Raw genomic sequence first — 53,454 nt, 5'->3', positions numbered from 1 at the left:
GCGACCGGTTCCGTCTCGTCCGATTCCGTCTCCTCGGATTCGTCCGCGGGCTCCTCGCTCGCACCGGCGGGCTCGTCCGGCGTCTCCAGCGTCGTGACTTCCTTGTTCTCGGAGACGACCCGCTCCTCCTCGCAGCGGCGACAGGCCTCGATCTCCCGGATGGTGATCACGACCTCGCTCCCCTGTTCCTCACGGTCGCGTTCGACCGTCGCGTCTCCGAACTTGTGTCCAAGGACGGAGCATTTGAGACCCATTGTCACGTCATGATTCGCTGCGAAACATAAGCCTACTGCTTGCACCCCGCGATCTGATACGTTTGCCCGCGGTCGCCGGACGGCCCGATGCCGCCGGCCAGTTACTGGGTCGAGGGATAAGCACAAGAGTGATCCACGTGTATCTGCGGGATATGAGAGTGAAGCCGGCGTATCGTGACCGTGACGAGACGGAGGTCGCGGTTCTCGACGCACTCGCCGACCGGCGCGAGGAGGGGATGACCGTGTTCGAGATCCGGTCGCGCGTCGACGCCGACATCGACCACCTCGAAGACGCGCTCGCCGAACTCAAAGAGGACGACCTGATCCTGGTGAACCACGAGAACGAGCGGACCGTCATCGTCCCCGAAGACGGCGTCGTCGGCCCGGCAGACGTCGACGACGACGAGTCACTGCTGGACGCGCTTCGGCGGCGCCTGCCGCTGTAACCGACCGATCGCGGGCCACTCGCGTCGAATCACTACGCGCTCAGTGTCCTGGTAGCCGTCGCGCCGTCCACCCGCTGACTGACTCAGTCCAGTCGGTACGTCCCGACAGTCCGTGCGGCGTAGCCGCCGCTCACACCACCGATGAGCGCGAGCAGTACCGTCGTCCCGACGAGGCCGAGCGCGGCGAGGACTCCATCGCCATACGGGACGCGCGGTCCGACGAGTGAGGCGAGGACTGGATGCTGGGTGACCAGCACCGGGATAACGGCGACCCCCAGCAACACGGCGTACCCGACGAACGCCCAGGTGCTCGGGACGACCACCGCGTGGCTCCTGACCGTGGTCGTCTCGAACCGTGGGAAGACGACGCCGACGCCAGCGGCGACGGCCGGCGCACCGACCGCGACGACGATTCCGGCGCCCGCCGCGGCGGCGATGGCCGAAACACCCAGCCCGGCAGCGACGCCCAGTGGGGCGGCGAGCGCGACCGCCAGGATGGCGGCCGGAAGCCCGCCGGCGAGGGCCAGGCCGGCGACGAACTGCGTCCCTGAGACCGTCGAGGTCAGCGTCGCGGGCAACACGTCGCCCTCGCCGCCGAGCGGGTTGAGCGAGAACGCCGCGCCACCCGCGATTCCGCTCGCCAGCGCGGCCAGGAGGGGGAGCGACGCCGGGACGGTCCGCTCGATCAGGGCAACCTGCACCTGGAGGACGAGCAGGAAGAACGGGAAGATCGCGAACTGGACCGTGAAGGGGGACCGGCGGGCGCGGCGCCAGCACTTCTGGGCGACGACGCGCGTCTGGCGGGGGACGCGGCCGGCGAGGAGCCGGTCCGACAGCGTCGTCGCCCGCGGGTCGAACGCGTGGTCCGGCTGGACGCGGTCCAGGTACCACACCCGCTCGGCGAGCGCGTCGACGGCGACGGCGAGCACCGGCACGCCGACGAGCAGCGAAGCGACGGCGCCGACCGCGAACGGCGGTCGCGCCGCTATCCCCGGGACGGCGAGGAACGTCACGTCGGCGTACCACGCGAACGGCGTCGCGGCGGCGGCCCGGAACGCGGCGTGCTGGACAGCCGGCACGGCGTTCAGCGAGATGTACGCTACCGGGACGCCCACGGAGAGCACGAGTCCGATGCCTGCCCGGTGGCGCGAGACGAACTCGGACCGACCCGCGACGTACTTCGCGACGAGGCCGAGCGCGTACCCCGCTAGCAGCCCGGTGATGGCCAGCGCGAAAAGGAGCGCGAGCAGGACCGCACCGGCCAGGGCCGAGCCGGTGCCGAGCCCGAACCCCACGACGATTCCCACGGTCGGGAGGAGGGCCACGGCACCGACGCGCCCGAACTCGGCCACCAGCAGTCCGGAGAGGACGTCCCGGTACGGCGCGGTCGTCAACAGCCCGTCGGGGGCATCGGGTTCGCCGGTGTGCTTGATCGCCCGCTGGACGGTCACGGCGAATACGAGCCCAGTCAGCCCGGCGAGCGCGGCGCCAATGACTGGACGGGCGAGCGAGAACGAGCCGTCCACGAGCGCGCCACCGAGAGCCCACGCGCCGGCACCGAGTCCCAGCCCGTACAGCGGCAGAACGATACCACCGGCGGTCAGCATAAGCAGCCCCCGCTTCGTGTCGGTGAGAGTGCGCCAGCTCCGGCGCAGTTCAACCCGGGCGACGAGAGCGGCGTGACGACCGCTCGGCCGCCGGCTCATCGCTGGACGTCTGGCGCGTCCGCTTCGACCGCGCTGTCCCCCGACGGCGCCTCGGCGGTCACGTCGAGGAAGACGTCCTCCAGCGAGCCGTCACCGACCTCGGCACCGTCTTCGACGCGGCTGGTCAGCTCACCGGGGCTCCCCTCGGCGACGAGGCGGCCGTCCGAGAGCACGCCCACCGTGTCGGCGAGTTCCTCGACGACCGGGAGGATGTGCGTCGAGAGGAAGATGGTCGTCTCCTCGCGGGCGACTTCGGCGATGACGTCCCGGACGGTCCTGGCCGCCCGCGGGTCCAGCCCGCTCGTCGGCTCGTCGAGGAAGAGCACGTCGGGCCGGTGCGCCAGCGCCTGGACCAGCCCGAGCTTCTGTTTCATCCCCTTCGAGTACGCCTCGACGCGACGGTCGGCGTCGCCTGCGAGGTCGAAGCGCTCCAGCAGGTCCTCGACGTGGTCCCAGTCGTCGACGTCCCGCAGCCCCGCGACGTACTCCAGTTGCTCCCGGCCCGTCAACTCGCCGTACACCGGCGGCTGCTCCGGCAGGAAGCCGAGATGCTCGACGACGGCCGCCCGGTCGCTGACCGGCTCGCCGGCGATGCGGGCCGTCCCCGCCGTCGGCGTCGTCAGCGTGGTGAGCATCCGGAGCGTCGTCGTCTTTCCCGCCCCGTTCGGGCCGAGAAAGCCGTAGATTTCGCCGCGCGGAATCGAAAGATCGAGGTCGCGCACCGCGACCGCGTCGTCGAACTCCTTGCGGAGCCCCGCGGTCGCGATTGCCGGCGGACACATGCTAGTCATCGCTCCTGCCAGACCCAAATGTCTTCGCGTGGAGGGGATGGGGCCGACGGCGGTCGGTTCGTCGGCGCAGCCGCCAGTTAGCGACGCCGGAGCCCCTCGCCGAGCAGAAACAGCGAGAGAACCGGGAGTCCGATCACGACTCCGATGGGAGGTGCGAGAACGTCCCAGTTCATGATTCGTACCGGTTGGATCTGGACGAGGACCAGGGTCGCCACGGCAGCGCCGGTCACTGCGACGCCGAGCGAGGGCCACAGGGCAGCGACGGGAATCCCCGCACGGCCGGCCAGTTCCCGTCTCGCGACCAGCGCGACCGGTGGCGAGACGGCGACCCCGAGCCAGACCGAGTCCGGCAGTGGCATATCCAGCGCCCCCGGCACGAACTGCATCCAGACGAAAAACGAGACGTTCGCCGCGAGCCCGACGGTGAGCGCCGTCGCGGCCCGACCGTACCGAACGCGGGCCGAGAACAGGCCGAGCGCGACGCCGAGGAGGCTGGCGACGGCCGCCACGCCGACCGCTGCGAACGTGACGACGCCGAGGGCCTCGACCGTCGCACGGATCGGTGACTGCGGTATTTGCCCGACTGGTACCGGATCCAGCAGGAGGCTACCGACGACGCCGATAGCCAGGAACACGCCGAAGCCGGCGAGACCGGCCTGGACGCGCCGATCGTTCCAGAGAACGGTGTCAAGGTCACTGACGCCTGTACCGCCGTCGGGCACAGCGGCGTCGGCGCCCGCGTCCGCGCTTCCGAACCACCCGCTACCCTCGGCAGAGAACGCCACCTCGCGGGCGACGACGCCGACGAGACCGATCAGGACGATCGCCGCCCCCGCGGCGAAGGTGAGGGGGACGTCTTGGTTGTAGTTCGCTTCCCTGTATATGAGTCCCAAACCGCGGATATTGGCCGCGTACTCGACGTAGACGACGGTTCCCAGGATCCACATCCCGAAGAGCCAGGCATCGATCAGCCAGCCGCGGTTTCGGGGCTCACGGACGAGGATACGACCGGTCGCCGCGGCGATGGGAAGGGCCAGGACGGTCGCTTCGAGCCAGTTGCCCAGGGACCCACCTGCGCCGGGCGAGAGCCACGCCCACCCGATCGAGATGCCCAGCGCGTAGCAGCCGAACAGGACGACGGGCACCGGGAACGCGCCGAGGTATCCGAACACCTCCACGAGTCGGCGAGCGCCGGGGCTTCTCCGCGAGAGCGCGACGAGCGCGCCGCCGAGGACGGTCGCCACGACTGCGACCTGTCCGAGGAGCAGTAGCGTCGTCGACAGGGCGGTGAACACCATGTCGATTACCGGCTCCTGGTACAGTATCGACAGGCCGAAGTCGAAGGTCAACACGCCGAGAAACGACTCGACGAAGGACGCGGAAACCGCGCCGTCGAGCGCGGCCTGCATCTCGTCGTCCGCGCGGACGAGGATGCTGGCCGCAACCGCGGCGAAGGCGACCCACGTCCAGGCGGCGAGCGCGACGCCACGGAGGAGGGGGACCGCAAGGGAGGACAGGTCTGGGCGATCCATAGCAACCGTCCACGACGGCGACTGATAATATTTCCTCATCGTGTCGTGGATAGAACGATCACGTTGCCCCGGTCCAGACCAGGCGTTCGACGGGAGTGTTTTTGACTGCGGGCGTCCCACTCGCACGTATGCGCGTGGTCACCTTGCTCCCCTCCGCGACCGAAATCGTCTACGCCCTCGGCGTCGAACCCGTGGGCGTCTCCCACGAGTGCGACTACCCGCCGGAGGCCGCGGCGTTGCCGTCGGTCAACCGCTCCCGCGTCGACCCGGAGGCGTCCAGCGCGGAGATAAACGAACAGGTGGCCGACGCGGAGGCGGACGACGGCGTCTACGCGGTCGACCGGGAGGCGCTGGCCGCGGTCGACCCGGACCTGTTCGTCACCCAGGGCGTCTGCGACGTCTGCGCGGTCGATCACGTCCTCGTCGAGGAGGCCGTCGCCGACCTGGGTCTGGACGCCGAGGTGCTGACGATGGACGTCCACAGCCTGGCGGACCTGTTCGAGAGCATCGAGCACATCGGCGAGGCCGTGGGCGAACGCGAGGCCGCCACTGAACTGGTCGGGAGCCTGCGGGAGCGCGTCCAGGCAGTCGAACAGACGACGGCCGAGGTGTCTGCGAACGACGGCGACGACGGCCCCCGCGTTGCAGTGCTGGATTGGCTCGACCCCGTGATGGTCGCCGGCCACTGGGTCCCGGAGATGGTGGAGAAGGCAGGTGGAATATACGAAATGGAAGACGCGGGCGCACACTCGCGCCCGCGAGAGTGGGAGGAGGTTCGGGCGTACGACCCCGAGGTGCTCGTCGTCGCGCCCTGCGGGTTCGACCTGGACCAGACCCGTGAGAACCTCGCCGACGTGACCGAGCGAGCGGGCTGGGACGAACTGAGCGCGGTCCAGAGCGGTCGGGTCCACCTCGTCGACGGCCACAACTACGTCAACCGGTCCGGGCCGCGCCTCGTCGACACGCTGGAGTTTCTGGCGGCGCTGATCCACCCCGACGAGTTCGACCGGCCGCCGGCGGACGCGGTCCAGTCGCTGGCGACGGCACAGCGATAGCTTTCTCCCGAATTTTCCGCCCTTCCCGCCCGTCGCTCAGTCCGACAGCGAGCAGCGGCCCTCGTACGAGACACTGCTGACGGAATCGACGCTGGGGTCGTCGCCGCAGACCGGACAGTCGGGGTTTCTGTTGACCGGCACCTCGTCGAACGACATCGCCGAGGCGTCGAACGCGAGCAGGCGCCCCTCCAGCGAGTCGCCCTCGCCGACGATCCATTTCACGACCTCCGTCGCCTGGAGACAGCCGACGGTGCCGGGGAGCACGCCGAGCACGCCGGCCGTCGAGCAGTCGGGGACGGTGCCCTCCGGCGGGGCCTGGGGGAAGAGACAGCGGTAACACGGCCCCCCGCCGGAGAAGGTCGTAACCTGCCCCTCGAAGCGGTAGACGGCGCCGTGGAAGAAGGGCGTCCCGGCGACCGTGCAGGCGTCGCTGACCAGGAAGCGCGTCGGGAAGTTGTCCGAGGCGTCGACGACGAGGTCGTACTGTCCGACGAGGTCGGCGGCGTTCTCGCTGTCGAAGCGCGTCTCGTACGTCTCGACGGTGACGTCGGGGTTCAGGTCGGCGACGAACTCCCGGGCGCTCTCGACCTTCGACCGGCCGACGTCCGCGTCGCCGTGGATCACCTGGCGCTGGAGGTTCGAGCGTTCGACGACGTCGTCGTCGACGATTCCCAGGGTGCCGACGCCGGCGGCCGCGAGGTACTGCAGGACCGGCGACCCCAGGCCGCCCGCACCGACGACGAGCACGCTCGCCTCGAGCAGGGCTTCCTGGCCCGCCGGGCCCACGTCGTCCATGATGACGTGGCGCGAATAGCGGTCGAGCTGCGTGGCGTCGAGGTCGACCATGCGTGAGCGTCGCTGCCGAGGGCCAAAAGGGGTGCGGGTCCGCGGCGTCGACGCCGACGACCGTCCGTGTACGGCGTACGCAACTGGCCACAACCGGCTTTAGAGTGGCAGGCACACAGTCGCCAATGGCACTCGTCGGCGAAGGCGTCCTCGCCACACCCATCCTCTCGGCGACGGTCGCCGAACTCGACGACGCGGAGTTACAACTCGAGGAGATACGGTCGATTCCCGACGAGCGACTCAGATTTCTCGTGTGGGTCGCGGAACGACACCTCCCTGGGTTCGAGGCGGCGGTGGCGACCGACGAGACGGTCCGGTCGTTCCGGCACCTCACTCGCACCGACGACCGTCGGCTCTACCGGCTCACGCTCTCGGAGACGGGCCAGGACGTCTCGACGTACCTGGTCGCCGCCGAGGCGGACATCGTCGTCCTCGACCTGACGGTTTCGGCTGACGGCATGCGGTTCGTCGCTCGGATACCCTCGCGCGACGCGTTGCGGGCCTACGCGGAGGCCTGCGGGAATCAGGACGTCGGATTTCGGTTGAACCGGCTGTACGAGGACGGAACGTCTGACGACGCGAGTGGTGGAATGGAGTACGGATTGACGGAACCCCAGTACGAGGCCCTGAGCAAGGCGCTGGAACTGGGCTACTTCGAGGTTCCCCGTGAGACCTCCGTGAGCGAAATCGCCGCCGCGCTCGACGTCTCGGGACAGGCGGTATCGACCCTGCTCCGCCGCGGGGAGAAGAACCTGCTGGAACACACACTCGGCGAGCGGTGACACTTAAAAGGTTGCCCAGAAACAACACGCACCCATTCGTGCCCGTGGGGCGTACCAGGCGGTAGTAGATGACTGTTGATTGTAACGATCCAGCCGCCGAACTGCCAGACGGAACCACAACGTGCCGAGTCAGACCGGACGAGGCGCCCTCGCTCGCCGTCGTGCGTGCCGTCGCTGCGGCGTCCGGGCTCGACCCCGTCGGGGCTGGCACAGGAACGGACTCGCTGGATCCACTCGCAGAGAGCATCGACCCCGAGGCGCTCGATCGCATCGTCGAATCCGGGTGCGCCGACCCCGGAGACACCGTCTCCATCGAGTTCTCGTACGCGGACCGCCTGGTCACTGTTCGCGGCGGGGAGACGGTCTGTGTGACGGTCGACTGACGTTCACCGGTCCCGTCCCCCGGTTCTCGTGCCTCACCGCCACCGAGACAGCGCCGCGAGGCAGCCAGCCCAGAGGAGTACCGTCGCCGGCCAGGAGTGACCGCCGAGTTCGACGCCCACGCGAGTCGTCGTGATGGGGTACAGGAGCGGGACTGCGGCGGGCGTCGTCGCGTCGATGGCCAGTTGCGAGGCGTAGGCGACGCCGACCGCGAGGCCCGCGGACCGGCGCCAGCGGGCGACCAGTAGCGTCAGGAGGGCGGCCGCGAGAACGGTGTGCGTGACGCCCCGGTGGACGAGCGGCGGCTGCCACGCCAGCGGGAAGAGCAGGTCGATGTCGGCGGCGACGCCGCCCAGCAGGCCCCAGGCCGGCTCGTCGACGAGCACTTTCCCGAGAGTGTACCCAACCAGCGCGTGCGTGGCCACGGCTGTCCAAAGGTAGAGCGCGTGGTCACCGACTGGCAGGCCGACCGGCACGCGTCGACCTCAGCAGTCGTAGAGGTCGCGGTACTTCGCGTCGGCGTAGTCGAGGAAGTAGTCGGCGGTGAACTCCTCGCCAGTCGCCTCCCGTATCAGGTCGTCCGTCGTGTAGCGGCTGCCGTGGGCGTGGACGTTCTCGGTGAGCCAGTCGTGGATGGGGTCGAAGTTCCCCTCGCGAATCTGGCCGTCGAGACTGCCCAGATCGTCCTCCGCGGCTGCGTAGAGCTGTGCTGCGAGCACCGACCCCAGCGAGTACGTCGGGAAGTAACCGAACGAGCCGTGGGTCCAGTGGATGTCCTGCAGGCAGCCCTCGCTGTCGGTGTCCGGGCGAACGCCGAGGTACTCCTCCATCTTCTCGTTCCACACCTGCGGCACCTCGCTCACGTCGAGGTCGCCGTGGATGAGGTCCCGCTCGATCTCGAAGCGCAGGACGATGTGCATGTGGTAGGTGAGTTCGTCAGCCTCGACCCGGATCAGGTTGTCCGGGTGGACGGTGTTCGCGGCCTCGTAGAACTCGCCGGGCGCGGCGTCGACGCCGAGGTGGTCGTCGACAGTGTCGGCGAACAGGTCCCAGAACGGCCGTGAGCGGCCGACGTGGTTCTCCCAGAGGCGCGACTGGGACTCGTGGACGGAGAGGTCCCGGGAGTCGCCCAGCGGCGTGCCGTAGTGCTCCCTGGGCAGTCCCTGCGTGTACGTCGCGTGGCCGAACTCGTGAATCGTCGACCCGACGGCGTCGAGCGGGTCCTCGGCCTGAAACCGCGTCGTCACGCGGGCGTCGAACTGCGTCCCCGTCGAGAACGGGTGGGGCGCGGTGTCGAGGCGGCCGCGGTCCCAGTCGTAGCCCAGCGTGTCGAGAGCGGCCCGGACGAGTTCCTCCTGGTCGGCCTCGGCGTAGGTGCCGTCGAACGGGTCGGCGAGTTCGACGTCGCTGTCGTCGATGTCGTCGATGAGTGGCACGAGTTCGTCGCGCAGGTGTTCGAGGATCTGTTCGGCGGTGTCCAGACCGAGGTAGGGTTCGTACTCCTCGAACAGCACCTCGTATGGGTCCCGGTCGGGGTCGATGGCCTCCGCGTACTCGCGCTTGAGCTGGATGATCTCTTCCAGGGTGTCGGCGTAGGCGTCGAAGTCGTCCTCTGCCTTGGCCTCCTTCCAGACGGGCAGCGCGTTCGAGGTGGTCTCGGAGATGCGCTCGACGAGGTCCGAGGGGACCTTCACCGCCCGCTCGTGTTCCCGGCGAGTCTCCCGGACGTTGGCCTGCTGCCCTTCGTCCAGATCCTGTCCGTCGAGTTCGTCGAGCCACCCCGCCAGGTCGTCGTCCGTGAGCATCTCGTGACTCACCGTCGACAGCGTCGAGAGCTGCTTGGCGCGGGCGGGCGTCCCCTCGTCGGGCATCATCACCTCCTGGTCCCACTGGAGGACGCCCCCGGCGTCCCCGACGTAATGATACCGCTGGACGTGGTTTTCGAAGCGCTCGTAGGTGTCGTCGGCGTCGGCTTCCGCCTCTGCTTCGGCGTCTGTCGTCATGGCTCGTGATTGGACGGGGCACGGTAAAACTGCCGCGCTCGATGGTCCGTTGGTGGCGGTTGGCGAGGTGGTCTTCTGATCAGTGTTTCTGGTCCCTGTGAGGGTGAGTTGAACGGGTGTTTTGATGGGATAGCGCTGGAAGAACGGAGACCGCCAACACCCAGAAATCCCTCGACGCGCTCCGGCACCGAAAGACTCGCTTGTCTTTCGAGCTGCTGGAAAATCTCCGATTTTCGGACGACAGCGAGTCGCACGAGGCGAGCGCGCCGAGGGCTTTCGAGGTGTTTGACTTCGTGCGAAAAGCGACAATCCCGGAACCCGCCAAACGCTACGTAGCTAATCTGAACTGACCACGCTAGTTTCATAGTCCAACCAGTTACAGACCCAGACGTGACCCGACAGACAGTCTCCAGCGATACGGTGTGGGAGGAGGAAGTGGGCTACTCGCGGGCCGTCCGCGTCGGCGACCGCGTCGAGGTGTCCGGTACGACGGCGACGGACGACGAAGGAGAAATCGTCGGCGTCGGTGACCCGTACGCCCAGGCCAGCCAGGCCATCGACAATATCGAGAGCGCGCTGGAGGAGGCCGGCGCCTCGCTCGAAGACGTGGTCCGAACGCGCATGTTCGTCACCGACGTCGATGATTACGACGAAATCGGTCGCGCCCACGGCGAGGCCTTCGGCGATATCCGGCCGGCGACGAGCATGTACGAGGTCGCGGCGCTGGTGGACCCGGACATGCTCGTCGAGATAGAGGCCGCGGCGGTCCTCGAGGACTGATAGTGGTCGTTGTAAGCCCTTACCGGCGTTCGACGTGGACGGTACCGGCGAACGCCGGTAAAAAGTTACAACGACCACTTTGAGGACGCCCACCGCGTCCCGACTCACTCGGCGTCGGGGCTCTCATTTCAGAGCCCCACCTTCGGCTCGGCCCGGAGTCAGACGCCGGCCAGCGGATACCAGACGGTCCGGCTGAGGCCGATGACGACTGCGAACACGACGCCGTAGGCCACGTGGAGGCCCGCGAACACGGCCCAGTCGCCGGTCCCGACGAGGGCGAGCGGCGTCACGTCGGTCCGGACAAGGAGGGCCATGACGGCGAACAGCGCGACGCCGACCGCGAGTCCGACGGCGAGGGCGCTCGGGAGGGTGGTCACGACCTCGCCGGGAAGCCCAGCGAGGCCGACCACGATCCACGGGACGAGCGCCCCGGCGAGACCGCCATAGAGGATCTGGACCACCAGCCCGGACCTGACGAGGTACCGGGGCCGTCTCCCCGTGACCGTGCCCAGGAACTTCGCGCCGAGCGGTTCTGTGTCTGCCAGTGTGTGCATCAACGCCGTCATCACGATCGTTCCCAGGATCCCCCCGAGGAACCCGACGACCGTGATCGGTTGTGGTGCCCCCATCGATACGGGCGACTCGGATCGGTGGCTAATAAACCTGTATCTCTGCCGTCCGAAACCACCTTCGTCCGGCCCGCTACGTATCTATCAGCCGACACCACCCGCCGTAGACCGCACCGGGTTCGCGGCGCTGGTCGACCCCGGCCCGCCGTCGAGGCAGGTGCGGCCGTCGTCGGGGACGAGTGGGGTCCACCGAATGTCGACTCACACGACGTCGGGGCTCTCGTCCCAGGCGCCCTCCGGGGGTTCGACCCACGGCCGCCTCGTTTCGAGCGGGAAGCGCTCCCGGGCCATCTCGACGCCCAGCGCGACCCGCTGGTCCGCCCCGTCGAAGTGCGCCGGGCCGAGCAGCGGGTTGACGCTCGATATCTCCTCGTGGGCGTAGACGTCGACGCCGTCCTCGCCATCCACGCCGTCCTCGCCTGGGAACAGCATGAGGTGGAGCTGTCTGTCCGCAAGCGGCGAGTCGCGAGTCACCCAGGAACCGACCTCCGGGCCGTCCTCGCGGACCTTCAGCCGCGAGAACGGATTGCGGACGAACTCCTCCCGCCAGAGCAGTTCCTCGAATTCGCCGCGGTCGCCCGGATAGGTGCCGGCGTACTCCCCCTCCGTGATGGGGCGCGGGCCGGCACGGTAGTCGAGCGCGGTACCGAGCGCCCGCGAAGCGGTGCGACGGACGGGTTCCCACCGCCGGCCGACGGGGCCGACGTTCCACGCGAAGGGGAGCCCGTACGTCTGGAGGAGGCCGACGGTGGCCCCCGCCGCAGTGAGGGTCCGCATCGCGAGCGTACGGACCGTGAGCGCGCGGAGACCAGCCATCGGTCGATCAGAGGAGCGGAGGCCAAATGAGCGTGACGTCTAGCGCGACGGAAATGCAAACAAACATGTGTAATTTCATCGACCTCCGGAACATGCATCGGGCGACGTGGGGTTTAGTGATTGTGGTGGTGCTCGTGGCGGGCGGTGGTCTCGTCGCCGCAACGGCCGACGACCTCTGGATCCAGTTCCGGTCCACCGACTCCGCCAACGACCTCACCATCGAGAACGAACTTTCTGAACGGGTCGCCGTGGCCGTCACCGTTCGGGAGGATGGCGCGACCGTCGCGACGGCGAACGCGAGCGTCAATCCCGGGGAACAGACCGAGATCGAGGATCTGGCCCCCCACGGGAAGTACCGACTGATGGCCGAACAGGGGAACCGAACGCTCCGATTCCCCTGGGGCGCGACCGGCTGCGCTCATTCGACCATCGAAGTCACCAGCGGGGGGCTGGAGAGGTCTGTCATCGTCTGCTGAGCGTTACAGCGACTCGGCGACGCCGCGGTAGATGCGGTAGCACCGCTCCAGCACGTCGATGGAGACGCTCTCGTCGGCGGTGTGGGCTTCTCCCGGTTCCGCCGCGCCGACGACGACGCACTGAGTCCCTGCTCGGGCGAGGTTCCCGGCGTCGGTAGCGTGGGGTTTGACGACGTGTTCTGGCGCCCCATCTTGCGACTCGCTGGCGACGTCCAGCACCAGGTCGGCGAACGCTGCGTCCTCGCAGGCCATCGGCGGAAGGTCCTGGTCGACGGTCCACTCGACGCCTGGAATCTCCTCGACGCGCTCGATGGGGGCGCGCTCGCCGGGGACCGTCCGCTCGTCGACGGTCACCTCACAGCGCTCGGGGACGACGTTCCAGGCCGACCCGCCCTCGATCTCCGTGACGGCCACGCTCCCGGCCACTTCGTGGCCCATGACATCCGTCGACGGAAAGTCCAGGTCCCGGACCACGCCGACGGCGTCGCTGGCGCGGTAGATGGCGTTCTCGCCCGATTCGGGTTCGCTTGCGTGGGCGGCGGTGCCGCGGGCGGTGACGGTGCTTCCGCGACGGCCCTTGTGCGCGACGGCGACGTCGGTGACTCCTTCGGCGGAGTAGCCCGTCGACCCCTCGCCGACGACGGCGTAATCCGGCGCGAACCCGTCCTCGACCGCCGCTTCGGAACCCAGACAGCCGGATTCCTCTGCGACGAAGGAGACGAAGACGAGTTCGCAGTTGAGGATGGCTGGGTCCACGTCCCGCAGTGCGCACATCGCCGCCGCGACGCAGCCCTTCATGTCGGCCGTGCCGCGGCCGTAGAGGCGGCGTTCACGTGTCGCTTCGCTCCCGTTCGCGCTGTCCGCGCCCTCACTTCGCTCGGGCGCTCTCCCCTCCCGCCGTTCGACGACGTACTCACCACGCTCGTCGATCTGGGAGTCGTCCGGCGGGACCACGTCGTGGTGGCCAGCGAGCGCGAGCGTCGTCTCGCCCTCGCCCACGCGCGCGAAGACGTTTCCGTGCCCGTCTCGCTCGACGGCGGCGTCTGTCTCGTCGCGGAGCCACGCCTCGACGAAGTCCCCCGCGGCGGTCTCGTCCTCGTGACTCGGAATCGAGACCAGTTCACGCGTGAGGTCTGCGACGTCCATAGGCCATCGTCACCGCCTGGCGACAAAAGCGTGGCCGGGTCACTCGCGGGCCCGTCGACCCATCGCCTCCCAAAAAGGACTTCCCGCCGATAGGCCAACGTAAGCGCAATGAGTACTCCCTCCGACCACGCCACAGAGGACTACACTGTGCGTGGCTCCGTCCCTCCCCTCCGAGAATGGTTGCGCGTGTACGTCATCGGCCTGTTCATGGGCACCGCCGACGCCGTCCCGGGCGTCTCCGGCGGGACCATCGCGCTCATCGCGGGCATCTACGAACGGCTGATCTCCGCGGTGACCGCCGTCACCCCGCAACGGTTCGTCCGGGGCGTCACCGCCTTGCTCCCGATTCGCGGCGGGGTCTCGATACCCCGAGCGCTCGACGTGTGGGAGGACGTCGACGGCTGGTTCCTGATCGCGCTGCTGGGCGGTATCTTCACCGCCGTCATCGCCGTCACCGGCGTGGTCGAGTGGGCGAACGAGTACCACCCGCGGGAACTGCTGGGTTTCTTCTTCGGCCTCATCGCCGCCTCCGCAGTCATCCTGCTCCGCGCCATCGATATCGAGGGAACCGACGAGATAGCCGCCGCCGTCGCGGGGTTCGCGGTGGCGTTTCTGGCGTCGGGGATCAACTCGGGCGGCGGCGATAGCAGCCTCCTGCTGGTGTTCGTCGCCGGCGCGTTCTCGGTCAGCGCGATGATCCTCCCCGGCATCTCGGGGTCGCTGATGCTCGTCATCCTGGGACTGCACGCGTACTTGTCGGCGCAGTTGCACGCGTTTCTCGGCGCGCTCACCGGTATCGTGAGTGGCGGCTCCCCGGCCGACGTCGTCGGGTCTGGCAGCGTCGTCGTGGCCTTCATCGTCGGCGGGCTGATCGGCGTCCTGACGATCGCCCGGATCATCAGGCGCGCGCTCGACGCCAACCACGGGGCGACGCTGGCCTTCCTCGTCGCCCTCGTCGTCGGCGCGCTCCGCGCTCCGGTCTTCCAGATCGGACAGAAAGGGTACACCTGGAGCCAGGAGACGATACTGCTCTTCGGCGGCGCCGCCGTCGTCGGCGCCGTCATCGTCCTCGTGCTGGACTGGTACGCCGTCGACATCGACCTCGAAACGGTCTGAGGAAGGCGAGGGAAAACCGACGGGCGACCGAGCGGCTGGATTGCGGGCTCGCGGGGTCCCTGGGCACCGCGAAGGCCGTCCGGTATCCGGGCGCTTATCACCGCACGACCGCTGCATTAAGGTATGAACATCGTTCCGGACACGAGCGTGGTCATCGACGGCCGCGTGTCCGAGCAGATCGACGCCGACGCGGACGCGGAGTCGACGGCGAGCGGTAAGGGCTTCGCCGGCGCGACCGTCATCATCCCGGAGGCGGTCGTCGGCGAACTCGAATCGCAGGCCAACGACGGCCGCGAGACCGGCTGGGAGGGGCTCGAAGAGCTCCAGCGGCTGGTCGACCTGGACGACGACGGCGAGATCGACGTCGAGTACGTCGGTCGCCGACCGGACGCGCTGGAGAAGCGCGACGCCGGCGAGGGCGAGATAGACGCGCTCATCCGCGACGTCGCACAGGAGGAGGACGCGACGCTGTTCACGAGTGACGACGTGCAAGCACAGGTCGCTCGCTCGAAGGGCATCACCGTCGAGTACGTCGAACCCCGCGGTCGCGACGTCGAGCGCCTGCAGATAGAGAACTTCTTCGACGAGGGGACGATGAGTCTCCACCTCAAAGTCGGCGCCAAACCGATGGCCAAGCGCGGCTCCATCGGCGACATGCACTACCAGACCATCCGCGACGACGTCGTCACGGAGGCGGAGATCAAGGAGTACGTCGCCGACATCGAGGACGGCGCTCGCGCCAGCCCCGAGGGATTCGTCGAACTCGACGAACCGGGGATGACCATCGTCCAGTTCCGCGACTTCCGTATCGCCGTCGCCCGGCCGCCGTTCTCCGACGCGACGGAGATCACCGCCGTCCGTCCGATCGTCAAGACGGACATGGACGACTACGAACACGCCGAGGAACTGCGCGAGCGGCTCACCGACCACCAGCGCGGCGTCCTCATCTCCGGGGCACCCGGCGCCGGGAAGTCCACGTTCGCCCAGGCCGTCGCCGAGTTCCTCACCGAGGCCGACTACGCCGTCAAGACGATGGAGAAGCCACGGGACCTCCAGGTCGGCCCGGAGATTACCCAGTACACCGCGCTGGGCGGCTCGATGGCCAAGACCGCCGACTCCCTGCTGATGGTCCGGCCCGACTACACCATCTACGACGAGGTCCGGAAGACCGACGACTTCGAGGTGTTCTCGGACATGCGACTGGCCGGCGTCGGGATGGTCGGCGTCGTCCACGCGACGCGCGCCATCGACGCGCTCCAGCGCCTCATCGGCCGCGTCGAACTCGGTCTGATCCCGCAGGTCGTCGACACGGTCATCTACATCGAGGACGGCCAGGTCCACACCGTCTACGACGTGACGACGGAAGTCAAGGTCCCCGAGGGCCTGATGGAGGAAGACCTGGCCAGGCCCGTCATCCTCATCCGCGACTTCGAGACCGGCCAGCCCGCCTACGAGATCTACACGTTCAACCGCCAGGTCGTCACCGTCCCGCTCGGCGAGAACGCGAACGGCGACAGCGGGCCCGGCAAAGATTCGGGCGTCGACCGCATCGCCAAACAGGAGATCGAACGGGAGATCCGTTCCATCGCCCACGGCCACGTCGAAGTGGACCTCAAGAGCCCCGACACCGCCGTCGTCTGGGTCGAGGAGAACGACATCTCCCAGGTCATCGGCAAGGGCGGCGGCCGCATCACCGACGTCGAGAACCGCCTCGGCATCGACATCGACGTCCGCACGCTCTCCGAGAAGCCCGCCTCCGCAGGCGGAAACTCGGGTGGTGGTGGCGGCGGTGCAGCCACCGGCCAGCCCGGCGAAATCGTCACCCCGGAGATCACCTCCCGCCACGTCGTCGTCCCGATGGACGGGCATTCGGGCGACACCGTCGAGGTCCAGGCCGACGGCGAGTACCTCTTCACCGCGACGGTGTCCCGCGGCGGCGAGATCCAGATCTCCCGGGGCAGCGCCATCGCTGAGGAGATGGAGCAGGCCATCGACCGCGGGAAGACGATTACTGTGGTTCCGTCCTAGCGACCGAAACGCAGCCGTCCTATCAGAAATTCCGGCCGGTCTCGTTTTTCGGTCCTACGCCTCGCGCAGGTCCCACTCGTCGAAGCCGTAGCGCTCGATAGCGTCGAGGCGGCGCTGCTCTTCGTCGGTGAAGGAAACGTCCAGCGCGGCGAGGTTCTCTTCGAACTGGTCGACCGAGCTACAGCCGACGACGGGGACCGTCGGCTGGTCGCGCCCGACCATCCAGGCCAGGGCGACAGCGTTGCCGTTCACGCCCTTCCGTTCTGCGAGTTCCGAGACGAGCCGCATCTTCAGGCGGTTCTCGGTGCGGACGTAGCCCTCCGGAATCGAGCGGTCGTCGCGGCCGTAGCACCCCTGGAGCGTCGGCGAGTACGGGAGGACGCTCAGGTCGGCCTGGGCGCAGTAGTCGACGAGTTCGTCCGTCGTCGGGAGCTGGGCGTCGAAGTCAGCGTCGCGGTCGGGGATCAGGTAGGAGAAGCGGGGCTGGACGCACTCGAAGCGCGGCCAGTCTCGTTCGGCAGCGATGCGGTTGGCGCGGGCGATACGCCAGGCGGGGAAGTTGCTCGCGCCGAGGTGGCGGACGGCGCCGTCGTCGACGACGTCGGCGAACGTGCCCATCACGTCGGTCTGGGGTGTGTCGGGGTCGTCCACGTGTGCGTAGAGGAGGTCGATGGTCTCGATGCCGAGGCGCTCGCGACTGCGGTCGACCTCCTGGTGGACCGTCTCGGGGTCGAGTTCCCGATCGACGTCGCCGTAGCCGAAGCCGACCTTGGTGGCGACGGTCATCTCCTCGCGGACGCCGCGGTCGTCGAGCCACTCGCCGACGAGGGGCTCGCTCTCGGGCTCGTCGTAGCCGTCGACCCACGTCGCGTAGATGTTCGCGGTGTCGAGGAAGCGACCGCCGGCCTCGTAGTAGCGGTCGAGGATGTCGAACGAGGTCTCGCGGTCGACGCTGGAGCCGAAGTACATCGTTCCGAGACACAGCGCACTGACCTGTTCACCGGTCGCTCCGAGCGGAGTCGTTTCCATGGGCTACACTTGCACCGGCTGTCCCGTAAACGTACCACACTCCGTGGCGGCGGCCAGCGCGGCGGCGGGCGAGGACGTAGCGTGACCCGCCTGAGTCGCTAACCACACGTTACTCTCGCGACCCCGCTGTATAACGAAGTGTGTCACACGCCAACGTGTCGTATGTACCGCGTACTGGTGCCCATCGACACGAACGAGGAACGGGCGGCCTCTCAGGCCCGTGCCGTGACGACGCTTCCCGACGCGGCCGAGAGCGTGGAAGTGGTACTCTTGCACGTCTTCGACGACGACGAGCGCGCCGACGACACGACGCCGACGCAACTCACCGCAGGTAAGCGAGTCAAGGAGATACTCGAGGACCAGGAAATCGCCGTCCGACGCGAGAGCGCGGCGGGCGACCCAGTCGACGAAATCCTCGCCGCGGCCGAGGATTTACGCGCCGATGCCATCGTCATGGGCGGCCGAAAGCGGTCGCGAGTCGGCGCGCTCCTGTTCGGCAGCGTCAGCCAGGCGGTGACGCTCGGCGCGGACCTCCCGGTGACCATCACCGGTGACGACGTCGCCGGCGCCCCCACGTTCGTGTGTGCGTCGTGTGGCGAACGCTACTACACCGAGACCGAGATACCCAAGTGCAACAGCTGCGGGGGCGTCAAAGTAGAAGAAGCGGTCTGAGAGAGCCGGGAGATCAGTCCGAAACCGCGGCGTCGGCCTGTTCGGCCTCGTCGGGTTCGACGATCTCGTAGAGGTTCTGTCGGGCGTCGGCGAAGTAGACGTCCTCCTCGATCACGCCGACCTCGTCGAGGCGTTCGAGGGCGTAGCGAACGGTCCGGGCCGAGAGCATCGACTCCTCGACGATGCCCTTCTGGGTGAGCGGGCCGTCGTACTCCAGAACCTTGTAGACGAGCTTCGCGCTCGGTGGAAGGTCTGCGATGGCCTCCCCGTCGGAATCAGTCATCATCTGGTCGGAGAGGCGCAGGCTCCATAAAGATTGAGGAGTCAGGCCGGTGAACCCGTCGCGAGTGGGTGATCGTGGGGTCGGGTCGTCGGGGAGGGTGCAGGTTTCTACGACGATGGGAGTGTTCGACGGGGTCGACAGCGCTCGCACGGATCGGGCGGCTTTTGGTGCCTCGTAGCCGAGACACCACCATGGCTACGGAAACGGTCGACGAGATGAGCGCGCACATGCGCGGGCTCACGGTCACGACGATAGCCGCGGTGGCGGGGCTCGCGGCTGGCGTCGCGTCCAACGCGGTCGCCGGGGGTGACCCGAAGAGCCAGATCGGCATCGGGGTCCTCGTGATCGCGATCCTCGTCCAGTTCCCCATCCTGCACGTGCTCGGGATCGAATACGACGGCCTCGGGACGAAGGACAAGGTCTACGTCGCGTTCATGACCTTCGCGCTGTGGTTCGTCTCGTGGGGCATCCTCCTGGCGTCTGCACTCTAAGATGGCGGACGACAGCATCGCGGTCGTGGACCTGGACAGGTGCCAGCCCGACCGCTGTAACTACGAGTGCATGAACTTCTGCCCGCCCAACCGGACGGGCAAGGAGTGCATCGTCAAGCGCGGCGACACGTACGAGGAGGGCGAGGAATTCGAGGGGAGCCCCGACCAGGTCCGCATCTCCGAAGAGATCTGTCTTGGCGAGTCCTGTGGGATCTGCGTCGAGAAGTGCCCCTTCGACGCCATCGAGATCATCAACCTCCCGCAGGAACTGAACGACGAGCCGGTCCACCGCTTCGGCGAGAACTCCTTCGCGCTGTACGGTCTGCCCGCGCCCCAGGAAGGGCGCGTTACAGGCATCCTCGGTCCGAACGGCATCGGGAAGACGACCGCCGTCCACATCCTCGCCGACGAGTTGGCCCCCAATCTGGGGAAGTACGGCGAGGAGCCCTCGTGGGACGAGGTGCTCGACCGCTACCGCGGGACGGAGCTCCAGAACTACCTGGAGGACCTGCGCGAGGGCGACGTCACCGTCGCGCGCAAGCCCCAGTACGTCGACCAGATCCCCGACCAGTTCGACGGCCCGACGCGGGACCTGCTCGAAGCGACCGACGAGCGCGGCGCGCTCGACGACCTGGTCGAGCGGGTCGGTATCGAGCCGGTGCTGGACAACCACATCGACAACCTCTCCGGCGGCGAGTTGCAGCGCGTCGCCCTCGTCGCCACGCTGGCCCGCGACGCAGACTTCTACTTCCTCGACGAGATAACGCCGTACCTCGACATCGGCCAGCGGATGACCGCCGCACAGCTCATCCAGGAACTCGCCGAGGAGGAGGACCGCTCGATGCTGGTCGTCGAGCACGACCTGGCGATTCTGGACCTCCTGACCGACGCGCTCCACGTCGCCTACGGTGAGCCCGGCGCCTACGGTATCATCACCAGCCCGAAGTCGACGAAGGGCGGCATCAACGAGTACCTCGGCGGCTACCTCGACAACGAGAACATGCGGATCCGGCAGACGGAGATCGAGTTCGAGGAGCACGCTCCGCGCTCGACCTCGACCGGTGACGTCGTCATCGAGTACCCCGACCTCGTCAAGTCCTACGGCGAGGGCGAGTTCTCGCTGGAGGTCGAGGGCGGCGACATCCGCGAGAGCGAGGTGCTGGGCGTCGTCGGCCCGAACGGCATCGGGAAGTCGACGTTCGCCAAGATGCTCGCCGGCCGTCTCGAACCCGACGAGGGCGAGATCGACACGGAACTCGACATCGCCTACAAGCCCCAGTACATCGAGATCGACCAGCCGATGCGCGTCGACGCGTTCCTGGCATCCATCACGGACGACTTCGGCTCGTCGTACTGGAACACCGAGATCTCCCAGCCCCTCCAGCTCAGCGCCATCATGGAGCAGAACCTCGACGACCTCTCCGGCGGGGAACGCCAGCGCGTCGCCATCGCCGCCTGCCTGTCGAAGGACGCCGACCTCTACCTCCTGGACGAGCCGTCGGCCCACCTCGACGTCGAGCAGCGCGTCCTGGCGACCTCGGCCATCCGCCGCTACGCCGAGAACCACGACGCCACGGCGATGGTCATCGACCACGACATCTACATGATCGACCTGCTGTCGGACCGCCTGCTCGTCTTCGACGGCGAGCCCGCCCACCACGGTCAGGCCAGTCCCCCCGTGGGGATGCGCGAAGGGATGAACGAGTTCCTCGCGAACCTGGACGTGACCTTCAGGCGCGACGAGCGGACCTCCCGGCCGCGTATCAACAAGCCCGGGTCGCAGCTGGACCGGCAGCAAAAGCGGGATGGAGAGTATTACTACGCGCCATAGGATGCCGCCGAGTGAAGCGAGGGGGCATCTTGAAACCGAACGGGGAACGAAGTGACCCGTGAGGTAGGTTGGCGCGAACGTAATGAGCGCCAACTTACTGGCGAACGGCGAGTGCAACGAGCCGTGAGCCGTAGGCTGGTCTGAGCGAAGCGAAGACCAGCTAAATGCCGAGCGGGAGCGACCGCAGGGAGCGACACGCGAGGCGAGGATGGGGCGAGCGTAGCGAGGCCATCTTAACACGAACGGGGAGCGTAGCGACCCGTGAGGGAGGCTGGTCTGAGCGAAGTAGCGGCGACCGTTACAGCACCCAGAACCGGCAGACGTCGGCCCGATGGACGCCATTATTAGCGTGGAGTGACACGTTGTAGATGGAGACGCTCCCGGATCGGTCGCGGTCGACCAGCGGGGCCACCACCGGCACGACCCGTGAGAAGGCAACGAACGTCCCACAGTTCACGACGGTATCCACAGCCACCAATGTCATCCGACAACCCACCGACGATGCGGATCGAGTGTACCGACTGCGAGTTCGCGACGGTCGTGAGCCCGGCGGACGGTGAGAATCCGTACGAGACCGTCGAGATGCACGGCACGGAGTCGGGCCACACGCTCGAACTGTCGGTGGTCGAGGACTGACCACTGGCGGTCGTATGGTCGCGATCGCGTTGGGGACCCGCGGCTGGCGGGCCATCGTCGCGTCGAAAACAGACTCGAAAAAGCGTTCTCAGGCGGCCGGGTCCGAGGTGCTGCCCGTCTCTGCGCCAGCGACCGCGTCCTCGAGGCCGTCGTCGACGTCGACTGCCTCGTCAGCGGGGAGTTCGCGGTCGCTGTGGACCTCCTCCTGGGCCTCCGTCACCGAGTCGTCCCCCGTCACTGATACGAAGATGTCGCTCAGTTCGTCGACCCTGGTTGTGGATTGACTTTCACTCATCGCACCTTGGTATAGAGGCACACAGTGGATACCGTTGATGCCTAATAGATTTGGCATCCGAACGGACGCGGCGAGAATCAGATAACGTCGCGCTGGCAGGAGCCACACAGCGACGGTTCCTTGACGTCTACCTCCCGGACGGTCGGTGAGAAGTTCATCACGCAGCGCTTGTTGTCGCAGTGTTCGAGGCCGATGGTGTGGCCGATCTCGTGGACCACTTCCTTCCGGACGCGGTCGGCGAAGATGTCGCTCGCCGAGCGGTTGGAGAAGCCGCCGTCGGATGAGGTCTGGAGGCGGTAGGTGGAGATGACGCTGCCGCTGCCCGAGAGGTACGCGAGGCCGAAGACGTAGTTGCGCCGGCGGTAGTACAGGTCCTTGCCGGTGATGGCGATGTTCTTGTCGCCCTTGCCCACCCGCTGTGCCAGGTCGATGAATTCCTCGGCCCGGTACTGGTCCCGGGATTCGTCGTGCGCACCGGCGGGGATAGAACGGGGCTCGTGCATGGAGACATCGCAGTCGTAGACGGAACGCAGGCCGTCCGAGGCCTCGCGCTTGACCGTCGCGGGGACGTCACCCACCGGCACGATATCGACGTGCATAGGAACGCATATGCATGGGTGTGGCATAAACATCCCGCCATGACCACCGCACGTGAGGCCCTCGTCGGCCGATTGAAGAAGTACGACCGACTCGTCGAGGTCGGCGTGGGTCGACGCCCTGACGTGGCCCAAGCGCTAGCCGAACGTGGCTGTGCGGTGACCGCCACCGACGTGGTCGAACGGACGGTTCCCGACGAGGTGGAGTTCGTCGTCGACGACGTGACCGAGCCCGACTCGTCTGTGTATGCGGACTGTGAGTGCGTGTACGGGCTGAACCTCCCGCCGGAGCTCCATCGGCCGGCATGGGACGTGGCTCGTGAATTCGACGCGGACTTCCTGTTCACCACGCTCGGCGGCGACCAGCCCCAGGTTCCGGTTCAGCGGGAGACGCTTCCCGAGGGCGAGACGCTGTTCGTCGCGATGGAGGGAGTCCCGGGAGATCGCCGGGGCTGAGTGTGAGAGAAGTCCCGCTCGACCCGAGCCCGCAGGTTCGGTACAGTTTGCTTCTGTAACGATCAGATGGTTCTGTGAGAACGGGTGCTGGGGGGGAACAGAGAGGGCAACAACCAGAAAGCCCTCGGCGGGCTGGAGTCGCGCGGACCACGCTGCGCTCCGTGGGTGCTTGCGGGTCCGTGCTTCCTCCACCCCGCCTCGCCCTTTCAATCCTCCAGGGGCCTCACAGCACCGCAGCCCTGCCCTCCCCCTGGTCGGCCGACGAGACGGCCTCCCGGCCGAGCGGTTGCGGGGCGGTCAGGACGCGTGTCGCTCGCCGGACGGCGAGCGACCGGGGAGGAGTGGCGGACTCAATCGTGAGTGCGTTTCATCGCACGAGCGAGGCTGTCCCTGGAGGACTGAAAGGGCGAGGTGGGCTCGCGCTGGAAGGCAGTCGCTCAGCGGGCCCTACCCGAACGGACGTGAGGGTATCCCGCTGAGCGACCGCGAGCGCGCCGAGGGCTTTCGACGTGTTCGTGACGGTACTGTGCCAGAACTCAGAAATTCCCAGATCGTTACAGACACGCCCTTTCTGTACCGATAGCTCGCAGATGAAGGGGTGGACCAGACTAGAAATAGACCGAGCCAGAACAGAAGGGGAACCGAAATGAGGACCCGCCACCACGAGCACCACATGAACGTAGACGCGGTCGTGCTGGACGTCGACGGCGTGCTGGTGGACGTGGCGGACTCCTACCGGCGGGCGATCGTCGAGTCCCTGGAGTCGGTGTACGGCGAGACTATCCCGAAGGCCGCCATCCAGCAGTTCAAGGACGCGGGCGGGTTCAACGACGACTGGGAACTCACCTACGCGGCGGCGCTGTACCTGCTCGGGTCGCGGGAGGGCATGGCACTGGATATCGACGGGTTCACCGACGGCATCGCCGAGCACGGCGGCGGTCTCGACGCGGCGGAGGCGGTGATTCGGGACTCACTCGACGAGGACGCCGCGGCGGCCGTCTTCGACGCCTGGGACCCCGAACGACTCCGGGACGTGTTCCAGCAGCTGTACCTCGGAAGCGACCTGTATCGCGAACTGGAGGGGGGCGAGCCCGAGCTGGAGACAGCAGGGTTCGTCAACGACGAGCCGGTGCTGGTCGAGCCCGAAACCATCGAAGCGCTCCAGGAGCGCTACGACGTCGGCGTCGTCACGGGCCGACCCGCCGCGGAGGCCGACATCGCGATGGACCGCGTGGGCCTGTCCGTCGCCGACGAGCACCGGTTCACGATGGACGACTGGGAGGAGGGCAAGCCCCACCCGCACGCGCTCCAGACAGTCGCCGAGCGCTTCGGCGCGGAGCGAGTCGCCTTCGCCGGCGACACGCTGGACGACATCCGGACGGCGGTCAACGCCGACGCCGCGGACGACGACCGGGTGTACTACGGCGTCGGGGTGTTGACGGGCGGGCTGACGGGCGAGGACGGCCGGCGCAAGTACAGCGCGGCCGGCGCCGCCGCCGTCGTCGAGACGGTCAACGACCTGCCGGACCTGCTGGAGTGACCAGTCCGGAAAATCGGTCGGGGGTTCGCTCGCTATTCCTCGTCGTCGAACTGTACGCTGCCGCTTCTGGCCAGCCCGGCAAGCGTCACGAGCGCGACGACGGCAGTCGCCGCGACCAGAGCGGCGAGGACCGGGTTAGCTACGGCCCACAGCGCGAGCGGGACGAGGGCCACGATGGCCGTTCCGCAGGCGAGACATTCGAGTGCCGCTCCCTCGCACGGTGACGGGTCGAGGTGGGTCGGCGTCGGGATCCTCATCACAGGTGAACGTCGGGTCGCCGACGGGATAACTATAATCTGAATGATGTTTTTGTAGCGCGAGTTACTGTACTGTGTTCGAGTAACGGATCTGATACAATCGGTGACGAAACGGCGAAAATCGTACCGACGGACTGGCTCAGACGCGTTCGGTGTCGACGACGGAGAGATCGCCGTCGACGGTGACCCGGAGCGTCTCCTCGTTCTCGCTGATGTCGATGCAGATTTTCCAGGGGTTCTCCTCGAGGACGGTGACCGACTCGTCGTCGACGCACCACTCGAGGCGCCAGTAGGGCGTCTCCGAGAGCGCGACGTCGTGGTCGCCGTAGAACGAGACGACCGCGGAGTGGTCCAGCAGGCCCAGGCCCACCGCCGAGCAGAGCTGGTGGTTGCACTGCTCGCAGACGTGGTCGGCCCGCAGCGAGGTGCCCAGGCAGCACTCACCCGCGCGCTCGATGGTCGTGTTCATCCGACCACTGCACTCCGGGCAGACGCCGTCCTTGGCGAGACAGTGGAGGTGGCGCACGCGCTGGTCGAACGCCTCCAGGATCTCGGCGTCCGAGCGGTCGTGGAGCCCGCCGGGCGGGAACGGGTACTCGCCGTGGCCGTGGCCGCAGTCGGGGCAATCGATGGCGAGCACCTCGTCGTCGTAGCGGGCCGCGAGTTCGGCGCCGCACTGGGTGCACGCGTCGTCGATGTCGATCTCGCGGCGCGGGTGCTCGGTGAACGACCCGGCGAGGATGGCCTGGACGATACGCTCGCCGGCGGTGCGGAGTTCGTAGCCGGCGGGTTCGGCATCGGAACTCGTCCCGCCGGCAGAGTTCTCACCGTCGACCTTGCGGACGAACTGGTCGGTCAGTTTGGTCAGGTGGTAGTTGAACTGCGCGCTGTCGCGGACGCCCACCTCGCTCCGGAGTTCGGAGAACCGGACCGGGTCGTCGAGGCGCCAGAGCGCCTCCAGGATGGACAGTCGCGTCTCGTCGCTGACGAGCGCGAAGGCGTCGGCGGGGGCCACGCAGTCCTCGCACTCCAGGATGGTGTCGGCCCTGCTCATAGCTCGACTGTCGTCCCCGGCCGTCAAAAGCGTTGGTGGGCGCGACGCGACCAGTAACAACGTTTATTCGGCGCTCGGCCCACCCAACAGCTATGCAAATTGCCTTACTCGGGGGCACCGGCGACATCGGCGAGGGACTGGCGTTGCGCTGGGCGATGGACTCGAACCACGACGTCGTCGTCGGCTCTCGGGACGCCGACCGCGCGGCGGCGAAGGCCGACGAGTACGAGGCTGAACTCGACAGTCGCGGCGGCGACGCAACCGTCGACGGCACCGACAACCGCTCGGCGGCCGAACGGGCCGACGTCGTCGTGGCGGCAGTCCCCGCCTACCACCTCACCGACACTGTCGAGGCCGTCGCCGACGCGCTGGCGGAGGGGAACGTCCTCGTCTCCCCGGCCGTCGGGATGAAACGCGACGAGGCGGGCTTCCACTACAATCGGCCCGGTACGGGGAGCGTCACCGCGCTGGCCGCCCGCGCCGCCCCCGACGACGTCCCGGTCGTGGGCGCCTTCCACAACCTCGCCGCTGGCCGCCTCGCGGACCTGGACGCCGACGTCGAGTGGGACACCATCGTCGTCGGCGACGACCACGACGCCAAGGAGACGGTGATGGGGCTCGCCGACGACATCGAGGGCCTCCGCCCGCTCGACGGCGGCCCGCTCGCCAACGCCGCCGAAGTCGAGAGCGTCACGCCGCTGCTCATCAACGTCGCCCGCCACAACGACGGGATGCACGACCTGGGCGTCGAGTTCCGGTAAGGAGCCGTCGAGTTGGTGTGTTGTCGGGGTTCCTCTCGCTCGTCGCGACTCGCTGACCGACGATACGGACGTTGCGTATAGTGTGTGTAGTGAGCGATCTGTGGGGTTCGAATTGTCGACGTGACTGAGGACAAAAACACGTCGAAAGCCCTCGGCGCGCTCTCTGGACTCGGAATCACGACCGCCAACAACACGTCGAAAGCCCTCGGCGCGCTCGACTCGCGCGGCTCGCTACGCGCCTCACTTCGTTCGGTGCTTGCGTCACCGTGCTTCGCCGACCACGCCTCGCCCTTTCAGTCCACCAGGGACTGCCTCGCTCGCGCCACAGAGGCGCTCGCGGTTGACTCCCCACTCCTCCCCGGTCGCGCCTGGCGGCGCGACACGCGTCCTGACCGCTCGGCAACCGCTCGGCCGGGAGCAAGTGGCCGAGCGATAGCGAGGTACTTGCGACCAGGGGAAGGGCAGGGCTGTGGTGCTATGCGGGCCTCGGAGGACTGAAAGGGCGAGGCGGGCTCCGGGAACCCCGACCCCGCAAGCACCGGAACGCAGTGAGGAGCGCAGCGGGGACGCGGGACCGGAGCGCGCCGAGGGCTTTCTGGGTGTTAGCGGTCTCCTATCTTCCATCGAGATAGCGACGAACCACCCGTTCCATACACACCCCTACTGATCGAGATACCCATCGCTATCGACCGGAGAAAAACGTCACTCCAGCTCGTCAAAGCCATCCGCTCGAGAGCCCGAAAACTGCGAAAAGCAACCGATTACGCGTTGGCCTGGTCGAGCGCGGTTTCGAGGTCGTCGTGTTGTGTGACGCCGACGAATCGTTCGACGATGCCGTCTTCGTTCTCGACGATGAGCGTGGGCAGCGAGCGCACCTGATACTCGTTGGCGACGTCCTGTTCCTCGTCGACGTTGATCTTCTCGAACTCGACGTCGCCCCAGTCCTCTTCGAGGTCCTCCAGGATCGGGTCCTGGGTCTTGCAGGGGCCACACCAGTCTGCGTAAAAGTCCTTGAGCGTGACTGTCATTGCTGGTTCGCCCAAAGCTAACCGTGCGGACCAGATAAGGATTTTCACCGAGCAGTCGACACGCTGGTGACTGGCGCGTCCGTCTTCTGGTGGTTCGCCGACAGCTATTCGGCGTTCCCGGCGACGGGCGGTGGGGTCGTCACCACTTCACCGTCGACCGGTCGCGAAAGGGAAAGGCTTACTCCCGCGCGGAGTGCAGCATGGACCATGAGCAGCAACGACGGCGGCGGGCTGATGTCCAGTGCCGGCCTGGTCCGGTACTTCGACGCGGAAGACCGCAACACCATCCGAATCGACCCCCGTACCATCGTCGCCTTCGGCGCGATGTTCGGGTTCCTCGTCCTCATCCTGAACACCTTCTGAGCGGCGGGCGCCGCCGCGGCGACGGTTCGTCGCGCGAGTTCGGCCGACAGTACAACCGTTTTCACGGTTCGAATCCGAACGGTCCGTATGCACTTCACCCAGCGCGAACAGCGAGCGTTGCGCGAGGCGGGCCTCTCGACCGACGAGATCGACGCCGCCTCGGAGACCGTCGTCGAACTGACCGACGAGGCCGCCGCCGACCTGGAGGCCTTCTTCGCCGACCGGGAGACCGTCTACTCCGACATGGACGTCGCCCACAGTTCGAGCGACGTCCAGGAGCACACCGTCGACTACCTCGACCTGTTCACCCACGCCGACGACATCAGGGGGTACCTCCGCTTCGACACCTGGGGCGTCCCCGTCGAGGGCGGGCGCGTCCTCTCCGGGGACGTGGTCGAACTCAGTCTCGGTCCGACGGTCGACGGGCGGGTGCGCTTCGCCGCCGACCGAGAGGCCCTATGACGGTCCAGGTTCGTGGCATCTACGCGACGGCGCTGACGGAGCTGTTCCGTGACGACCCGGGCGTCGTCCAGGCGTCGAAGCCCATCCGCGAGCGATTCGACGCCGAGTTCCAGCCCGAACAGGCCGACGCCGTCGTCTCGACGACGGGCGATCGGCAGGGCGTCGGCATCGTCGGCGACGCCGGGACGGTCGCGCAGGTGGCCGACGACCTCCAGTCGCTCGGTCGCGACGCGCTCGCGTGGGAGGACTCGACGCCCCGGGGCGCCGTCTTCGCCGGCGAAGTCGTGGACACGCTGGGGAGCGGCGCCGTCGTCGACCTTGGCGAAGGGAGCGAGGGGTTCCTGCCGTACTCGAACAGCCCGGAACGGGTCGACGACGGCGACAACCTCCGGGTTCAGGTGACCGAACCGGCGCCGCCGTGGGGCGACGACCGGCCGGTGCTCGACGCGACGATGCGCGTCCAGGGATCGCTGGCGACGCTTGTCCGCGGCGGCACGGCGGCGACCAACGGCCCCGCGCTCGCGGACATCCTCCCGACGGACCCCCGCGAGGGCTGGGGCGCGCGGTGGGACGCGGCGAGTGACGACGCCGACCTCGACGCGCTCTCGGACGCGCTCGACACGCTGAACGAGCGGGCCGCGGCCGTCGACGACGCGCTCGCCGACGGAGACGCGCCCGACCAGGCCGCCGTCGCGCCACACCGGTACTTTACCGACGAGGCCACGACGTGGGTGTGGTTCGGCCGCGAGAGCCGGTTCGCGCTCGACGAGGTGCGTCGCGAGGTGACGACGACGATGCCGGGTCACCACCGGACGAAGGCGGGGACGAACAGCGCGTCGGGGGCGGTCGACCTGGTCGAAGCGCTCGTCGACGACGGGGACGTCGACACCGGCGAGAGTGACTTCCCCTTCGACGTGGTCGCGCGCCAGTTCGGCCCGCAGGCCGGCGACGCGGTCGACATCGCCCACGGCAAGCCCGACGGCCGCCTGTTCACGCTCGGCGAGGCGGCCGTCGACTCGGTCGAGGCGGACGGGACGGTGACGCTCCGGCGGGAGATGACGCCGGGCGGCCAGTACGACGGCCTCGGCGTCGATCGGCAGGCCGGTGACGTCGCCATTACCAAGGTCACGGAGGGTCGCTGGTGGTACCCGACAACCTACGAGGGGTCGGACGGCGAGCGCCGCGGGACGTACGTCAACGTCTGCACTCCCGTCGAGGTGTTCCCCGGCGAAGTTCGCTACGTCGACCTCCACGTGGACGTGGTGAAACACGCCGACGGGACGGTCGAGCGCGTCGACGACGACGAACTCGACGACGCGGTCGAGGCCGGCCACGTCTCCGAGGCGCTCGCGGAGAAGGCCCGGAACGTCGCGGCGTCACTCGTCCATGGGCTCGACGGGAGCGAGTCGTGACCCGAAGGGGCGCCCGTACCGCCGACCGGTGCGGTGCGACCGACTGGCCCTCCGCCAAACTCGTCAGCTTCCCCCGACGAGGTCACCGGATGGTTGCGAGGAGTCGCCGACCGGTCGGTGAAAGGTCGCGTTGAAAACTGTCAAATCCATCACCGGGCGAACCTATCCAGTAAATAGTTATATATCCGAGACCTCATGTTCTGTTCAGTGGGGTACGGTCTCGCACCGACATCGCAATGACACCGAAGGGGAGCACACACTGATGGACGCCGACACAGAGACGTACCACTTCAGGATCGACGACGCGGATCCGTTCGGTGGAGTACTGGAGGCGGTCCAGTTCGTGAAGGGCCGGGACGCCCTCGAACTGGAACCCCTCGGACGCGTGGTCGACCCGGACGCCCTGGACACGCTGGTGTCCGGTTCGAGCGGCGTTTCCGTCTCGTTCACGGTCGACGGCCTCGAGGTCGAGGTGACCTCCGCCGGCGACATCTACGTCGCCGACACGACGCCCGACGCGTTCATCCACGAGTCGATCGACGGGGCGGCGAACGTCCTCCTGACGACGCACTCGCACTCCCACGAGGCCTGCGTGGACCTCCTGTCCGTCGCGCCGTACGACCAGGAGAACCTGCTGGGAGTGCTGCACGCACAGTCGTTCGATCGTCGCGTCTCCGCCTGGGAACAGTACATGGACGAACGACCGGCAGACACCGCCGCGATCAACCTCGGGGACTTCCCCCGGTCGTCGGCCGCCGCGACCACCCTGGAAGCGGCGAGTGGGCGCCCCGAATCATTCTCGTACATCCCGGACGCGAGCGACCTCCCGGAGCTGGCGGCGACGATTACGGAGCGCCTGGGAGCGCTGGCGGCGAGCGACCGACAGCTCGTCGTCTGCTTCGATTCGGTGACCAGGTTACTGCAGACCACGCCCCGAGAGCAGGCGCTGGAGTTCCTCCGTGCGACGACCGACCGGATGGCCACGGCGGACGCGGTCGCACACTACCACTTCGACCCGGAGCCGTTCGGCGAGGAGACGGTGTCGGCGGTAACCGACCTGTTCGACAGCCGCGTCGTCGTCGACGACGGCGGCGACTGGACCGTCCAGTAACCGCAGCTCTGCAGTCGCTTCCAGACGTTCTAGCGCGCGACCACTGACGGACCGAGCCGCAGCTATCGCCGAGCGCGCCAGGCGCTGAATCCCAGCGCACCGAGGCCGGCGCCGGTGAGCGCGCCGAGACCGACGAGTGAGCCGATTCCGTCGTCGGCCGAGTCGGTCGCCCCCGACGCCGCCGATGTCTGTTCCGACCGGGTCGGATCCGCCCCCGTCGGATCCGGGAAGAGGTACAGCCCACCGGCGCCGCCCTCGTCACCGGGGGACTCCCAGCTGCTGGCGAGGAAGAACTCGCCGGGCACGCCCCGCTGGGCCGTCCAGAACTTCGTCTGGTTCCCGTCGCGCCAGTGAAACAGCTCCCGCGGCGTCGACGGCTCGGAGACGTCGTGGACCTTCACGCCGCCCTGGTACCACGAAGAGTAGCACCGGCCGTCGGCGAGTTCGAAGTTGTGGGCCGTCGTCCAGACACCGGAGCGCGTCGGGTCGGGCGACGGCGGCGGGTCGATGGAACCCCGTTCGCGCGGGTCGGTCGGGTCGGAGACGTCGTAGAGGTGAATGCCGCCGGGGCCATCGTCCGAATTCGCGCCGTCGTCGTCGGCCCACGACTCCACGCCGACACCCAGCAAGGTTCCTCCGTCGTCGACGGTGACGAAGTGGTCGTTGCCGGGCAGCGCCGTCGCCTCCCGGGAGGCGTTCTCGACGGCGGCGAGTTCCTCGACAGGCCGACCGCGGACGCGCGAGACGACTGCGGGACTGGCCGGGTCCGACACGTCGAGGATCCAGGTGCCGGCGTCCCAGTGAGCCAGGTAGGCGAGACCGTCGGCGACCCACACGTCGTGGAGGACGCGCATGACGGGTTCGACGTCCGCCCAGGCGTCGTCGTGGTCCAGCAGCGACCACCTGCCCAGTTCGTCGCCCGCGTCGGCGTCGACGGTCACCAGCCAGTTCGACTCGAAGTCGTTGGCCGTCAGGTAGGCGACGCCGTCGGTGAGGAAGGCGTTGTGGATGGGATACTCCGTCTCGTGGACGGCGACGCGTTCCGGGTCGGAGGGATCACCGACGTCGTAGACGACGGCGGCGTGGACGGCGTCGCGACCGCCGTTGGCCGGCCCGACGACGAGCAGACGGTCGCCATCGACCTTCACGTCCCAGATTCCCTCCATCGGGCCGTCTTCCTGGTCGTCGAGAACCGAATCCGTCCGGGAGACGACGGTCGGGTCGACCGGGTCGCTCGCGTCGACGACGGCGAACCCGTCGGTCGTCGCCAGGAAGACGGTCGTCCCGTCCCGGACGACCGCCTCCTTGGCGCCCGTGAGGCGGAGCGATCCGAGCGGGTCCGGCCCCGTCGGCGTCTCGGAGACCGGCGTCCCCTTCCCCCCGCCGGACCCCTTCGGGTGTGCGCTGGCCGTCCCGACGCTCCCGAGGACGGCGCTTCCACACGCAGCCCGGAGGAACGACCGGCGATGCATGTCCCACACTGGGGCGTCCGAACGTAGAAACGTTGCGCTCGTCTGCAGCGGACCGTGCCGACGAACGCATAGCTAGAGTGATACGAGCGACAGACAGAGGTGTCCCGGCGCCCTACTGTGCATATGGCGTCAGATCCGACCGACGGACCGCGAGCCGACGACCGAACCACCACCGAAGACGCCGCCCACACCGAGGACCCGACGCAAGTCGACGACCAGCAGCGCGTCGCGGAGCCCCATCACTCCGAGGACCCCGCCGTCGAGGCCCTCCATCGCGTCGAACTCGGCCTGGAGTGGTTCCACCGCGCCCACGGCCACCTCGTCGCCTTCCACCACAACACCGGTCACGCGATGGACCACTTCGCCGCCGCCGAGGCGTTGCTGCGCGACCAGGGTGAAGACGAACTGGCGGACGAACTCCGCGACGACTTTCTCCCCTGCGGCGTGCTCGACGACCGCTGGTCCTACGACGTGCTGGAGACGTTCCAGGCCGGCCTGCTCGACGACGCCGAGGGTTTCGAGAAGCGAGCGCGCGAGCGTCTCGCCGACGGCGACCGCCACGTCGCCGAACGGGCCCAGGAGAAGGCCTGGAAGGGACGCGCCGAAGAGGAGTGAGGCGGAGTGAGGGTGCGTCTCTGCGTTCTATCTGCTGAGGGAGTCAACTACTGGGTTGAGCAGGTCGTTCTGAGAACGCAACCCCGAACGGGAACAACAAAGGAAAGCCCCGACTGGCTCCGGTCCCGCGGCTTGCTGCGCGCCTCGCTCACTCCGTTCGCTCGGTGCTTGCTACGCCGGGGTTCCCGGAGCCAGCCGCCCCTTTCAGTCCCGCCTATTTCTCCTGACGAACCAGCCGAAGTGGGTGGACTGAAAGGGGCCGACCGCTCGGTGAGCGAGATCGTTCGAAAGGCGCTGCGCGCCTTTCGTGATGACGAGAGAGCGAAGCTCTCTCGAACCAACCCGCAAGCACGGCCGAAGGCCGCGCGCAGCGCGGTTCGCAGCCACCGAGCGGGAGGGGGCTTTCGTGCTGTTGTCATGTAACTCCTGTGCGCGTCCCTACCCCTACTGCTCAACCCAGTAGTTCTACCGCTCACGCACGTTCTCGCCCTGGTGGTCGGTGAACGTCTCGTCGCCGCTCACAGTGTCCCGCTCGTAGACGATTTCGCCCCGGACCATCGTCAATTCCGGGAACACGCCGGTGAACCCCTCGAACGGCGTCCAGTCGACCTTCGTGTGCATGTTCTCCCCGCGGATCTCGCGGTCGTCGTCCGGGTCGACGAGCACCAGGTCGGCATCGTTCCCCACTTCGATAGCCCCCTTCCGTGGCAGGTCGAACACGTCGGCGGGATTCGCCGCGGTGAGGTCGCGGACGCGCTCGTAGGAGAGGTGCCCCTGCCTCGCCTCTTCGAGGAGGAGCGGGAGCGCCGTCTCGACGCCGGGGACGCCCGACGGCGCGTCCCAGATCGAGGCGTCCTTCTCCTCGCGCGTGTGGGGCGCGTGGTCCGTCGCGACCATATCGACGGTCCCGTCGACGACCCGGTCGTACACTGCTGCGCGTCGCTCCTCGCTCCGCAGCGGCGGGTTCATCCGGCCGAACGTCCCGAGTTCCGCCAGGTCGTCGCGCGAGAGGAACAGGTGGTGGGGCGTCACTTCGCAGGTCATCCCCGCGTCGGCGGCGATATCGATGCCCTCGGGCGTGCTCGTGTGCGCGACGTGGATGGTGGCGTCGTGCTCGGCGGCCACGCCGCAGGCTCGTTCGACGGCGACTTCCTCGGCCTCGGCCGTCCGGAACGCGCTCCAGGCGTCGGCGTCGTCGCGATCTCTGGCTTCCTCGCTAAACAGCGTCGCGTCCTCGGCGTGGACCGTGACGGTTCGACCCGTTTCGGTGGCTCTCACCAGCGCGTCCTCGAACAGGTCGGCGTCGATGCCCATGTCGCCCGTCGAGTCGGCGAGGAACACCTCGCCGAGGGCGAACAGCGGCTGGTCGAGGAGGCCGTCGGGGTCCCACGATTCGGTGACGCCGCCGTTGATGCCGTAGTCGACGACGGATTTCCCGGCGAGGGAGTCCTTCGCCGCGACCGCGTCGGCGTCGATCGTCGGCGGGTCGGTGTTGGGCTGGTCGACGACGGTGGTGACGCCGCCCGCTGCAGCGGAGCGCGAGCCCGACGCCCACGTCTCCTTGTGCGAGTAGCCGGGCTGGCGGAAGTGGACGTGGACGTCGATCATCCCCGGGAAGAGCCGCCGGTCCGTCGCGTCGACGACGCGCTCGTCGTCGTGAGGTTCGAGGGCCGACTCGACGGCGGCGATGGTCTCGCCTTCGACGCGGACGTCGCGCTCGGACCCGTCTGGAAGCGTCGCGTTCCGGATGAGCATATGGTTGGCTCCTCGGCGGCCAGACCTACGTGTTTCGGAGTCACGACTGCGGACGGTGATATGTCTGCGTGCCACGACAGCTCGACGCAGTTTCACAGGGGGCCGCTCGTCAAGCGTCCCCTGTAGCGTGCATCTCATCGGCCATCATGTAAACGAATGGTAGCGTATCGGCACGTCGATCGTACGTACCACGTAACCAGAGAGACCGTGTCAAATCGAACCGTAAAGTTTCTCGGCTCGTCTCAGGCGCTCGTAAAATGGGGATGAAACGAATTCGATCGTCGAAATCGGGTTAATTGTTCCGAACCGTCGCTAAATAGAGCAAAGCGACTCGCGTATATAACATCCACTGGGTGTAACCGGAGACCGAAGCCAATGAGCGCAACAGCACCCCCCGCGGCTGTCGAGGAATCGCCCGCCGACTGCGCCGAGAGTGACTCCAAGGCCGAGCGCCTGCATGCGTATCTGGCCGAAGAGACCGCAAAGCAGGGTGAACTCTACGTCAAAGGCAAGTTCATCGCCGACGACGTCGGCATGTCGCCCCAGGCGATCGGACAGCTGATGATCCGTCTCCAGGAGTCCGCGCCAGCTCTCGAGATCGAGAAGTGGTCCTACACGAACGCGACCACCTGGCGCGTAACGACCGCGCAGTCCGCCTGAGGTGCTAGAATGGCTATGTCCCCGTCCACCCTCCACGAAACCGTCGTCGACACCGCCCGAGACGAGGGCCTCGGCGTGCGCGTCCGCTCGGCCCTCGCGGAGTACCTGCGCCTCGTCTCGTCGCGGTCGGACGAGCGGAGCGAAGCGACCGACGAAGAGGTACGGAACGCGATTCGAGCCCTCGAACGGGACTGAACGCGGTTTCGTCTCTCGCGGATTGCTCGCGGCCCCTCCACGCCCCCTTGCTGACGGCCCTCCGAAGCAATTCTATCGTTCGGACTCCGCGCCGAACGCCCTCGCGACGGCGTCGACCACTCTCTCCGGAGTGGTTTCGCCGTCAGTCCACGCGGTCAGACTTCCGACGCTCGCCGGGTCGAACGGCACGTCGAGCGCGTCGTAGACGGAGTCGAGAACGTCGGCAATCGCCGCGGCGTCGGTGACGACCACCACGCCTGCCACGACAGCGACGTCCTGGCGGACGCGCTGGGCGACGCCGGCGACCTTGCCGTCGTCTATCTGTAGCGAGTGGCTCCCCGGACAGAACGAGTTCGGCGGTTCGCCGCGTTCGACGGCGGCGCCGCAGTCGACGAGGGCGCTCTGGAGTGCGTCGAGCGCGCGGTCGTAGCGGGCACCGATGCCGCGCCGGTGGTCGTCGACGGTTTCGGCCAGTGCGAAGGCGACGGTCGTCCCGGTGTATGCGACTGCCCGGCCCCCGACCTCGCGTTCGCGGACGACGAAGTCCCGCTGTAGTGCGAGTTCCCTGGCCCGCTCGTAGCCGTCGGTGCGGCGGTCGCGCCGGCCGAAGACGACCTGGCGATGGGGCGTCCAGACTCTGAGGGCCGGTTCGTCGGTGTCGGCGGCGTCGCTGACCATCTCGCGGGTGCGCCGCTGGTCGGTCTCGGGGTCACTCGCTCGACCGCGGAACAGGCGCATACCCAGGCTTCCCGCGCGACCGGCAAAACAGATGTGGCGTGCAGGTGGACTCCCGGTGTCGCGACGCGCTGGTCCACGCTCCCGCAGACGCGCCGCCTCACTCGTCAAGACATGGTCCGGGCTGGCCCCGTGTTCGTACTTGAACCCTCGGCGTCGGGAGGTTGAAGCCCGGCCAGGACCGACTGGGGGGTAGATGCCCGAGTCGCCGGTGACGCTCCACGCCGAGGTACTCGACCAGTACCGGCGGTTCTCGCTCTACAACTCGCCGTTCGTCGCCCACGACGACGGGCGCGCTATCGACCTCTATCCCGAGGGTGAGACGGCACCGTCACCAGTCGCTGGCGAGGTTGTAGACGTGAAGCGCGTGCGAGCGCCACCGAAGGCCTACGCCGCCGAACACGACTGGCTCGTGCTGGTGGACACTGGCGAGTACGTCGCCCGGATCCTCCACGTCGAGCCGACCGTTGAACCGGGAGACAGCGTTGGGTTCGGGGATCCGCTGGGTCGCCTGGTTCGGGCTGGCTTTTTCGCCCCGTGGGTTCCGAACCACGTCCACCTGGAGTTTCGCGATTCGGGGATGGATCCCTACCGCGCGAGCGGTTCGGAGCGCCTGACCGTCGCCGTCGACGTCGAACCGCTTCCCTGGGACGGCACCGGGACGGTGGTCGAGACGGGCGATACGTGGGCGCGCCTCGATGAACCCGCGCATCCGGCGCCTGGCGAGCGATTCGTCGGGTTGGCAAACGGATTCGGTGCTGGCTCGGACGCCGGCGTCCTCGACGGCGGCCTTCCCCACTACGACGGCGGCGGACTGCTGTTCGGTGACGACGGCAGCCGGGTTGCCGTCGCGGGAACCGAGGTCGGGACGGCGAGGGGCCGCAACGTCCACTGGAACGACGTCGATGTTCTCGCAAACGGCGACCCGGTGACCGGCATCGCGCTCTTCTGTGCCCGCGACTCCTTCGGCGTGAAACTCGTCGGTGAGGCGGTGGACCTCACGGTGGGCGAGGCGGTGACCGTCTCGGTCGTCGATCACTCCTCGCCGTAGCGCTCGCGGTGGGCCGCATTCAGGCGCTCGTACGCGTCGTCCTCACGCACCGCGTCGAGCGAGCCACGATAGGCCAGCGCGACGTCCATGCCGACGAAGTCGCCAGCGTCGCGGTACTCGCGGTACCGGTCGCAGATGGCGTCTGTGGCTTCCGTTGCCGCCGCCAGGTCGGTGATGGCCCAGAGCGGCAACAGTTCAGACTTGTACGGTTCGATCTTGAAGACGCCGCGCTCGTCGGGGGTGTGACGGTACCGGCCGGGCTCGTCGCGAAAGTTCACGTCGTACTCCGGGCCGTCGTCGACTTCTCCGACGTCGCCCCGGACGACGTCGTTCATCGGTCGGTCTCGAACGCCACGTCCTCTAGAGCCACCACGTCGCCGAACAACCAGTCGGCGTGGTCCAGCGCGTACTCGTGGTGAGCTTGCTCGATGTAGCCGATGGGGTCCTCGACCAGCACCGGGCGGTAGTCCCGGAGACCGGCACTGCCGGCGGTGTGGAGGACGCAGACGTTCGCGAGCGTGCCGCTAAAGAGGAGGTCGTCGATGCCGTGGGCGTCGAGCCACCCCTCTAGCTGAGTCTCGTAGAAGGCGTCGTAGGTGTGCTTGACGACGACGAGTTCCTCGTCGCGGTCCGTTCGCGGCTCCAGTTCCTCGACCAGTTCGGCCTCCCAGGACCCTTCGAGGACGTGCTCGCCCCAGCGCTCGAACTCGTCGTAGTAGTGGGCGTCCTCGAACTGCTCCGGCGGGTGGACGTCGCGGGTGAAGACGACGCTGGAGCCGGCCTCGCGGGCGCGCTCCACGAGGTCGACGCAGGGTTCGATGGCGTCCTCGCTGCCGGGCGCGTAGAGGCTGCCGTCGGGGTGACAGAAGCCGTTCTGCATGTCGACGACGACCACGGCGGTGCTGTCGGGGTCGAACTGGGTCATACGCGACGATTCGACGCGGACCCCAAACAGCGTTGCGCCGCGAACGAGGACTGAGTAGTCGGGAGAGACTGCGCGCCCTTTTTGAGCGTGGGTCCCCACCATCCGTCAATGCTGCGCGCCGTCCTGCTCGCCCTCTTGCTCGTCCTCGCCGGCTGCCAGGCGCCGGGCTTCCCCGGGTCGCCGGGTGCCGACTCCGGCACCGAGCCTGGCGACGGACCCACGACGACCGATAGCGCTTCCTCGTCCGATTCCACCGGAAACGACCGGATCCCCACCGGTGACGAGGTGCCCGAGGACCCCGAGAGCGACCGGCTCGGCTGGGAGAACGGCTACTGGCACAACGAGTCCGTCGCCGTGACCTCCGCGAACGGCTACAACGAGAGCGAACTCGACGCCGTCGTCGCGCGGTCGATGGCCCGGATGGAACTCGTCCGCGGGCTGGAGTTCGAGGAGGAGGTGCCGGTGACAGTCATCGACCGGACGGAGTACCGGAACGAGTCGGGCGGAAACCACAGCGAGGCGCTGACGCGCTTCGACAACGCGAAGTTCGAGGCGCTGTTCCTCGTCGGCGAGCGAGACGACTCCATCGAGAGCCAGGAGTCGGCCCGGGGCGAGAGCGTGCTCGGCTACTACAGCCCCTCGCGCGACGAAATCGTCGTCGTCTCCGAGAGCGAGACCCCCCGGCTCGACGGCGAGGGGACGCTGGCCCACGAACTCGTCCACGCCCTCCAGGACCAGCACTTCGACCTTGCGGCCGACCCGGTGCGGACCCGCGACGCCCACCAGGGCCGCAACGGGCTGATCGAGGGCGACGCGTCGTTCGCGGAGCGACGGTACGCGAGCCACTGCGGCGAGGCGTGGGAGTGTCTGGACGCCGCCGAAAGCGGCGACGAGGAAGGAGGCGAGGAAGGGAGTGAAGGCGCCGGCGAGCAATCCGACAGCGCGCCCGGCCACCTCGGCATCCAGGTCCTGATGTACTTCCCCTACAGCGACGGGCCAGGCTTCGTCCAGTCGCTGTACGACGAGGGCGGCTGGGACGCCGTGAACGACGCCTATGACGACAAACCCCACGGCTCGCCCGAGGTCATCTATCCCGACCGGTACAGCGAGTGGGAGCCGGCCGACGTCGAACTACGGGACCGGTCGAGCGACGACTGGGAGCGCGTCGAGCCGCCGAACCGGCCGAACTACGCCGTTCCCGGCCAGTCGGCCATCGTCGCCACGCTCGCGTACACGCTCGCCGACGACTACGAGGACGCGGCAGTCGTCCGGCCGACGGACGTCATCAACTACCGGGAGAACGGCAGCGTCGACTCCAGAGACCCCTTCGACTACGACGTCGGCGCGGCGGCGGGCTGGGCGGGCGGGAAGATGTACGTCTACGAGAACGGCGCCGGCGAACTCGGCTACGTCTGGCGGACGAAGTGGGAGAGTCCCGACGAGGCCCGCGAGTTCGCCTCCTCGTGGACGGCCGTGGTCAAGCACTGGGGCGGCGAACGAGTGGGCCAGAACGTCTGGGGGATACGCGACAGTCAGTTCGCCGACGCCGTCCGAATCCGGCAACAGGGGGACACCGTGACCGTCGTCAACGCGCCCGACCGCGACGGGCTCTCGGAGGTGCACGATGCGTAGGGACAGCAGGCGGCCCCAGATGCGCAGGGGCTCACTGATACTCGTCGGCGTCGCGGTCCTGGCCGTCCTGGCCGGCTGTGGCGGCCTCGACAGCGCGGTCCACCAGCCACTGGGACAGGACCCCGCGACGGACCAGGTCGGCTGGGAGAACGGCTACTGGTACGACGAGTCCGTCGACGTGACGACCGAGGACGGGCTCAACGAGAGCGAGCGCGAGGCCGTGCTCGGCCGGACGATGGCCCGCGTCGAACAGATCCGCGACCTGGAGTTCGAGGGCAACGTCACCCTGGAGGTGATCAGCCGCGACGAGTACCGCAACCGCTCGACCGGGCTCGGCGTCTCGGGTGACCCGTGGAACGAGCAGGTCTGGGAGGGGCTGCTCCTCGTGGGCGAGGACCGCCAGGTCGAGGACGCCTTCGGCGACACGTTCAACAGCTCCGTCCAGGGCTACTACGCGCCGGGCAACGACAGCATCGTCATCGTCAGCGACTCGGAGACGCCGACCATCGACCGGGGGACGCTGGCACACGAACTCGTCCACGCGCTGCAGGACCAGGAGGGCGGCCTCGCCGGGAGTCCGCCGACGCAGGACCGACAGCTCGCCAGCCAGTCGGTCACCGAGGGCGAAGCGAACTACGTGCAGGCGCAGTACAGGAATCGCTGCGACAGCGGCCGCTGGCAGTGCCTGGAGAAGCCGCCGAGAGGGGCATCGAGCGGTGGCCAGGCCACCGACGGCGTCTTCCTGGTCATCTACCAGCCCTACGCGACGGGGCCGGCGTTCGTCGACCAGGTTCGCCAATCCGGCGGCTGGGACGCGGTGACCGACCTCTACGACGTACCGCCGAACAGCACCGAACAGGTGATCCACCCAGAGTCGTACCCCGACGAGCAACCAGCGAACGTCACCGTGGCCGACCGCTCGTCGGCGGAGTGGTCCCGCTTCGACCACGACCCGGTGGCGGACACCGTCGGCGAAGCGTCCATCTACGGGATGCTCGCCGTCCACGGCGAGGTGAACGTCCCGCGCGACGAGGTGTACGAGTATGAGAGTCGGCCGTCGGCTGGCTGGGCGGGCGACGCGCTGGTCCCCTACCACAACGGCTCCGGCGACGGGGCGGACGCCGCGGGCTACGGCTACGTCTGGGAGACCCGCTGGGACACCGAACGGGACGCCCGCCAGTTCGAGTCGGCCTACCGGTCCATCCTGGAGGGACGCGCCGCGGAACGACCGGGCGAGAACGTCTACGTCCTGCCCGAGTCCGACCCCTACGGCGACGCCTTCCGCGTGGTCCGGGACGGCCAGCGCGTCACCATCGTCAACGCGCCGTCCCGGATGGCCCTGTCGGAGATTCACGCGAGGAGCGGATGAGCCACACGTTCCAGCGACTCCCGCCGGCCGCCGCGATGGTGAAACTTTTTTGAAGCGTTCGGCGAGAGGAGTCTAGCGAATGCGCCTCCCACGCCCCACGAGACGGTTCCTGCTCCTGTGCTGTCTCGCCGTCCTCCTCGCGCTTGCCGGCTGCCAGTCCGGGTCGGACGGCGGCGACGGCGTCACCCACGTCGAGCGACCGGACCCCGAGTCGGATCGGCTCGGCTGGGAGGACGGCTACTGGCACGACGACCCCGTATCGATCAACGAGAGTGACGGCTACAACGAGTCCGAGATCGAGGCCGTCGCCGCGCGGACGATGGCCCGCATCGAGGTTATCCGGGACCTCGAGTTCGAGGAGGACGTCTCCGTCGAACTGGTCAGCCAGGCCGAACACCGCGAGCGCGGGACGGGCAATCACAGCCTCTCGGCGCGCCACGACGCCTACCACGCCCAGGTGTGGGAGGCAGCGCTCATCCTCGGAGAGGACACCTCGCCGTCCGAGGCCCGCCAGAGCGTCTCCTCGGAGGCCGTCGCCGGCTACTACGATCCCTCGTCCGGCGAAATCGTCGTCGTCGGCAACGAGACTCTCGACACGGCGACGCTGGCTCACGAACTCACCCACGCCGTCCAGGACCAGCAGTTCGACCTCTCCGGGGACCCCGCCGTCCGCGACAGCTCGCGCGCCCGGACGATGGTCATCGAGGGCGACGCCGACGCCGTGGAGTCGCGCTACGTCGATCGCTGTGGCCACAACTGGTCCTGTGCGGGATCGGTCGGTGAGGGGCTCGACTTCGACGCGTTCGTCCAGCTCAGCGAGATGCTCGTCTGTGAGTTCCTCCCGGACTGCGAGAACGGTCCGGATATCGACCAGGGCTACATGCTGACGTTCGCCCAGCCCTACCGGATCGGCCCCGAGTTCGTCGAGGGCGTCCACGACGACGGTGGCTGGGACGCCGTGAACGATCTCCACGGGAACTACCCCGCGAGCACCGAGCAGGTGATCCACGCCGAGAAGTACCCCGACGATGAGCCGGTGAACGTCACCGTCGAGGACCGCTCGACCGACGAGTGGTCCCGCTTCGACCACGAGCCCGTGGCCCAGACGCTGGGCGAATCCATCCTCTACGTGACCTTCTACGACAACGGCGCCCTGAACGGCACCCGGAACTACTCCGCCGCCCCCTCTGCCGGGTGGGCGGGTGACGCGCTCGTGCCCTACCACAACGGGACCGTCGACGCCAACGAGAGCAGCGAGTCCGAAGCGTACGGCTACGTCTGGAAACTGGAGTGGGACACCGAACAGGACGCCCGGGAGTTCGACGACGCCTACCGGTCCATCCTCGCCGACCGGGCCAACGCGAGCGCAGGACAGGACGTGTACGTCCTGCCCGAATCCGACCCTTACGGCGACGCCTTCCGCGTGAGTCGGGACGGGACGACCGTCACCATCGTCAACGCGCCGGCGCGTTCGGACCTGTCCGAGATTCACGCGCCTGTCGAGGAGTGAGTGAGATACTGGATCGGGCGAGAATATCCACAATCCCCAGCACACGAGACGACTACCGCCAACAGGTCGAAAGCCCTCGGCACGCTCGACTCGCGCGGACGCCGCTGCGCGCTTCACTTCGTTCCAGTGCTTGCGGGTCCGTGCTTCGCCGACCGCACCTCGCCCTTTCAGTCCACCGGAAGACTCACTCCGTTCGTCTTCCGAGCCCTGCTTTGCTTCGCTCAGCAGGACACCAGGTCAGCACAGCACCGCAGCCCTTCCCTTCCCCTTCCACGCGAGCGAAGCGAGTGTGGGCTCGAAAGACGAGGTGTGCCGAGTCTTTCGGTGGGTCGCGCGATGAAACGCGCTCCCGGCCGACCACCGCGCGGTTGCAGAAGGAAGCGTGTCGCGCCGCCAGGCGCGACCGGGGAGGGATGGGGAGTCAACCGCGAGCGCCCCTGTGGCGCGAGCAACGCTGGCCTGGAGGACTGAAAGGGCGAGGCGGGGTCGACGAAGTCCGACGAAGCAAGCACCGCAACGGAGTGAGGAGCGCAGCGAGTCGCACGAGTCGAGCGCGCCGAGGGCTTTCAACTTCTTGGCAGTGACTTTCTTGACTGCTCGCGATCGGGGCGAAGTTGTTCATCCGGTCACTCCTCCACAGTCAACCTCACATGAGCAAACCCAGCAAGCAACGCCCGAGTAGGTCCCTTTTTTCTCACAGGCGGGCTAAGCGGCGGTATGGACCAGGCATTCGACGTCGTCCCGCCCGAAGCTATCGCGGAGGGGCGGGCGACCGACGCCTACTTCGACCGGACGGTCGAGGCGCTGGAACACGCGGGCAAAAATCCGGACGTCGTCGCGGAGGTGACGGCCGACCAGTTCCCGACGGGCGAGTGGAATCTCCTCGCGGGAGTCGAGGACGCCGCAAATCTCCTCGCCGGGTACGACGTGGACGTCGACGCCGTCCGAGAGGGGCGGCTGTTCGACGGCGGGCCAGTCATGCGAATCGAGGGCGAGTACCTGGAGTTCTGTCGGCTCGAAACTGCCCTCCTCGGATTCCTCTCCCACGCCACGGGCATCGCGACGAGTGCACTCGAAGTCAGACGCGCCGCCCCCGACTCGCAGGTGCTGAGCTTCGGATCCCGGCACGTCCACCCGTCGCTTGGCGCCGTCGTCGAGCGTTCGGCGCTGATCGGCGGCCTCGACGGCATCTCCAACGTCGCTGCCGGGGAGATCATCGGAACGGAAGCCAGCGGGACGATGCCCCACGCCCTGGTAATCGCCTTCGGTCGCGGGAACCAGGAGGACGCCTGGACCGCCTTCGACGAGGGCGTCGGCCCGGACGTCCCCCGCGTCGCGCTGTGTGACACTTACTCCGACGAAGTGGACGAGTCGCTCCGGGCGGCCGCGACCATCGACGACCTGGACAGCATCCGGATCGACACGACGGGGTCTCGCCGGGGCGACTTCCGCCACATCCTGCGTGAGGTTCGCTGGACGCTCGACGCCCACGGCCACGACGATATCGGCATCTTCGCGAGTGGCGGCCTCGGCCCGGCCGAACTCCGGGACCTCCGCGACGTCGTGGAGGGTTTCGGCGTCGGGAGCCACGTCAGCAACGCCGACCCGCTGGACTTCGCGCTCGACATCGTCGAACTCGACGGCGAGCCCGCGGCCAAGCGCGGGAAGCTGACCGGGAAGAAGGAGGTGTACCGCACGCCGGACGGCGGCCACCACGTCGGCCTCGCGAGTCGGGAGGGCCCGGAAGACGGAGAGGCGCTGCTCGAACCGCTGATCCGCGACGGCGAGATCGTCCGGGAGTTCGACGTCGACGAGGCCAGCGAGCGGGCACGGATGGACGCGGAACTGGTGGGATTCGGCGACGAGTGGGTGTGAAAGCGACGAGAGGGTGTGAAAGCGACGAGTGGGCGTGAGAGAGCGGGTCTACAGTCTGCTCGACGTCCAGTTCACGGCGACGGTCGTGCCGGCCTCGACGCGGTCGGTCGGCGTGACCGCGATGACGCGGGCCCAGGTGCCGCCAGCCGGTGCGGTGTAGTTCTCGCCGCCGCAGTAGCAGGCCACCGAGAGGTACGGGTCCGTCTCCCGGTGGCCGTCGTACGGATGCCCGGTCCGCTCCCACGCGCTCCAGTCGAGGTCCCGGTCGCCGTCGTGCCGAGCGACGAGGGTCACTGCGAGCGCTTCGCCGACCGGCGTCGTCCCGTAGTGGACGTCCTCGTGCTCGGTGTCGACGGTCGGCAGGGCCTCGGGTTGATCCGGAACGAGGGGCACGTCCGAGAGGTCCTGCGTGTCGTAGGTCTCGGTGTCGTGGACCGTGGCGTCCTCGGCCGCGGGGTAGACCTCCGTCGTGAACGGTAACGAGGAGTCCTCGAGGCGGAAGCCGACGAGCACCTCGTCGTCCGGGGCGGACGTGGCCTCGACGAGCGTGGCGTGGACCTGCGTCGGGTTCTCGACGAACGTCACGTCGACCGACGGCGTGCTCTCCGTGTGTCCGTTGCCGTCGTCCTGGGTTCCAGTCTCCGTCTCGCTCCGTGACGGCGTTCCGCTCTCGGTCGCCGTATCGGTCGTCGTCTCGGCGTCTGTGGGGGAACCGGACGACGCGTCCGTCGGTTCGTCGGCGGTGCCGTCGCCGAACGCACCGCAACCGGCGAGGCCGGCCAGCGCGACGCCACCGATCGTTCGCACGGCTCCGCGTCGAGTGAACTGACGCTTCTCGTCCATAGTCGACCCTTCCCCGGACGACGGTTATACCCTGAAGACGGTTTCGCGGGAATAAACGGCAGCTAAGGCGAGACGCTCAGGCGTGGCCGCGACGCCCGCAATACCCGCGAAGAGCGCCGATATCGAGTTGTCTCGGCCAACGATCGGGGGACTTATCGACCGTCTAGAGACGGCGACGGACCCCGACGAACCGGAGTAGTTGACGGCCACCCGGCGAACACGCCAAAGGGCCGTTCGGCCGTACGCTCCACCGCCATGCTCGAACTCTACCAGGCCGAGGGCTGTCCCCACTCCGAGACGGTTCGCGAAACGATGACCGACCTGGGGCTGTCCTACGTCGTCCACAACCCGCGCCGACCCGGCAACGAGGGCGGGGAAGTCCTGAACGAGCAGGTCCAGGCCGAGATGGAGGCCGTCGCCGGGGAGGACCAGATCCCCTTCCTCGTCGACCACCAGCACGGGGAGACTCTCCTGGGGAGCGACGACGTCGTCGACTACGTCGAAGACCGCTACGCCGGCTCGCGACGGGAGTGATGTCCTGATCCCGACGGGATGACGTTCCGGGCGTGCGCCGGACCGAACGCCTTATTCTCCCGGATTTACTAGACTGACTCGGCAGAGGGAGCCCGGCCTCCGTCGCCCGGACCGCTATGCGCTAGGGCGATGAGGAAAGTCCCCCCACCAGCCGGGCAGGTGACCGGACGCAAGTCCGGGGCGGGAGACCGTCGGCTATGGAACAGAAACGAGACCGCTCCGCAGGACCGATGAGGTGCGCGAACCCGGACCGACGCGGCTTCGGCCGATAAGAGACGGGGAGCTAACCCACCGAGGACTGACTGCGGAGAACGGATGGAACGGCGAATCCTCACTGGTGCAAGTCCGCGCCGACAGGTAGCCCGGTTCCCGCGCCTTCGGGCGCGTGGGCGCGGACGCTCAGCCGAATGCCGGGCCGAACAGAAGGGGGCTTACTCCCCTCAGCCGCTTTCGATGCGCGAGTAACTACGTTCTCTTCTGTATTGTCGTGAGAACGGCAATAACTGTGACAGCGAACAACCCGAAAGTCCCCGTTGGCTCTGGGGCCGCGACTCGCTGCGCGCCTCACTTCGTTCGGTGCTTGCTTCGTCGGGGCACCACAGAGCCAACGGCCCCTTTCAGTCCGCCCGTTTATCCCGATCAATTCGCCGATAGGTGGGACTGAAAGGGGCGGCCGCTTCGAGGAACCCGGACTAAGCCAACACCGCAGGACGAAGTCCGAAGAGCACAGCGAGGCCCGGGACTCGAAGCGGCCAGAGCTTTCGGGTTGTTCGCTACGGTACCTCCGGTATCGGTTTCTCGTGCGATTTTCCTGCTATCACTGCCCACACGTTGATTAGGATCCGCGCCCTGAATGACGTGTGGACCGCCAGCGCCTCGAATCGGAGTTCGCCGACCAGTACGACGCAGACGAGGAGACGCGTCGCGTCGTCGCCCGCCAGGTCCAGGACCTGGCCGACTCCGAACGCATCACCGAGGACTTCGGCTTCGACCTGACCGTCGACGACGTCCTGGCGAACCTCGCCGACGCCCCCGACGACCACTCGCTCGCCCAGCGGTGGAACTGGTGGATGAACGCGCTCGAACTCTCCCACGGCGGGTACGAGCGCTTCCACGTCCGCCAGGACCTGGTGGAGTAGGCCGTCGCGCTGGCCGTTCTCCGTCCGATAACGGACCGGCGAGAGAATTCTGCTCGCCGTTCACGTGTCCGAAGGTTCCTCCCTGCGGTCGGAACCTTCCTGCTCGCGGGTCACTCCGTTCCCCGCTCGCTCGTTCGGAGGTCTTCACTGCGTTCAGACCTCCCTGCTCACGGCTCCCGCTGGTCGCCGTTCGCAAGTCCGAGGGCGCGCTTCGCGCGCCCTCCACCCGCCAGCCGTCTAGAATACCGACAGCCCGTGTTCGTCCCGTGCGTGCTCGAGGAGCTCGTCCGTGGTGTCGAATCGTTCACCACAGCTGCACGTGTGATACGTCGATGTCGACTGGCGTGTCGCCATACACGTTCTTCTTCGTACCGTATCATAATGAATGTTTATGTGATATGCGATACCGTAACATGAACGGTTGCTAACAAATCAGTGACGGCGCCGTCACTCGGTTAGCCGGGCCACCTCGTCCGCGGAGAGGTCGATGGCCGAGGCGGCGACGTTCTCCTCCAGGTGGTCGATACTGGAGGTTCCGGGGATTGGCAGGACGACGTCGGAGTGGTGGAGTAACCAGGCGAGCGCGACCTGGTACTCGGTCGCGTCGTGGCTCTCGGCGACGTCCGCGACGACCTCCTCCTTCTCGCCGAGATCGCCGGCGCCGAGCGGGAACCACGGGATGAAGCCGATACCGTACTCCTCGCAGGCTTCGAGGACGTCCTCCGATTCGCGATTGCCGACGTTGTACTCGTTCTGGACGGTGGCGATATCGACGATGTCGCGGGCGGTCTCCAGTTGTTCGACGGAGACGTTCGAGAGGCCGACGTGGTTCACCAGCCCCTCGTCCTTCAGCTCGGCGAAGGTCTGGACAGAGTCCTCGAAGGGTGTGTCCGGGTCAGGGCGGTGGAACTGGTACAGGTCTATCTGGTCGGTCTGCAGACGGTCGAGGCTGGCGAGCACGGCGTTGCGGACGTAGTCCGGGTCGCCGAGAGGCTTCCAGTCACCGTCCGTGTTCCGCAGGAGTCCGGCCTTCGTCGCGACGACGAGGTCGTCGCGGTCGGTGTCCAGCGCCTCGCCGATGAGGCGCTCGGAGACGCCGGGGCCGTAGGAGTCCGCAGTGTCGACGATGTCGACGCCCAGTTCGTCGGCCCGGCGGAGGACGTCGCGTGCCTCGTCCTCGTCGTCGGGCGGGCCGATGATGTCCTCGCCGGTGAGTCGCATCGCGCCGAAGCCAAGCCGGTGGACGGTCAACTCCCCGCCGACGTCGAACGTGTCGCTCTGGTTCTCGGTAGCCATCGTCGCAGACGACGGGCTGGACGCCCTTGAGCGTTGGTCACCAGGCGATCCGTCGGCTACAGCCGAGCGGCAAGGGTGTACCCGACCAGTACGACTCCGAGGACGAGGAAGAAGACGGCTTCGAGGCCCCAGAACCCGGCCGGCCACTCGCCGCTCACCGCGTAAATCGCGACCGAGAGTCCCGCACTCAGGAACGCGAGCGCTCCGACAGTCAGCTGGGACGTGTGCCGGTCTACGGGGCGGCTCGTAACGTCAGACATTGGACACCGACAGGTACGCCGCTGCGTACGATAGGGGTATTCCCAAAGTGGTTTGGTCCAGACGGGCTGCCGGCGACGCACGGCGCTACTCGGCGGCCGGGTCGAGCAGTTCGACGGGATGGCGCGTCGGCCCCAGCAGGTCGTCGAGTTGCTCCATGCAGGAGGTGCCCGAGGCGACGACGCGCTCGGCGTCGGCGAACTGGTCGGCGAGTTCCGCACCCACGGAGACGCTCAGTTCGTAGTACTGGCTCTTGTAGCCGAAGCTCCCCGCCATCCCGCAGCACTCCTGGTCGGAGGTCCGGACGTCGAATTCCCGGTCCGATAAGACGGCCTCGGTGTACACCGCCAGATCCATCGTCCGCTGCTGGCAGTGGCTGTGGTAGGAGACGGACTGTCCCTCACCAGCGGCCAGGGCGTCGGCGTCGGCGCCGTTCTCCAGCAGGCCGTAGACGTACTCCAGTATCTCGTAGGAGTTGCCAGCGATCCGGTCGAACTCCTCGTCGGGCAGCAGGCGCTCGTACTCGCGGCGGAACAGCGCGGCGTCGCTTGGCTCGACCACGACCACGTCGCGGCCGGCGTCGAGGTGAGGGGCGAGGGCCTCGCTGACCGCCTCGGCCCGCTCGCGCGCCGTCGACACCATCCCCTGGGAGAGCGGCGCGCGGCCGGAGGCCGGGATATCCGGGACGCGAACCGCACAGCCCAGCGCTTCGAGCACTCGGACCGCCGCCTTGCCGCGTTCGACCTGGACGTAGTTCGTGTACAGGTCCGGGTACAGCACGACCTGGCGCTCGGCGTCGGCAGGAGCGATCGTCTCGCGATCCGCGGCCCACTTCCGCAGCGTGTCCCGGCGGAACGCCGGCAGGTCCCGGCGCGGGTCCACCCCGGCGACCCGATCCATCAGCAGGCGGGCGGGGCGCGTCCGCGCGACCCAGTTGGAGACGGGCGCCGTCGCCGACCCGAGTTTCGCCAGCGTGTCCACGTTACCGAACAGGCGCTTCTGGGGGTCCAGCCCGCCCGGTTCCTCGTCGGGCGTGAGCCCCTCGACGAGGAAGTCGAACTCCGATGGCGCTTCGTCCCGATTGAGTCGGTCCCGGACCACGGTGTTGATCCACGGGATGTCGATGTTCACCGGGCAGGCGTCGACGCAGCGGGTGCAACCGGTACACAGATCGTTGAACTCGCCGGCGCTGTCGAGGCCGTGGACGCCGGTTTCCCAGCCCGTGGCGATCCCACCGGTGTAGGTCTCGCCGCCGAAGGCGTGGCCGCCGACGTGCTGGAAGTTCGAGCAGGAGTTGGCACAGGCGCCACAGCGGATGCAGTACAGCGTCTCCCGTAGCTCGTCGTCCTCGCGCATGGCGAAGCGGCCGTTGTCGACGAGCACGAGGTGGAAGTCCCTGTCGTCACTGCCGCCTCCGTCCCCCTCCACTCCACCGCCGGACTGTTCGGTGATGGGCACGTCCGGCTCGTCGAAGTCCAGCGTCGGCGAGTCGACGGGCGGCGTCAGCAACGAGAAGTACTGCGGGACGTCCTGGCCAGTGGCAGCCTTGGCGATTATCTGGGAGAAAGGCTGCAGATCCGCCACGGTCGGCAGTATCTTCTCGACGCCGGCGACGGCGACGTGCGTGTCCGGCGTCACCGCGCACTTGCGGGCGTTGCCCTCGTTGGTGACCAGTGCGATGGTCCCGCTCTCGGCGACGACGAAGTTCGCGCCCGTCATCCCGACGTCCGCTTCGCGGATGCGCTCGCCGAGGTAGTCGCGGGCGAAGCGGGTCAGGTCCTGGGCCGTTGCCAGCTCCTCCTCCGGATCGAAGTGAGCGTTGAACAGGTCCGCTATCTCCTCGCTGGACTTGTGGAGGCCCGGGCCGACGATGTGGGAGGGCGCCTCTTCGGCGACCTGGATGACGAACTCGCCCAGGTCGGTCTCGAAGACGTCGTAGCCCGCGTCGCCGAGGTGGTCGTTGAGGTCCAGTTCCTCGGTGGTCATCGACTTGCTCTTGACCAGCGTCTCGGCGTCCCGGTCGGCCATCACCTCCTCGACGTAGCGGTTGGCGTCGTCGGCGTCGTCGGCGACGTAGACGGTGCCGCCGTTCTCCTCGACGGACTCTCTGACCTGGTCGATCAGTTCCGGCAGGCGCGCGATGGCGTCCTCCTTGATCGCCCGGGCCTCGTCTCGCAGGGCGTCGTAGTCGAACCCTTCGATGGCCCGGTACCGTTCGCTGTTCATGTGACCGGTGTTCTCGTGGATGGTCTCGGACTCGGTCGACAGCAGGTGGCGGATGTGGGCCGCTTTCGCCTGCCGGTCGTCGGACCTGCTCACGACTGAGTCACCTCCGACTCGACGACGACCACGTGGACCTCGCTCGGACCGTGGACGCCCTGGACGAGCGCGCCCATGTCGCCCGTCGCGCTCGGGCCGGTGGCCATGATCACCGAGTCACGCTCTCGGGCCAGCGCCGGACCGAGTTCGTCGAAGGCGGCGTCGGTGTCGGGGACGACCTGCGCCTCGCGGACGACGGCGACGTGGCGGTCCGGGTAGAGGCTCACGGGCTCGACGGCGGTCGCCGTCGAGGGAATCGCGACAGTCCCGTGGTCTGCCACGGCGAAGGCGACGGGCGTCACGCCGCTAGCGGCGGCCTGGAGCTGTGCGGGCGTGGGGTCGGTCTCGACGGCGGCGGGCAGCGACAGGTCCTGATCGTCCAGCGCCACGCCGACTGCCGGCTCCCGGACGGCGTCGGCGAGGGCCCCGTCGAACTCCGCGACCGACGTCCGCGTGACATCGCAGTCGTGGTCGACCAGCGCGTCCTCGAAGCGGGTGAGCGAAGTGGCCACTGTTCTGGTGTCACATGGTGGTTCGGTCACTTAACGCGTGCGGCGGCGAGGCCGGCGGAGCACCGACGTGGCGAGGACGGCGAGGAGACGGCGCCTAGTCGGTCGTGGCGGCGGCGTCGGGGCGGTAGTCGCGGCTAACGACTTTCCAGGTGTCGCTGCGGTAGCGGTAGTACGTTATCGCCGCGGGGACGGCCATCTCCAGGACGATGGCCGCGTACAGCGCCGCGATTCCGATCGAGGTCACGGCGCCGAGGTAGGCGATCGGGAGCGTGAACAGGTAGAGGCCGGCCAGCTGGGCGTACATCGGCCACCGGGTGTCGCCGCTCGCCCGCAGTGGACCCGTCGAAGCGCCGTAGACCCCGTTGAAGAGGATGCTCACCGCCGCGACGGAGAGGAACGTCGTGACGAGCGGGAGGATGGCCGGTTCGTCGACGAACACCCGGGCGATGGGGTCGACGAAGACGAGGACGCCGACGGCGATGAGGGCGTAGGCGGCCAGCGAGAACCGCATGATGTCGCTGGCCCACGCGCCGGCCTCGCGCTCGTCGTCCTGGCCCAGCGCCTGGCCCACGAGGCTGGACGAGGCCATACTGAACCCCCAGTTCGGGGTATCCATGAGCCCGCGGACGCGCATGGCGACGACGTACGCCGCGACGACGTTGGGTCCGAACAGACCGACGATGAATATCTTCGGGAACTGGCCGCCGCTGCGAGCGAGGTTCGTCGCGATGAGCGGCGCAGACATCTTGCGGAGGTCCCCGAACAGGTCCCGGTCGAGGTGGGGGCCGGAGAGCGGTATTCGGACGGGCAACTCGCCGACGCCGGGCAGGTGCCCGCGGGCCAGGCCGACGGCGAACCCCGTCGTGACGAGGACGTTGGCGACGACTGTGCCGATGGCCGCGCCGACGACGCCCATCCCCAGGCCGAAGATGAGGACGGCGTTGACGACGATGTTGACGACGGCGCCACCGCCCCGCAGGATCATCGGCGACCAGGCGTCGTCGGCCCCGACGAGCGTCCGACTGCCGACGAGGTTGAGCGCCGCGAACGGGACGCCGACGCTGACGACGCGGAGGTAGTCCGTCCCGAAGGCGGTCGCCGACGCGCCGGAGCCGATGAGGTCGACTAGGAAGCCCGGCACCAGGGCATACAGCAGTGTGATGGGAAGCGTGATAGCCACCGCGAGCGCCACGCTCACCTTCACAGACTGGGCGAGTTCCTCGTGGGCGCCGGCGCCGAAGCGCTGGGAGACGAGGCCGATGGTCCCGCCGGCGACGCCGCCGCCCAGCGCGAACGCGAGGCCCCAGAACGGCGCGGCGTAGCCCACGCCCGCGATTGCGGCGGGACCCAGCGCTATCCCGACCATCGCGACGTCGGCCGTCGACTTCGACATCCGGGCCAGGCCGGTGACGATTCGTGGAGACGCCAGGTCGAGCGAGTGTTCGACCCGCGCGCGTTCGATGAGCCCCGCCCGGACGAGCACGGCCCCGACGAGGCCGAGCGCGAGACGGACGGGATTGAGCGAAAACACTGGTAGTTGCCGGTATCGTTTCCGTTACCAACCATAAATTTGCCGGTTAGACGGCACACAGGACGCAGACACCGGTATCAGAGACGAGATTGCGCGGTCGACACCCTGCAGCCGAGTGGAAAGAGGTTTGCACTCGCGGGAGCGACCCACGCCAATGCCCGACT

The 53,454-nt window shown here is 67.9% G+C and carries 59 protein-coding genes and 1 other RNA gene (2 of these 60 running past the window's edge); 31 read left to right on the top strand and 29 right to left on the bottom strand.

What is annotated here, in order from left to right; translation table 11 throughout:
• Positions 1-254, bottom strand: partial view of a DUF7093 family protein gene (locus AC5FRV_RS17815; RefSeq protein ID WP_493562431.1) — the 5' portion only. It extends 613 nt beyond the left edge of the window; 254 of the gene's 867 nt are visible here — the first part of the coding sequence; it begins with the start codon at positions 252-254; its stop codon lies off the left edge, out of view.
• Between the two features lie 152 nt (positions 255-406).
• On the opposite strand from AC5FRV_RS17815, the gene AC5FRV_RS17810 reads away from it, so the two are divergent.
• Positions 407-700 carry a DUF6432 family protein gene (locus AC5FRV_RS17810; RefSeq protein ID WP_493562430.1) on the top strand — a complete coding sequence of 98 codons (294 nt, stop codon included), beginning with the start codon at positions 407-409 and terminating at the stop codon, positions 698-700.
• Between the two features lie 83 nt (positions 701-783).
• Here AC5FRV_RS17810 and AC5FRV_RS17805 read toward each other — a convergent pair whose 3' ends face one another.
• The 3 genes from AC5FRV_RS17805 to AC5FRV_RS17795 form a co-directional block, all read right to left on the bottom strand.
• Positions 784-2,307, bottom strand: coding sequence for a hypothetical protein (locus AC5FRV_RS17805; RefSeq protein ID WP_493562429.1), 1,524 nt, complete (start codon positions 2,305-2,307; stop codon positions 784-786).
• 95 nt (positions 2,308-2,402) lie between these two features.
• Complete coding sequence (locus AC5FRV_RS17800; protein ID WP_493562428.1) at positions 2,403-3,188, bottom strand: ABC transporter ATP-binding protein; 786 nt, start codon at positions 3,186-3,188, stop codon at positions 2,403-2,405.
• An 86-nt stretch (positions 3,189-3,274) separates the two neighbouring features.
• Complete coding sequence (locus tag AC5FRV_RS17795) at positions 3,275-4,729, bottom strand: ABC transporter permease family protein (protein WP_493562427.1); 1,455 nt, start codon at positions 4,727-4,729, stop codon at positions 3,275-3,277.
• A gap of 128 nt (positions 4,730-4,857) precedes the next feature.
• Here AC5FRV_RS17795 and AC5FRV_RS17790 point away from each other — a divergent pair, with 128 nt between their 5' ends.
• Positions 4,858-5,784: a cobalamin-binding protein gene (locus tag AC5FRV_RS17790; RefSeq protein ID WP_493562426.1), complete on the top strand. Its 927-nt coding sequence runs from the start codon at positions 4,858-4,860 to the stop codon at positions 5,782-5,784.
• Between the two features lie 36 nt (positions 5,785-5,820).
• On the opposite strand, the gene ubaA is transcribed toward AC5FRV_RS17790, so the two are convergent.
• The gene (ubaA, locus tag AC5FRV_RS17785) at positions 5,821-6,630 is read right to left on the bottom strand and encodes an SAMP-activating enzyme E1 (protein ID WP_493562425.1); all 810 of its coding nucleotides are present in this window, start codon (positions 6,628-6,630) and stop codon (positions 5,821-5,823) included.
• A gap of 125 nt (positions 6,631-6,755) precedes the next feature.
• On the opposite strand from ubaA, the gene AC5FRV_RS17780 reads away from it, so the two are divergent.
• The gene (locus AC5FRV_RS17780; RefSeq protein ID WP_493562424.1) at positions 6,756-7,412 is read left to right on the top strand and encodes a helix-turn-helix domain-containing protein; all 657 of its coding nucleotides are present in this window, start codon (positions 6,756-6,758) and stop codon (positions 7,410-7,412) included.
• A 68-nt stretch (positions 7,413-7,480) separates the two neighbouring features.
• The gene (locus AC5FRV_RS17775; protein ID WP_493562423.1) at positions 7,481-7,795 is read left to right on the top strand and encodes a HalOD1 output domain-containing protein; all 315 of its coding nucleotides are present in this window, start codon (positions 7,481-7,483) and stop codon (positions 7,793-7,795) included.
• Between the two features lie 33 nt (positions 7,796-7,828).
• Here AC5FRV_RS17775 and AC5FRV_RS17770 read toward each other — a convergent pair whose 3' ends face one another.
• Positions 7,829-8,269, bottom strand: coding sequence for a metal-dependent hydrolase (locus tag AC5FRV_RS17770; protein ID WP_493562422.1), 441 nt, complete (start codon positions 8,267-8,269; stop codon positions 7,829-7,831).
• A 9-nt stretch (positions 8,270-8,278) separates the two neighbouring features.
• Positions 8,279-9,796 carry a carboxypeptidase M32 gene (locus AC5FRV_RS17765; RefSeq protein ID WP_493562421.1) on the bottom strand — a complete coding sequence of 506 codons (1,518 nt, stop codon included), beginning with the start codon at positions 9,794-9,796 and terminating at the stop codon, positions 8,279-8,281.
• 390 nt (positions 9,797-10,186) lie between these two features.
• On the opposite strand from AC5FRV_RS17765, the gene AC5FRV_RS17760 reads away from it, so the two are divergent.
• On the top strand, positions 10,187-10,576 hold the full coding sequence (locus AC5FRV_RS17760; RefSeq protein ID WP_493562420.1) for a RidA family protein: 390 nt from the start codon (positions 10,187-10,189) through the stop codon (positions 10,574-10,576).
• Between the two features lie 158 nt (positions 10,577-10,734).
• Here the strand turns inward: AC5FRV_RS17760 and AC5FRV_RS17755 are convergent, their stop codons facing one another.
• Together AC5FRV_RS17755 and AC5FRV_RS17750 are read right to left on the bottom strand one after the other, a co-directional pair.
• Entirely contained in the window at positions 10,735-11,205 is a 471-nt protein-coding gene (locus tag AC5FRV_RS17755; protein WP_493562419.1) for a hypothetical protein, read from the bottom strand.
• A 201-nt stretch (positions 11,206-11,406) separates the two neighbouring features.
• Entirely contained in the window at positions 11,407-12,021 is a 615-nt protein-coding gene (locus AC5FRV_RS17750; protein WP_493562418.1) for a hypothetical protein, read from the bottom strand.
• A gap of 53 nt (positions 12,022-12,074) precedes the next feature.
• On the opposite strand from AC5FRV_RS17750, the gene AC5FRV_RS17745 reads away from it, so the two are divergent.
• Positions 12,075-12,497 carry an Ig-like domain-containing protein gene (locus AC5FRV_RS17745; protein WP_493562417.1) on the top strand — a complete coding sequence of 141 codons (423 nt, stop codon included), beginning with the start codon at positions 12,075-12,077 and terminating at the stop codon, positions 12,495-12,497.
• A 3-nt stretch (positions 12,498-12,500) separates the two neighbouring features.
• Here AC5FRV_RS17745 and AC5FRV_RS17740 read toward each other — a convergent pair whose 3' ends face one another.
• Positions 12,501-13,643: a M20 family metallopeptidase gene (locus tag AC5FRV_RS17740; protein WP_493562416.1), complete on the bottom strand. Its 1,143-nt coding sequence runs from the start codon at positions 13,641-13,643 to the stop codon at positions 12,501-12,503.
• Positions 13,644-13,751: 108 nt separating this feature from the next.
• Here AC5FRV_RS17740 and AC5FRV_RS17735 point away from each other — a divergent pair, with 108 nt between their 5' ends.
• Both AC5FRV_RS17735 and AC5FRV_RS17730 read left to right on the top strand, forming a co-directional pair.
• Positions 13,752-14,759 carry a DUF368 domain-containing protein gene (locus tag AC5FRV_RS17735; protein ID WP_493562415.1) on the top strand — a complete coding sequence of 336 codons (1,008 nt, stop codon included), beginning with the start codon at positions 13,752-13,754 and terminating at the stop codon, positions 14,757-14,759.
• A gap of 123 nt (positions 14,760-14,882) precedes the next feature.
• Positions 14,883-16,787, top strand: coding sequence for a PINc/VapC family ATPase (locus AC5FRV_RS17730; RefSeq protein WP_493562414.1), 1,905 nt, complete (start codon positions 14,883-14,885; stop codon positions 16,785-16,787).
• Between the two features lie 54 nt (positions 16,788-16,841).
• On the opposite strand, the gene AC5FRV_RS17725 is transcribed toward AC5FRV_RS17730, so the two are convergent.
• Positions 16,842-17,816: an aldo/keto reductase gene (locus AC5FRV_RS17725; RefSeq protein ID WP_493562413.1), complete on the bottom strand. Its 975-nt coding sequence runs from the start codon at positions 17,814-17,816 to the stop codon at positions 16,842-16,844.
• A 162-nt stretch (positions 17,817-17,978) separates the two neighbouring features.
• Here AC5FRV_RS17725 and AC5FRV_RS17720 point away from each other — a divergent pair, with 162 nt between their 5' ends.
• A complete protein-coding gene (locus AC5FRV_RS17720) occupies positions 17,979-18,488 on the top strand; it encodes a universal stress protein (protein ID WP_493562412.1) in 510 nt (169 codons plus the stop codon).
• 13 nt (positions 18,489-18,501) lie between these two features.
• On the opposite strand, the gene AC5FRV_RS17715 is transcribed toward AC5FRV_RS17720, so the two are convergent.
• Positions 18,502-18,771 carry an ArsR family transcriptional regulator gene (locus AC5FRV_RS17715; RefSeq protein WP_493562411.1) on the bottom strand — a complete coding sequence of 90 codons (270 nt, stop codon included), beginning with the start codon at positions 18,769-18,771 and terminating at the stop codon, positions 18,502-18,504.
• Between the two features lie 191 nt (positions 18,772-18,962).
• Between AC5FRV_RS17715 and AC5FRV_RS17710 the strand changes: the two genes are divergently transcribed.
• Positions 18,963-19,262 (top strand): EMC6-like membrane protein, encoded by a 300-nt coding sequence (locus tag AC5FRV_RS17710; protein WP_493562410.1) that lies wholly within the window; start codon positions 18,963-18,965, stop codon positions 19,260-19,262.
• Between the two features lies 1 nt (position 19,263).
• The gene (locus AC5FRV_RS17705; protein ID WP_493562409.1) at positions 19,264-21,093 is read left to right on the top strand and encodes a ribosome biogenesis/translation initiation ATPase RLI; all 1,830 of its coding nucleotides are present in this window, start codon (positions 19,264-19,266) and stop codon (positions 21,091-21,093) included.
• 298 nt (positions 21,094-21,391) lie between these two features.
• Here the strand turns inward: AC5FRV_RS17705 and AC5FRV_RS17700 are convergent, their stop codons facing one another.
• Positions 21,392-21,577 carry a hypothetical protein gene (locus tag AC5FRV_RS17700; protein ID WP_493562408.1) on the bottom strand — a complete coding sequence of 62 codons (186 nt, stop codon included), beginning with the start codon at positions 21,575-21,577 and terminating at the stop codon, positions 21,392-21,394.
• Here AC5FRV_RS17700 and AC5FRV_RS17695 point away from each other — a divergent pair.
• Positions 21,571-21,729, top strand: coding sequence for a hypothetical protein (locus AC5FRV_RS17695; protein ID WP_493562407.1), 159 nt, complete (start codon positions 21,571-21,573; stop codon positions 21,727-21,729). The two genes, AC5FRV_RS17700 and AC5FRV_RS17695, sit on opposite strands and share 7 nt — an antisense overlap.
• 88 nt (positions 21,730-21,817) lie before the next feature.
• On the opposite strand, the gene AC5FRV_RS17690 is transcribed toward AC5FRV_RS17695, so the two are convergent.
• Positions 21,818-22,024 (bottom strand): hypothetical protein, encoded by a 207-nt coding sequence (locus tag AC5FRV_RS17690; RefSeq protein ID WP_493562406.1) that lies wholly within the window; start codon positions 22,022-22,024, stop codon positions 21,818-21,820.
• A gap of 77 nt (positions 22,025-22,101) precedes the next feature.
• A complete protein-coding gene (locus AC5FRV_RS17685) occupies positions 22,102-22,623 on the bottom strand; it encodes an archaemetzincin family Zn-dependent metalloprotease (protein ID WP_493562405.1) in 522 nt (173 codons plus the stop codon).
• 39 nt (positions 22,624-22,662) lie between these two features.
• Here AC5FRV_RS17685 and AC5FRV_RS17680 point away from each other — a divergent pair, with 39 nt between their 5' ends.
• Both AC5FRV_RS17680 and AC5FRV_RS17675 read left to right on the top strand, forming a co-directional pair.
• Positions 22,663-23,076, top strand: coding sequence for a UPF0146 family protein (locus AC5FRV_RS17680; RefSeq protein ID WP_493562404.1), 414 nt, complete (start codon positions 22,663-22,665; stop codon positions 23,074-23,076).
• A 673-nt stretch (positions 23,077-23,749) separates the two neighbouring features.
• The gene (locus AC5FRV_RS17675; RefSeq protein WP_493562403.1) at positions 23,750-24,616 is read left to right on the top strand and encodes a TIGR01548 family HAD-type hydrolase; all 867 of its coding nucleotides are present in this window, start codon (positions 23,750-23,752) and stop codon (positions 24,614-24,616) included.
• A 32-nt stretch (positions 24,617-24,648) separates the two neighbouring features.
• On the opposite strand, the gene AC5FRV_RS17670 is transcribed toward AC5FRV_RS17675, so the two are convergent.
• Both AC5FRV_RS17670 and AC5FRV_RS17665 read right to left on the bottom strand, forming a co-directional pair.
• Positions 24,649-24,873, bottom strand: coding sequence for a hypothetical protein (locus AC5FRV_RS17670; protein WP_493562402.1), 225 nt, complete (start codon positions 24,871-24,873; stop codon positions 24,649-24,651).
• Positions 24,874-25,012: 139 nt separating this feature from the next.
• Positions 25,013-25,927, bottom strand: a complete 915-nt coding sequence (locus AC5FRV_RS17665) for a winged helix-turn-helix domain-containing protein (protein WP_493562401.1) — start codon at positions 25,925-25,927, stop codon at positions 25,013-25,015.
• 92 nt (positions 25,928-26,019) lie between these two features.
• Between AC5FRV_RS17665 and npdG the strand changes: the two genes are divergently transcribed.
• Positions 26,020-26,688 (top strand): NADPH-dependent F420 reductase, encoded by a 669-nt coding sequence (gene npdG, locus AC5FRV_RS17660; RefSeq protein ID WP_493562400.1) that lies wholly within the window; start codon positions 26,020-26,022, stop codon positions 26,686-26,688.
• A gap of 761 nt (positions 26,689-27,449) precedes the next feature.
• On the opposite strand, the gene AC5FRV_RS17655 is transcribed toward npdG, so the two are convergent.
• Complete coding sequence (locus tag AC5FRV_RS17655) at positions 27,450-27,716, bottom strand: thioredoxin family protein (RefSeq protein WP_493562399.1); 267 nt, start codon at positions 27,714-27,716, stop codon at positions 27,450-27,452.
• A gap of 207 nt (positions 27,717-27,923) precedes the next feature.
• Here AC5FRV_RS17655 and AC5FRV_RS17650 point away from each other — a divergent pair, with 207 nt between their 5' ends.
• From AC5FRV_RS17650 to AC5FRV_RS17635, 4 genes are all read left to right on the top strand, one after another.
• Entirely contained in the window at positions 27,924-28,079 is a 156-nt protein-coding gene (locus tag AC5FRV_RS17650; protein WP_089816503.1) for a preprotein translocase subunit Sec61beta, read from the top strand.
• 87 nt (positions 28,080-28,166) lie between these two features.
• On the top strand, positions 28,167-28,541 hold the full coding sequence (locus AC5FRV_RS17645; RefSeq protein ID WP_493562398.1) for a DUF7532 family protein: 375 nt from the start codon (positions 28,167-28,169) through the stop codon (positions 28,539-28,541).
• Positions 28,538-29,953 (top strand): ribonuclease FAU-1 family protein, encoded by a 1,416-nt coding sequence (locus AC5FRV_RS17640; RefSeq protein WP_493562397.1) that lies wholly within the window; start codon positions 28,538-28,540, stop codon positions 29,951-29,953. The genes AC5FRV_RS17645 and AC5FRV_RS17640 overlap by 4 nt, the downstream gene beginning before the upstream one ends.
• A gap of 262 nt (positions 29,954-30,215) precedes the next feature.
• On the top strand, positions 30,216-31,064 hold the full coding sequence (locus AC5FRV_RS17635) for a DUF7504 family protein (RefSeq protein ID WP_493562396.1): 849 nt from the start codon (positions 30,216-30,218) through the stop codon (positions 31,062-31,064).
• Positions 31,065-31,126: 62 nt separating this feature from the next.
• On the opposite strand, the gene AC5FRV_RS17630 is transcribed toward AC5FRV_RS17635, so the two are convergent.
• Positions 31,127-32,536: an LVIVD repeat-containing protein gene (locus AC5FRV_RS17630; protein WP_493562395.1), complete on the bottom strand. Its 1,410-nt coding sequence runs from the start codon at positions 32,534-32,536 to the stop codon at positions 31,127-31,129.
• Between the two features lie 123 nt (positions 32,537-32,659).
• On the opposite strand from AC5FRV_RS17630, the gene AC5FRV_RS17625 reads away from it, so the two are divergent.
• Positions 32,660-33,151 carry a hypothetical protein gene (locus AC5FRV_RS17625; RefSeq protein ID WP_493562394.1) on the top strand — a complete coding sequence of 164 codons (492 nt, stop codon included), beginning with the start codon at positions 32,660-32,662 and terminating at the stop codon, positions 33,149-33,151.
• A 465-nt stretch (positions 33,152-33,616) separates the two neighbouring features.
• On the opposite strand, the gene AC5FRV_RS17620 is transcribed toward AC5FRV_RS17625, so the two are convergent.
• The gene (locus AC5FRV_RS17620; protein WP_493562393.1) at positions 33,617-34,906 is read right to left on the bottom strand and encodes a dihydroorotase; all 1,290 of its coding nucleotides are present in this window, start codon (positions 34,904-34,906) and stop codon (positions 33,617-33,619) included.
• A 375-nt stretch (positions 34,907-35,281) separates the two neighbouring features.
• Between AC5FRV_RS17620 and AC5FRV_RS17615 the strand changes: the two genes are divergently transcribed.
• Both AC5FRV_RS17615 and AC5FRV_RS17610 read left to right on the top strand, forming a co-directional pair.
• On the top strand, positions 35,282-35,566 hold the full coding sequence (locus AC5FRV_RS17615) for a DUF7123 family protein (RefSeq protein WP_493562392.1): 285 nt from the start codon (positions 35,282-35,284) through the stop codon (positions 35,564-35,566).
• A gap of 15 nt (positions 35,567-35,581) precedes the next feature.
• Positions 35,582-35,761 carry a hypothetical protein gene (locus AC5FRV_RS17610; RefSeq protein WP_493562391.1) on the top strand — a complete coding sequence of 60 codons (180 nt, stop codon included), beginning with the start codon at positions 35,582-35,584 and terminating at the stop codon, positions 35,759-35,761.
• Positions 35,762-35,833: 72 nt separating this feature from the next.
• On the opposite strand, the gene AC5FRV_RS17605 is transcribed toward AC5FRV_RS17610, so the two are convergent.
• Positions 35,834-36,499 (bottom strand): lipoyl protein ligase domain-containing protein, encoded by a 666-nt coding sequence (locus AC5FRV_RS17605; protein WP_493562390.1) that lies wholly within the window; start codon positions 36,497-36,499, stop codon positions 35,834-35,836.
• Between the two features lie 193 nt (positions 36,500-36,692).
• Between AC5FRV_RS17605 and AC5FRV_RS17600 the strand changes: the two genes are divergently transcribed.
• Positions 36,693-37,547 (top strand): DUF8155 domain-containing protein, encoded by an 855-nt coding sequence (locus AC5FRV_RS17600; protein WP_493562389.1) that lies wholly within the window; start codon positions 36,693-36,695, stop codon positions 37,545-37,547.
• On the opposite strand, the gene AC5FRV_RS17595 is transcribed toward AC5FRV_RS17600, so the two are convergent.
• Positions 37,532-37,882 (bottom strand): DUF4385 family protein, encoded by a 351-nt coding sequence (locus tag AC5FRV_RS17595; protein WP_493562388.1) that lies wholly within the window; start codon positions 37,880-37,882, stop codon positions 37,532-37,534. The two genes, AC5FRV_RS17600 and AC5FRV_RS17595, sit on opposite strands and share 16 nt — an antisense overlap.
• Entirely contained in the window at positions 37,879-38,472 is a 594-nt protein-coding gene (locus AC5FRV_RS17590) for a cysteine hydrolase family protein (protein WP_493562387.1), read from the bottom strand. Before AC5FRV_RS17590 ends, AC5FRV_RS17595 begins: the two co-directional genes overlap by 4 nt.
• Positions 38,473-38,580: 108 nt before the next feature.
• On the opposite strand from AC5FRV_RS17590, the gene AC5FRV_RS17585 reads away from it, so the two are divergent.
• From AC5FRV_RS17585 to AC5FRV_RS17570, 4 genes are all read left to right on the top strand, one after another.
• A complete protein-coding gene (locus tag AC5FRV_RS17585) occupies positions 38,581-40,104 on the top strand; it encodes an Hvo_1808 family surface protein (protein ID WP_493562386.1) in 1,524 nt (507 codons plus the stop codon).
• Between the two features lie 19 nt (positions 40,105-40,123).
• Positions 40,124-41,473, top strand: coding sequence for an Hvo_1808 family surface protein (locus AC5FRV_RS17580; protein WP_493562443.1), 1,350 nt, complete (start codon positions 40,124-40,126; stop codon positions 41,471-41,473).
• A 79-nt stretch (positions 41,474-41,552) separates the two neighbouring features.
• Positions 41,553-42,983, top strand: coding sequence for an Hvo_1808 family surface protein (locus AC5FRV_RS17575; RefSeq protein WP_493562385.1), 1,431 nt, complete (start codon positions 41,553-41,555; stop codon positions 42,981-42,983).
• 717 nt (positions 42,984-43,700) lie between these two features.
• Positions 43,701-44,858 carry a nicotinate phosphoribosyltransferase gene (locus AC5FRV_RS17570; RefSeq protein ID WP_493562384.1) on the top strand — a complete coding sequence of 386 codons (1,158 nt, stop codon included), beginning with the start codon at positions 43,701-43,703 and terminating at the stop codon, positions 44,856-44,858.
• A 48-nt stretch (positions 44,859-44,906) separates the two neighbouring features.
• Here AC5FRV_RS17570 and AC5FRV_RS17565 read toward each other — a convergent pair whose 3' ends face one another.
• Positions 44,907-45,665 carry a hypothetical protein gene (locus tag AC5FRV_RS17565; protein WP_493562383.1) on the bottom strand — a complete coding sequence of 253 codons (759 nt, stop codon included), beginning with the start codon at positions 45,663-45,665 and terminating at the stop codon, positions 44,907-44,909.
• A 291-nt stretch (positions 45,666-45,956) separates the two neighbouring features.
• Here AC5FRV_RS17565 and AC5FRV_RS17560 point away from each other — a divergent pair, with 291 nt between their 5' ends.
• The 3 genes from AC5FRV_RS17560 to AC5FRV_RS17550 all read left to right on the top strand — a co-directional run bounded on the left by AC5FRV_RS17560 (position 45,957) and on the right by AC5FRV_RS17550 (position 47,374).
• Positions 45,957-46,235 carry a glutathione S-transferase N-terminal domain-containing protein gene (locus AC5FRV_RS17560; RefSeq protein ID WP_493562382.1) on the top strand — a complete coding sequence of 93 codons (279 nt, stop codon included), beginning with the start codon at positions 45,957-45,959 and terminating at the stop codon, positions 46,233-46,235.
• An 80-nt stretch (positions 46,236-46,315) separates the two neighbouring features.
• Positions 46,316-46,681: RNase P RNA component (rnpB, locus tag AC5FRV_RS17555), an RNA gene on the top strand.
• Positions 46,682-47,095: 414 nt separating this feature from the next.
• Complete coding sequence (locus AC5FRV_RS17550) at positions 47,096-47,374, top strand: WNWW family protein (protein WP_493562381.1); 279 nt, start codon at positions 47,096-47,098, stop codon at positions 47,372-47,374.
• Between the two features lie 447 nt (positions 47,375-47,821).
• Here the strand turns inward: AC5FRV_RS17550 and AC5FRV_RS17545 are convergent, their stop codons facing one another.
• The 5 genes from AC5FRV_RS17545 to AC5FRV_RS17525 all read right to left on the bottom strand — a co-directional run bounded on the left by AC5FRV_RS17545 (position 47,822) and on the right by AC5FRV_RS17525 (position 53,290).
• Positions 47,822-48,670, bottom strand: coding sequence for an aldo/keto reductase (locus AC5FRV_RS17545; RefSeq protein WP_493562380.1), 849 nt, complete (start codon positions 48,668-48,670; stop codon positions 47,822-47,824).
• 56 nt (positions 48,671-48,726) lie between these two features.
• Entirely contained in the window at positions 48,727-48,930 is a 204-nt protein-coding gene (locus tag AC5FRV_RS17540) for a hypothetical protein (RefSeq protein ID WP_493562379.1), read from the bottom strand.
• Between the two features lie 85 nt (positions 48,931-49,015).
• Positions 49,016-51,247, bottom strand: a complete 2,232-nt coding sequence (locus AC5FRV_RS17535; protein WP_493562378.1) for an LUD domain-containing protein — start codon at positions 51,245-51,247, stop codon at positions 49,016-49,018.
• The gene (locus tag AC5FRV_RS17530; RefSeq protein ID WP_493562377.1) at positions 51,244-51,759 is read right to left on the bottom strand and encodes an LUD domain-containing protein; all 516 of its coding nucleotides are present in this window, start codon (positions 51,757-51,759) and stop codon (positions 51,244-51,246) included. Before AC5FRV_RS17530 ends, AC5FRV_RS17535 begins: the two co-directional genes overlap by 4 nt.
• A gap of 94 nt (positions 51,760-51,853) precedes the next feature.
• Positions 51,854-53,290, bottom strand: a complete 1,437-nt coding sequence (locus AC5FRV_RS17525; RefSeq protein ID WP_493562376.1) for an MATE family efflux transporter — start codon at positions 53,288-53,290, stop codon at positions 51,854-51,856.
• A gap of 154 nt (positions 53,291-53,444) precedes the next feature.
• On the opposite strand from AC5FRV_RS17525, the gene AC5FRV_RS17520 reads away from it, so the two are divergent.
• Positions 53,445-53,454 carry the start of a hypothetical protein gene (locus AC5FRV_RS17520; protein ID WP_493562375.1) on the top strand. The gene runs 602 nt beyond the window's last position, so only the first 10 of its 612 coding nucleotides appear in the window; it begins with the start codon at positions 53,445-53,447; the stop codon falls past the right edge of the window.

It is taken from the genome of Halomicrobium sp. HArcel3, assembly GCF_058933135.1.
The sequence above is the reverse complement of the archived record's forward strand: the minus strand, read 5'-3'. Positions and strand labels throughout refer to the sequence as shown.

Excerpts from the sequence above, each read along its gene's own strand:
- AC5FRV_RS17645 (WP_493562398.1), top strand. The coding sequence starts at position 28,167 with ATGCACTTCACCCAGCGCGAACAGCGAGCGTTGCGCGAGGCGGGCCTC.
- AC5FRV_RS17615 (WP_493562392.1), top strand. The coding sequence starts at position 35,282 with ATGAGCGCAACAGCACCCCCCGCGGCTGTCGAGGAATCGCCCGCCGAC.
- AC5FRV_RS17715 (WP_493562411.1), bottom strand. The coding sequence starts at position 18,771 with ATGACTGATTCCGACGGGGAGGCCATCGCAGACCTTCCACCGAGCGCG.
- AC5FRV_RS17545 (WP_493562380.1), bottom strand. The coding sequence starts at position 48,670 with ATGGCTACCGAGAACCAGAGCGACACGTTCGACGTCGGCGGGGAGTTG.
- AC5FRV_RS17640 (WP_493562397.1), top strand. The coding sequence starts at position 28,538 with ATGACGGTCCAGGTTCGTGGCATCTACGCGACGGCGCTGACGGAGCTG.
- npdG (WP_493562400.1), top strand. The coding sequence starts at position 26,020 with ATGCAAATTGCCTTACTCGGGGGCACCGGCGACATCGGCGAGGGACTG.
- AC5FRV_RS17675 (WP_493562403.1), top strand. The coding sequence starts at position 23,750 with ATGAACGTAGACGCGGTCGTGCTGGACGTCGACGGCGTGCTGGTGGAC.
- AC5FRV_RS17805 (WP_493562429.1), bottom strand. The coding sequence starts at position 2,307 with ATGCTGACCGCCGGTGGTATCGTTCTGCCGCTGTACGGGCTGGGACTC.
- AC5FRV_RS17655 (WP_493562399.1), bottom strand. The coding sequence starts at position 27,716 with ATGACAGTCACGCTCAAGGACTTTTACGCAGACTGGTGTGGCCCCTGC.
- AC5FRV_RS17630 (WP_493562395.1), bottom strand. The coding sequence starts at position 32,536 with ATGCATCGCCGGTCGTTCCTCCGGGCTGCGTGTGGAAGCGCCGTCCTC.
- AC5FRV_RS17810 (WP_493562430.1), top strand. The coding sequence starts at position 407 with ATGAGAGTGAAGCCGGCGTATCGTGACCGTGACGAGACGGAGGTCGCG.
- AC5FRV_RS17570 (WP_493562384.1), top strand. The coding sequence starts at position 43,701 with ATGGACCAGGCATTCGACGTCGTCCCGCCCGAAGCTATCGCGGAGGGG.
- AC5FRV_RS17560 (WP_493562382.1), top strand. The coding sequence starts at position 45,957 with ATGCTCGAACTCTACCAGGCCGAGGGCTGTCCCCACTCCGAGACGGTT.
- AC5FRV_RS17580 (WP_493562443.1), top strand. The coding sequence starts at position 40,124 with ATGCGCAGGGGCTCACTGATACTCGTCGGCGTCGCGGTCCTGGCCGTC.
- AC5FRV_RS17745 (WP_493562417.1), top strand. The coding sequence starts at position 12,075 with ATGCAAACAAACATGTGTAATTTCATCGACCTCCGGAACATGCATCGG.
- AC5FRV_RS17700 (WP_493562408.1), bottom strand. The coding sequence starts at position 21,577 with ATGACATTGGTGGCTGTGGATACCGTCGTGAACTGTGGGACGTTCGTT.
- AC5FRV_RS17540 (WP_493562379.1), bottom strand. The coding sequence starts at position 48,930 with ATGTCTGACGTTACGAGCCGCCCCGTAGACCGGCACACGTCCCAGCTG.
- AC5FRV_RS17725 (WP_493562413.1), bottom strand. The coding sequence starts at position 17,816 with ATGGAAACGACTCCGCTCGGAGCGACCGGTGAACAGGTCAGTGCGCTG.
- AC5FRV_RS17730 (WP_493562414.1), top strand. The coding sequence starts at position 14,883 with ATGAACATCGTTCCGGACACGAGCGTGGTCATCGACGGCCGCGTGTCC.
- AC5FRV_RS17650 (WP_089816503.1), top strand. The coding sequence starts at position 27,924 with ATGAGCAGCAACGACGGCGGCGGGCTGATGTCCAGTGCCGGCCTGGTC.
- AC5FRV_RS17780 (WP_493562424.1), top strand. The coding sequence starts at position 6,756 with ATGGCACTCGTCGGCGAAGGCGTCCTCGCCACACCCATCCTCTCGGCG.
- AC5FRV_RS17695 (WP_493562407.1), top strand. The coding sequence starts at position 21,571 with ATGTCATCCGACAACCCACCGACGATGCGGATCGAGTGTACCGACTGC.
- AC5FRV_RS17795 (WP_493562427.1), bottom strand. The coding sequence starts at position 4,729 with ATGGATCGCCCAGACCTGTCCTCCCTTGCGGTCCCCCTCCTCCGTGGC.
- AC5FRV_RS17595 (WP_493562388.1), bottom strand. The coding sequence starts at position 37,882 with ATGAACGACGTCGTCCGGGGCGACGTCGGAGAAGTCGACGACGGCCCG.
- AC5FRV_RS17710 (WP_493562410.1), top strand. The coding sequence starts at position 18,963 with ATGGCTACGGAAACGGTCGACGAGATGAGCGCGCACATGCGCGGGCTC.
- AC5FRV_RS17600 (WP_493562389.1), top strand. The coding sequence starts at position 36,693 with ATGCCCGAGTCGCCGGTGACGCTCCACGCCGAGGTACTCGACCAGTAC.
- AC5FRV_RS17575 (WP_493562385.1), top strand. The coding sequence starts at position 41,553 with ATGCGCCTCCCACGCCCCACGAGACGGTTCCTGCTCCTGTGCTGTCTC.
- AC5FRV_RS17765 (WP_493562421.1), bottom strand. The coding sequence starts at position 9,796 with ATGACGACAGACGCCGAAGCAGAGGCGGAAGCCGACGCCGACGACACC.
- AC5FRV_RS17755 (WP_493562419.1), bottom strand. The coding sequence starts at position 11,205 with ATGGGGGCACCACAACCGATCACGGTCGTCGGGTTCCTCGGGGGGATC.
- AC5FRV_RS17590 (WP_493562387.1), bottom strand. The coding sequence starts at position 38,472 with ATGACCCAGTTCGACCCCGACAGCACCGCCGTGGTCGTCGTCGACATG.
- AC5FRV_RS17635 (WP_493562396.1), top strand. The coding sequence starts at position 30,216 with ATGGACGCCGACACAGAGACGTACCACTTCAGGATCGACGACGCGGAT.
- AC5FRV_RS17585 (WP_493562386.1), top strand. The coding sequence starts at position 38,581 with ATGCTGCGCGCCGTCCTGCTCGCCCTCTTGCTCGTCCTCGCCGGCTGC.
- AC5FRV_RS17740 (WP_493562416.1), bottom strand. The coding sequence starts at position 13,643 with ATGGACGTCGCAGACCTCACGCGTGAACTGGTCTCGATTCCGAGTCAC.
- AC5FRV_RS17790 (WP_493562426.1), top strand. The coding sequence starts at position 4,858 with ATGCGCGTGGTCACCTTGCTCCCCTCCGCGACCGAAATCGTCTACGCC.
- AC5FRV_RS17685 (WP_493562405.1), bottom strand. The coding sequence starts at position 22,623 with ATGCACGTCGATATCGTGCCGGTGGGTGACGTCCCCGCGACGGTCAAG.
- ubaA (WP_493562425.1), bottom strand. The coding sequence starts at position 6,630 with ATGGTCGACCTCGACGCCACGCAGCTCGACCGCTATTCGCGCCACGTC.
- AC5FRV_RS17680 (WP_493562404.1), top strand. The coding sequence starts at position 22,663 with ATGACCACCGCACGTGAGGCCCTCGTCGGCCGATTGAAGAAGTACGAC.
- AC5FRV_RS17800 (WP_493562428.1), bottom strand. The coding sequence starts at position 3,188 with ATGTGTCCGCCGGCAATCGCGACCGCGGGGCTCCGCAAGGAGTTCGAC.
- AC5FRV_RS17605 (WP_493562390.1), bottom strand. The coding sequence starts at position 36,499 with ATGCGCCTGTTCCGCGGTCGAGCGAGTGACCCCGAGACCGACCAGCGG.
- AC5FRV_RS17665 (WP_493562401.1), bottom strand. The coding sequence starts at position 25,927 with ATGAGCAGGGCCGACACCATCCTGGAGTGCGAGGACTGCGTGGCCCCC.
- AC5FRV_RS17610 (WP_493562391.1), top strand. The coding sequence starts at position 35,582 with ATGTCCCCGTCCACCCTCCACGAAACCGTCGTCGACACCGCCCGAGAC.
- AC5FRV_RS17735 (WP_493562415.1), top strand. The coding sequence starts at position 13,752 with ATGAGTACTCCCTCCGACCACGCCACAGAGGACTACACTGTGCGTGGC.
- AC5FRV_RS17705 (WP_493562409.1), top strand. The coding sequence starts at position 19,264 with ATGGCGGACGACAGCATCGCGGTCGTGGACCTGGACAGGTGCCAGCCC.
- AC5FRV_RS17690 (WP_493562406.1), bottom strand. The coding sequence starts at position 22,024 with ATGAGTGAAAGTCAATCCACAACCAGGGTCGACGAACTGAGCGACATC.
- AC5FRV_RS17750 (WP_493562418.1), bottom strand. The coding sequence starts at position 12,021 with ATGGCTGGTCTCCGCGCGCTCACGGTCCGTACGCTCGCGATGCGGACC.
- AC5FRV_RS17625 (WP_493562394.1), top strand. The coding sequence starts at position 32,660 with ATGGCGTCAGATCCGACCGACGGACCGCGAGCCGACGACCGAACCACC.
- AC5FRV_RS17775 (WP_493562423.1), top strand. The coding sequence starts at position 7,481 with ATGACTGTTGATTGTAACGATCCAGCCGCCGAACTGCCAGACGGAACC.
- AC5FRV_RS17720 (WP_493562412.1), top strand. The coding sequence starts at position 17,979 with ATGTACCGCGTACTGGTGCCCATCGACACGAACGAGGAACGGGCGGCC.
- AC5FRV_RS17620 (WP_493562393.1), bottom strand. The coding sequence starts at position 34,906 with ATGCTCATCCGGAACGCGACGCTTCCAGACGGGTCCGAGCGCGACGTC.
- AC5FRV_RS17670 (WP_493562402.1), bottom strand. The coding sequence starts at position 24,873 with ATGAGGATCCCGACGCCGACCCACCTCGACCCGTCACCGTGCGAGGGA.